The following is a 57671-nucleotide window of genomic DNA, read 5'->3' on the forward strand; positions in this document are numbered from 1 at the left end:
TCAGTCCATAATCTGTGGTGGCCTGAATCTTGACTTCCAAATTGGCTACTCCCAAATTGAATTCCCCCTCTGCCTTGAAGGGAAGGTATTTTTCATAAGCGCCACCCGAAACGCCGGTCTTGTAGGTGTAGGAACCATAAGGGAGCGGAAACTTGATCCCATCACCGAATTGGTTTGGGTTGTAGTCAAATTTATATTCTTGGCCCGTGACCTTATTTTTGATTTCCATGACCGCCGGGTTTTTGAAAATATGCTTCCAGGTAGAAGGCCCAGCTATTTTTCCATTGGGAAGATTCCCTGAAAAAGAATCAACTAAAACGGATTGAAATTTTACCTCTCCGATTCCTGTGAGCTCTGGCTCAAGCTGGGTACAGGTGGTAAAAAAAAGCAGCATTACAACTGCTATCCATAGATTTTTCATAACGGTTAAGTTTGGTTGTTAAGAAAATTTGAAAGGTATCAGCTGTGGCTAATGGAGAGTTGAAAAAGAAAGCGTATTCGATACTAGGAAGATAAAATCAGATCGTGGCTAGAATAAAATTATTGGTATGATCAAATTTCAAACCTTACGAAACAAAATCCAATACCCTAAACGTGGTATTTTAAACTAAATTTTCCGATTATAAAAACAAAAAAACCACTCCCTCTCGGTGTCAGAGGAAGTGGCTTTATTATAGTGAATTACCTAATTACCAAACGTTTAGATATCAGTTCAAACCCGATCTGCACCTGGATAATGTACAGCCCTTTACTTAATCCCTTCAAATCTAAAGGCTGAGTGAAACTGGACTCTTTGAACCTGCTTGTGGTGAATACTTCGCGTCCATTGGCATCTTTCATCTTGATGATCACGTCATCAGGATTCAAAATCCTCACCTCAAGATTTGCTTCTGATATCGCCGGATTGGGATAAACAAATATCGAGTTTTCGGTTGCTTCCTCAAGACCTAAGGTTCTACTGCCAGAGACAGCGGACTTAGGTTTGGTTCCTCCTTTTGGTTTTGAGATGCTGATATCAATATTAATAGTTGAGGAAACAGTATTACCACTTAGGTCACTAGCGGTAAGTACTACAGGATGTGTTCCCACAGTCGACAAGGCTGTTCCCTGACCCGGTACTTGGGTGTATAAAACCCCTATACAATTATCAGTAGCAGGATACTGGGATGTAAAATCCGGAAGCACATAGCTGCTATTTGGATTTATTGAGACTTTCAGTGTTTTAGGGACGCTTCCAAAGGAAGGAGGCAAATTGTCAATGACTGTAACAATAAAGGAATCTGTACCCTGATTACCATCTTTATCCCTCACTGTCAAAACAGCTTCTTTTTGACCCAAATCAGAACAGGAATATACAGATTGGCTCAAAGTCATGGTGAGGCTAGAACCTATACATTCCGAATAAGAACCATTGTTTACAGCACTTGTAGTCAATGTGGCCAATCCATTCTTGTCCAAAATCAGGGTTACATCCTGAGCAATTGCCCTCACCTTACAGCTTCTGTCCACGACAATGGTCACTATTGCTGTGGCGGAATTGGTATTTGCTGCAGCATCTGTCGCCGTCAAGACAACATCATTTATCCCTTCATCCAAGTCTGTAAAGATTGTTTTGCTCAGGCTGAGGGAATTGATGCCACAGTTATCGGTGGATCCGTTATCCACATCCTGCGGTGTGATGGTGACGCTTTGCCCTACCTCTATAGTAAATTCAAGATTTTTGGTAAGAACAACCGGTGCCTCAGTGTCAGTAATGACAACATCCTGCATGACTTCAACTGCTATATTTCCGGCCTCATCAGAGGCTGTCCAGGTAATGGTTGTAATGCCTACCGGATATTCTGAGGTAAGGGACAATCCATCATTCCTGGTTCCCTGAGGTTCAATAACACTGCAATTGTCTGCTGCCGAAGGAGGTATAATGGTAACAAGCGCAATACACATACCAATATCATTCGATTGGTTAATGGTGGCCTGCTCTCCGATTACCGGTTTTTCTTCATCATTGACGGTAATGGTTTGTAGGACAGGTTCGGCATTATTCCCGGAGATATCCATTGCGGTCCAAGTAATCGTGGTGGTCCCAACAGGATATGGCGCAGTCAATTCGAGACCATCATCCCTCACCCCGGTTGGAATCTCTGCAATGCAATTGTCACTCACTGTTGGCAGATTAATAGAGATTTGAGCTTCACATAATCCGGGATCAGCGGCTTGAATTACGGATTCTATTCCACCGATTACCGGTTTTTCTTCATCATTGACGGTAATGGTTTGTAGGACAGGTTCGGCAATATTGCCGGAGACATCCGTTGCGGTCCATGTGATCGTGGTGGTCCCAATAGGATATGGCGCAGTCAATTCGAGACCATCACTTCGGGTGCCGAGTGCAACAATAGTCCCGCAATCATCCGAAACAGTAGGAGGAATTATAGTGAGGATGGCGGTGCACAATCCAACATCGGAGGCTTGGGTGATTGGGCCAGCTTCTCCTATTACAGGGATACCTTGGTCACGGATGGTAATGGTCTGAACCACCGGAACAGCTTCATTTCCGGCCTCATCTGCTGCTGTCCATGTGATGGTGGTAACGCCAACAGGATAAGGAGAATCCAAAGGCAGTCCATCGCTTCTGATTCCTATTGCAGAAATTTGGCTGCCATTATCAGTCACTGCAGGTGTTTTTATATAATCTCCTGTAGAGGAAAATTCCTCAAACCTGTCAGAAAAGTCAGTTTTAGGATAATTCCACAACTTGATATTATCCATTACACCACCAGCTCCCCAAGTATCCCAAGCAACAAAGTTCCCAATTCTAAACCCAGCATCGCCATATTGTCCCACGTGACCCATGTATCCGGTATCAAACTCCCCATCTACACCCTCTAATTCTACTCCGTTCCTAAAAATCTTTATTCTATTGCCGACGGGCCATGTTGCATCATGAGAAAACGCCAGATGAATCCATTCATTTTTAGGAAAAAATGCCTCCCAGTTTTCTTGGGTAATCAAGTCATACTTATACCTTCCAACTAATTGCCCATCATTGCCTCTTACAATGCCATACAGCCACCACCAACCTACATATCCACTTAAGGCGGTAAAATCCACAGTTCCTTTTTCATTATCTTCATAGCCCCCTGACACAAATGAATGTCCATCATGCTCATCGTCATGGGTTCGTTTATACCAGAATTCAATCGAAAAAGATCCCAATGGGACAATATTTCTAGGAGTATACGGAGAATGGACAGACCTTACACCCTGAACCATAGGAACATATAATCCATTACCATATTCCCCTTCTTCAAACAGCATCCCTGAACCCGGTAATAAATCCGGACCATAGGCACTGTTTGTAACCTCCTCTTGGGAACCTAATTTATTCCAAAGGATAAGATCACCTCCCTGAAAATTCAGGTTTGCTTCGCATACACCGACATCAAGTATCTTGTTAATATCTTCAACCGTCCCAATTACCGGAATCTCGGTATCATGAATGATGATATTTTGAGTTTGGGAACTGGTATTCCCTGCTCTATCTGTGTATGTCCAAGTGATTGTGGTTGTACCTTGATTTAGGATAGGAAAAAACTTTTCATTCGTAGTGCCATAAATTACGCCGTCTACATTATCGGTGGCTGTGGGGATTGTGAGATCTTCAAAATTTATTTGGAATTGGGTATTGATATCTGCCAAAGGCTCTAAGTCTGGAATCGGTGGTATAGTATCCGAAACTCCAAATAACCTTGCGATTTTTCGTCTAACTACAGAATTACAATAATTAAATTCACCTGCAATTATAATATTACTGTCCGTTTGTAATGCTGTAGTCCAAACAATTCCATCAGTTCCGCCATTTAAAAAGGAAGAGTCTAGACTCCCATCAGAATTTAAACGGATGATTCTGCTAAACTCTTTGCTAAAAAATGAACCTCCGATAATTACCTTTTCATCATCTTGAATTGATATAGAAAAAACGGATGATTTTGGCTCAATCTGATTTCCAAAATGAAAGTCTGTGTCAAGACTTCCATCTGAATTTAGTCTTGCAATATTTACCCGAGCATCATCAATAGTTATTGGATACCCAGGATCGTACCATGTAAAATCTCCACCAACTAATATTTTTCCATTAGTTTGAATAACAACTACCCAAACAGTATTATTGAAACCTGTTCCTAAATTATTAAACGATTGATCTATGCTTCCATCTTGGTTAGCACGAGCAATCCTTGATCTGCTGTATCCATTGTATGTAGTAAAGTTTCCGCCTAACACAACTTTTCCATCATCTTGGACAGAAATTGCTAAGACAGGACCGTCTGTTCCTGAACCCGGATCATAAGAGGTATCCAAAGAACCATCAGAATTAATTCTCGCAATATAATTTCTGGGAGTTCCATTGTAGAATGAGAAAAAACCACCGATTAATATCTTTCCATCAGGTTGAACTACGATCTTTCTTAATTCATAATTTGGACCAATACCCGGGTTAAAGGAAGTATCTAAACTTCCATTAGGATGAAGTCTGGCTATATTATTTCTTGAGACCCCATTAAAAGTCGAAAAAGCTCCCCCAATAAGGATTTTTCCATCTGATTGAACAACAATAGTTCTGATTGGACCATTTGTTCCTGTTCCAGGATTAAAGGATTGGTCAGCCCTACCATCAGTATCTAGCCTTGAAATGTTACTTATAAACGTCCCATCAAAACCATTATAAAAAGTGAAACTTCCACCAATAAGAATTTTACCATCACTTTGGATGTAGGTGCTGTAAACAGAACCACTAGTTATCCCCGAACCGGGATTAAAACTCGTATCCAACTCTCCCGGGTTTTGGGCTTGGAGTAATGGTGGGAACAATAAGAAAAGGAGTGCGAGTAATCCGTATAGCTTTTTCATGGCAAGATTGGGTTTGGCCTTTAAATTTGAAAGGAGAAAAAATCTGGGAGTGCGTCGGATTAGCTGCGGGTAAGGAAATTTCAGCAAAGAAATTTCAGCATCAAATACCCTAAACGTGGTATTTGAAACTTATTAATTAGTAAAAAGGACTTGGTTTAGGGCATCAGATGAAGCAATCCTGAAAGGCTGTGGATCTTGAGCTTCTTAAAAATATTTTTCCTGTGGGTTCGGACGGTATGTGGGCTGAGATTGAGTTTTTCGGCAATGTCGTTGGTTTCAAACTGGCTGAAAATCAACTGCATGATTTCCATTTCACGGTCTGAAAGCAGGTAGTCCTCGCGCAGGCTTTTAAAAAAATTGTTGAAAAAATGTTTTAGCTGATATGATTTGGACTTTGGGAAATGGACTTTCCCTTCCAAACACTCATCCACTGCCTGATGTAATTCTTCAAAACTTAAATTTTTATCAATAAATCCCTTGACTCCATTGATTCTGTACATTTCAATGGCTGAGTCATCCAACTTTGAACTCAATACCAAAATTTTTTGAGTAGGTAGATTAATCAGAATATGTCTGGTAAATGCCAAACCATCAAAGGAGATATTGTCCAAATCCAAAATCAGCAGGTTATAATTCCTTCCATTTTCAAGTGCCTGCGTCAATTCCTCGATTTTTGCAAACCTGCTGACGGACTCAAAATGGAGGTTGGACTTAAGAAGACATTGAAGTCCGCATGCAAACAAATCGCTTTCAGAAAATAGACCTATCCTCATTAATTAAAGAATTTTCGGACACTAAAACACTATACCAATTTTATCATATGAATTAACAAATACAAGGATTTGAAGGTATATATATTATTGGTTTATAATATTTTATAAATATTTCATTACTTGGTTGCACGTGGCAAAAACATGGGGCTGACGGAATTCAAATCACCGTTTCCGAGGATTTGTTCCATGGTCAGTTTAATTTGTATTCTTTTTGAATCAGTTCCAATAATCCAATAGCGTCAGATCTTAGGGATTCCGCCCTCAAGCTATTGCCTTTGGTCATTTTGGACAAAAAGTGGATTTGGAAAGCAATCTCATTGATGATCCTAAAATCATCTGTAATCAATTGTGGATTGGTGGTAGGCATGACGAATTTCATATTTGCATCCATGGTCTTATTCAATTCCGTTGAATTAAAGACTTTCCCGCCCATTTCGCGGAAAGTGGATTTGGTTCTGTTGTCGTTTTCATCCCAATCCTCCAATACTTTTACTTTTTTCTCATATTTAAGTAATTCATTTACAACTTTTCTATTTCTCAAAAGCCGAAGATTTCCGGCATTTTTGAGTTGCTGTATGGTTCCATCGGAATAGATAAATGCCTGTTCATTAAAGACCTGCCGTGCAAGAAAGTAAATCTGATTCCCCATTAAACTTCGCTCTTCTGAAAGCATCATTTCCGCCAGGGAATCCATGAGTACACTTTTTTCTTTTCGGAAAGAGATGTACAGACTGAGATTTGTCGTGTCCGTTTTCAAGTCTTCAATCAAAGAGAGGATATATTCCTTTTCAATATTTCGTGCACTTAGAGATTCCCGATAGTTCTCCGCAAGGAATCCACAGAATACCGCCAAAAAAAGCATAAAGAATTCTTTGAAATAGGACTTCCAGTTCTTCTTTTTCAAAGAGTTAATAACATCCTTGTTGGAGAGGTCTTTCTCGATTTCGGTTGATTGATTTTCTTCCATATCCTACTCTAAATCATATTCTTTGGTAAGCAAAGCGATCAGCTGGATTGCTTTATTATTTAATTGTGCCAGCCTGACTTCAATAAGGAAAGTGCTTCCTTTAAGTTGGTGGATACAAAAGGCAAGGCCTTGTTGAAGGGCTGGGTCATAGGACCTAAGAGGTGGATTGTCAGTTGGCCTTTGAATTCCACTGGCGGTCACCATTTGATCAAAAACAAACGGGTTAAATATTTGAGAGAGTACAGGGAAGGCATTGTACCGTTCTGTGCGTTCATCTTCATGGTTAGTGATTAATTTCTCTATTAATTTTTGATATGACATGATGCTATCTGTTGCCTGTTCATTTCGGATCAATCGCAGAGAACCAGAATTTTTTAATTGGGCAAAGGTTCGGTCATTGTTTTGAAACCAGACACTTCTTACCAGGCTTCTTCCAAAAAAATACAGCTCATTTTCATGGCCTTTGATGGTTTGATTTCTTAGCAAATGCATCAATGAGTCCATTTGCATCATCTTCAATTTTCTGAAATCCAAGGCTACCCGGATAGTGGCAGTATCAGATTTCAAATCTTCGATAAAAGATTGAATGAACTGCTTTTCCTGTTGCTTTTCTACCATATTTCCCCGATAATTCTCTGCCAGAAACCCACAGAATACAGCAAGAAAAAGCATAAAGAATTCTTTGAAATAGGATTTCCAGTTCCTCTTTTTCAGGGACCTGATTACTTCTTTGTTGGAAACATCCTGAGGGGTTTCGGGGAGTTGTTTTTCTTCCATGAGGTTTCTACTGTTCCAAAGTGACAAACAACTGCGAATGAATCAGCCAAGTCCCCGAGGCTTTGGTCCATTGGGCGGAGTACTTCCCTCCTACTTCTGGTTTATCCGAGTCTTCATAATATCCCTTCCAGGTGCCCGTCTCCCAGGCCAGTTGGGTTTTGTGATTGACAATAACCTCATCAGGGGTTCGGATCCAGTACATTCTCGGACCTTTGAGGGATTTGAGGTAGATTTCCTGTTCTTCTTTACCCGAAATCAAAACTCCCAGTCCGGTGGTAATAAAAGCATCCTCTGTTGAGAAGGTCGCATTCAACTCATGATCAAAACTCCGGATAGCCTGATTGGAAGCTTTCCGTTTTGCGAGAATCTGGGCTACTTCATCATCCTGTGCAAAAGAGAAAGTGACTAACAAAAGTCCTATCAGAGAAAGAAGTGTTCTTTTCATAGTTATCTGAATTTATTATTTGATTCCTTCCCCTTGTATCGGAGTGGGGGAAACTATTCCAACCCGTTTAGAAAATTTATCCCATTCCAGCAGAAGCTCTTGGTATTTTTCAGGCTTTGTTTCTTTCAGATCTTGCTGTTCGGATAGGTCAGTTTGCAAATTATAGAGCTCGAAGTTTTTCAACTCAAAAGGTCTTATAGTATTAAGAAGTTTCCAATTCCCCTTTCTGAGCATGGCGTAGCCATTATGCTCCATCCCAAAAACATAATCTTCTGCATGAATTGCTTGTTTTTCACCTGTCAAAACCGGTAAAAGTGAAGCTCCAAGCAGAGGTTTCACCACTTTACCATTCCATTTTTCAGGATAATCAGCATCTGCGAGTTCATAAAAAGTAGGCGCCAGATCCAGCAACGTGAAAAAGGAATCATTGATGCTTTCTTTATTTGCAACCCCAGGACCAGAGATGATTAGCGGCACATTCATTCCTCCCTCGGTGGTGAAGCCTTTGTAATATTTAAAAGGTGCAGATCCAGCCTCTGCCCATTGGGGTCCATAAGAGATATAGGAATTAACTTTTCCCATGTCCACATATTCATCCGAGTAATTTTCTTTCAAGAAAGGTCCGTAATTCTTGTTGTAATAGAAATCCTCTCCAGCGGCGCCATTGTCTGACATAAAGACAATCAAGGTATTCTCGTATTGTCCAGTTTCTTTTAGATGATTGATCAATCGCCCGATGTTGTAATCCAAGTTGTCCACCATCCCGGCGTAGAGTTCCATCTTGCGCGCTTCCTTTTTTTGCTCCTCAGGAGTGAGGGAATCCCAAGCTTTGATAGCGGGATGCGAAGGAGGCAAAACAGCATTTCCGGGGATTATTCCTGCCTTTTTGAGGCTTGCAAATCGCTTTTCCTTCAATACCTCGTAACCCTCATCATAGCGGCCTTCGTACTTTTTCCTGTATTTTTCATCCACTTGGAGGGGCCAATGGGGAGAAGTATAAGCAGCAAATCCGAAAAATGGGCGATTCTCTTTTTGGCTTTGGCTGATATAGGAGATCAATTTGTCGGTGTAAACATCCGTGGAATATTCCCCTTCCTTCCAGATAGTTTCAATTCCGTTTTCCGTGTAGGGCGAAACAGGGTTTTTCTCCCAAATTCCCTTTGAACTATAATGATTGCCACTGCTTTCCAATAACACATAGGAGTGTTCGAATCCTTTTTGATGTGGGTTGTCCTCAGGTCTCAAGCCAAGGTGCCATTTCCCAGACATGAACGTCGAATAACCCGCTTTTTGCAATACCGCCGGAAAGGGGACGATTCGATCCGAAAGGTGGCCTTCATAGCCGGCAACAGCTGAATTCAAGCCTTGAACCCCCATCCCTGCGATATGATTATCATTTCCCGTGAGGAACATGGCTCGGCTCGTAGCACAAAAAGGGGAGGCGTGAAATCGACTAAAGCGGATCCCTGTTTTGGCCAATTTGTCTAGATTAGGAGTGGAAATATCTCCTCCAAAGGAACCCAAATCCGCATAACCCAAATCATCGGCAACGATCAAGAGGATATTGGGAGGCTTAGGGGGCGATATTTCTTGTTGGCAAGAGAAAAGTAAGAATCCAAAAAAAGCATTGAAGATAATTGGTCTGATTTGATAGTTCATGTTTTCAAAAGAGTAGAATAGGTAGTGCTGATTAGGTAAACCCTTCTTTATAAATTAAATGTTTGAGGTTCCAAATCTGAAAGGTTTAAATTCTTTTAAATGTGACAAATCATGATTATTATCCGGTTAATAATAAATAAGATAAGTATTTTTCGATTGGTTTTATTTATCCATCTAACCTTTATTCTTTTTCCACATCCGGTACGCTTTACCCAGAAAATAAACCAAAGTCAATATGCCTATCAATATGAATGTCCCCTGGATCTGGGTTTTTGACATATTGGAAAGAAAATATAGAATAATGCCTGCAGAGATAATCGGAACGGTATATCCAAATGGGATTTTGAATTCCCCGGGACCGCTTGCTTTTGTTTTGCGAAGCTGAATCACAGAAAGGGACACCCCAAAATACACCAACAACATACTCGCGGAGGCGATGACGGCCAATTGCCTAAATCCTCCCAAGGAAGCTATGGTAAAACCAAGTCCTGCATAGAGCAAAATCGAAACATAAGGGGTTTTGAATTTATGGTGGATAGAAGCCAATTTTGCAATCGGGATCACCCCATCCACAGCCAACCTGAAAAACACCCTCGGCAAATTCAGAATCTGACCGCTTAGCATCCCAAACATCGATATACCAGCCCCAATAAAAAGAAGGGTATATCCTACAGGACCAAAAACAATCCGGGCAGTTTCTGCCAAAGGAGCTTTTTTGAATTCCGTGAGTTCACTTCCCAATACGCCCTGAGAAACAGTTTGGATCAGGATATAAAGCAAAAGCACAAATGATATCCCTATGAAAATCGCTCTTGGAACGGTCTTTTGGGGATTTTTGATTTCCCCTCCTATCGTCAGTCCGGCATCCCCTCCCTGAAAAGCAAAAAACAAAATCAATGAAGCCTCGCCAAACTGTTGGATGGTCGGGGCTGATTCCCAATATAAATTGGTCAATTGGACGTCTTTCCAGCCAATCGTCACCAACAACAGCAGCGGGATCAATTTGGCGACGGTATTGATTTTGACCAAACCGATTCCCTGTTTGACTCCGATGACATTGAGGGTAGCCAAGCCTGCAAAAATCACAAACAGGGTCAAGACCCTGACATACTGGTTTTTGAAGACAGGAAATACCAATCCCAAAATTTCAACAAGGGCATTAGACACGGCTGCATCCGAGAATATGCTGCCCATCAACATAAATATGGCTGCCAAGAAACCGGGATATGGCCCAAAGGCTGTCTCTATATAAGCATATCCCCCGCCTGAGTGGGTCACCTTACTCCCCGCCTCGGCAAAGCACAACATGACCAAAGCAATCAAAAACCCGCAAAACAGGTAGGCAATCACCGCTTGGGTTCCCATGATCTCGGCAACAATTGCCGGCAAAACAAAGATCCCTGCCCCGACGATGATGTTGACAATATTGGCCGAAAGCCCCCACACCCCAACTTCTCTTTTTAATCCCTCTTGGGTGATTTTCATAAAAATTTCTAGAATTTAGTTTATATCGATTTTCAACTTTTCAATTTAATCAGAAATCCAATAGATGCAATTTGGCTGAGAAAAGAATGGGTTTTGGGGATTTTGGAAAAATTTTTAAGGGATTAATGCTTTTTTGCAAGAAACCCGGTAATCTACTTCAGTCCGGACGGAAGACCGAAGACCCCCGCCTGTCGTCGGGCAGGGATGTACCGGACATGTCAGTCTCCAACCTTGAATTATTTTGAGTTAACGCATTTAAGGGCATTATTGCGTGTGAAATAAAATATGTATTTTAAACCCAAGGGTGGAAAAGGTAAAAAATTAAACTTTTTTCAGTCGTCCAAACCAGGACGAACTGCATGTATTTTTTCCCCAATGGGTAGAAATTCTTTCCAAACGAGAATTGTCCACCATAAAACTTCAAAGCAGGAAATATTCATCTATCGGTATTTTGAAATTGTAAAAATTGGATATTGGAATTTAAGTAAATATGATTTAAGTTGGTGAATAGAAATCACCTGAAAACCAATGCCTAACCCAAAATTTTTCTTCTTTTTTATTCTTTTTCATATTTCATTTTTATGTAGAGGTCAGGAAGTTAGGATCACGCCCATTCCATTTACTTTTGATCCATCCCTTACCAATATTGTGGGAATGTGCCAGGACGATAAGGGCTTTATCTGGATGGCTGACAACTACAATGGTTTGGTAAAATACGATGGGACGAATAAAAAGTATTTTAAGTCCAATCCATATGACAGCAACTCGCTCCATACCAACATGCTGGAGTGTCTATATGCGGGAAAGGGTGGGATTATTTGGATCGGAAGCAATCATGAGGGCTTGGATAGACTTGATCCATCTACGGAGACTTTCACACATTTTCAAAATGATCCTGCCGATCCGCACAGTCTTCGTGACAATCAAATCCAAGCGCTACTGGAAGATCGCTCCGGAACTTTATGGATTGGGACGGGCAAAGGAATGGATACGCTGGACAGGAAGACGGGGCATTTTGTTCATATCCGAGACGATACACCTGCTGGTCGCCTTTTGGACGAAATAATGGTAAGAACTATTTACGAGGACCGTGCCGGACGGATTTGGATTGGTACAGGAAACGCTTTCGATCCCAGTGATAATCCTGCATCAGGCTTGTACCAATTTGAAAAAGAATCCGGTTTGATCACGCATTACAGGCATGATCCGGATGACCCGACCTCGCTCGCTGGAAACCGAATCCGGGCGTTGTTTGAGGACAGTCAAGGAAATTTTTATGTCGGTTCCGATGGCGACGGACTCCATTTCATGGATCGGGAACAAGGTACATTTCAACGATTGCCCAACGTCCCTGACAACCCAAATGCACTCTCTCGCCCTCCCGTCAATCCAAATGCTGCTTACGCAGTGGACCACATCACATTTATCAATGAGGATTCCCAAGGGGCTATTTGGATTGGAACCTATGCAGGTGGAATCAACCGCTACAATCCGAAATCAAAGACCATGGAGTTTTTTGGCAAAACCGGAGTGGGGTCTCATTTTTTAGAGAAGAATGACTTCTGGACTTTACTGAAAACCAAAGACAACATCCTTTGGGTTTCCGGATGGGAGCCAGCGACAGAAAATCAGGTACTTTTTCAAATCTCCACCTTTCAAAATCATTTTGAGCACACCACCATCGGAACACGGGCCTTGGTATTCGCCCAAAACCAAGAACCGGGCGTTTGGATTGGAACCGACATAGGCCTGTTTGGCCACAACGTGAACCAATCGAAGGATGGTTTTTTCACTTTTGTAAGAAAAACCTTGGGAAAAGTAATTATCTGGGACCTGAAGTTCGATCAAGCGGACAATTTATGGGTCGCCACGCTATGGGGCGGAGTCTACTATTTTGATCGGCGGAAAATGTCCTACATGCGATTTGGACAAGAGGAAAAGGGTAAAAACGGACTTTCCTCTTTGATGCCCCAAGTGGTATTGACGATTCCCGATGGCAATACTTGGATCGGAACAACAGGTGGGCTTGATTTATTCAATTCAAAAAGTGGAAAAATCACTCATTTTACCCACGATCCCTCCGACCCCAGCAGTCTAAGTGCAAATGCTGTTTACGGTCTTTTGGAAGATTCCAACGGAAGAATCTGGGTTACTACTGTAAATGGGATTAACCTTTATCGGAGTGAATCAGCCAATTTTGAAAGGTTTTTGGAGAAGTCTGGTGTGGCTGTTATCGAAATTTATGAAGACAGCAAAAAGCGGATTTGGGCCAGTACCTACAGATCGGGTTTTTATTTGTTTGATCCTGAAACAGGAAGCTTCAATCGGTACTACGACAATACCGGTCTGATCACTGATATGCTCCTCATAACAGGGCTAGTGGAGGATGAATCAAAATATCTTTGGTTGTACACGGATATTGGCTTCATTCGGCTGGATCCTGAAACTAAAAACGCAGCCTTATTTGGTAACAGCTGGAAAAAATCGAGCGATACGGGATTTTACTCTTTAAACGCATTTATTTCCAAAAACAAAGAGATTTTTGTCGGGAATGGTACCGGTTATTTTTCTTTCAGGCCGGCAGAATTGGAAAATCAATATCCTACACAACCTGCACCTTATTTATCAGCTTTTTTTCTGAGAGATCGTAGTGTTTCATTCCAAACAGATAAAAAAATCCTACCAAAACCTCTCAATGAAACCAGTGAGATACGGTTGCCTCACAATCAAAACACCTTCACGCTCGAATTCGGAAGTATTGATTTTGTGACGATGGAGTCCGAAAAAAATCTACGCTATAAGCTGGAAAACTATGATCCAAACTGGAAAAGCGGAGCGGCGCTCAGTGCCGATTACTATTCCATACCCCCGGGAGAATACATTTTTCATGTCCAAGCCACTAACCGATATGGGAACGTTGGGATTCGCTCTGTTTCCATTACTGTGATGCCGCCATGGTTTACCCAATGGTGGGCATGGCTATCGTATGCTTTACTGCTGTTTTTAATGCTGTATTGGGTATATGGATTCTTACTCCGTAGAAAACTTGCCCAAGCAGAAGTCATCCGGCTCCAAGACCTCGATCAGGTCAAAACCAGAATTTACACCAATTTGACCCACGAATTTCGCACCCCTTTGACAGTGATATCGGGTATTGCGGACCATATATTGTCCCAACCTTCAATAGAGAATTTGAAAGACGGGCTGCCCATGATCAAACGGAATAGTGCTCAATTGCTCAGACTGATCAATCAGATGCTGGATCTATCCAAACTTCAGTCAGGTAAATTGTCCGCAAAAATGATCCATGACAATATCTTGGGTTACCTGAAATACCTTACCGAGTCTTTTCATTCCCTGGCCGATTCCAAAGATATTCGTCTGCATCTACTCCCGGGTTTTGACGAGTTGTACATGGACTTTGATCCTGAGAAAATTCAGGCCATTTTTTCCAATCTGGTATGGAATGCTGTAAAATTTACGCCCCCGGGAGGCAATATTTATATAAAAATGGAAAAGATCACTTCCGGAGAAATGGGGGATTTTTTGGAAATCAAAGTGAAGGATACCGGCAAAGGAATTCCTTCGGAGCATTTACCTTACATTTTTGATCGGTTTTATCAGGTGGATGATTCGGCTACCCGATCAGATGAGGGAACCGGAATCGGCTTGGCACTCACCAAAGAACTGGTCCAATTGATGTTGGGAACTATAGAGGTCAGCAGCCAGATAGGAAAGGGTTCGGAATTTACACTGAGACTTCCCATTCAAAAAGAAGCTCCAAAAGGTAATGCCGGCGAACTGGAGCAACAATCAAGGCCAACTGTCTCCGACATTGTGGAGGCTTCTGCTTTTGGAACAGAAGAAGATTATAATGAAACACTCCCGCTGGCCTTGCTGGTAGAAGACAATGAAGATGTACTCAGCTACCTGGAAATCTGTCTCCAAGGCAAATACAGAATCCAAAAAGCCAGAAATGGCCTCCAGGGAATCCAATTCGCTATAGAAATGATTCCAGACATCATCGTCAGTGACGTGATGATGCCTGAAAAGGACGGCTACGAAGTCGTCGAAAGGCTAAAAAAAGATGAACGGACCAGTCATATTCCCATCATCCTGCTTACTGCCAAAGCAGATATGGAATCACGATTGGAAGGATTGGAAAGAGGCGCAGATGCGTACCTTTCCAAGCCCTTTGAAAAGAAAGAGCTGGAAGTCCGATTGAGGAAATTGATTGAGGTACGACAAAAGCTGACAGCGCGCTATGTAACACTGGACCCTGTGGGGACACCCGAAACTCCTGCAGAAATACAAGAGGATGCATTTCTAAAAAAGCTTCGCTCCCTCGTGGAAGCGAATTTGGAAAGCGAGGAGTTTGGCATTGGCGAGTTATGCAAAGAACTGGCTGTAAGCCGGACCCAGCTTCATCGTAAGCTTAAGGCCCTGACCAATAAGTCCACATCCCAAGTTATCCGGGCGATTCGAATGCAGGAAGCAAAGAAACTTTTGCTCAACCCTGATTTGAATATTTCGGAAATCGGCTATGCAGTAGGCTATGGCAATCCCAGCCATTTTACCCAAGAGTTTACCAAGGAATTTGGGGAAGCTCCAAGCTTTTTTAGAAAGGGGTGATACTTTTAAGTGGTTATTCGCTTCTTTGCCAGTAAGCCTTTAATGTATTTCAAGCTTGACGGAATTCCGATAGCTATCAGAACGAAGTCGGAAGTAACGGGCATTTCAGTGTTTGACCAAGAATTATTTCGAATTTTTATCTTAAAGGCATAATTGCGTACATCCATATTCTTTTTAAGCCAAAGAACCGATTTTTCAAAGCTGTTCTCCGGATACAACTTTTAACGGATTTCTTTCTGGCTAAAGAAAAAGGCAAATTCAGCTTTAAGCATGAATTGGAACAAAGGCTAAAGCCTATGAATCAATAGCTAAACCAATATTTTAGGCAAGTATTTACCTTGGATTCCATAAAAACATAGATCGGGTAGTACAAAAATCCATTGGCGTGAAATCGGCAATGGTTTTTTTATTCTCAATTTGATCCAAGGCTTTTAAAAAAGGGTGATTCTTCTTCCAAGCCTAACGGCTGGTTCTTAAACCTGATGGGGATTCAACTTTTCATGAAATTATTTCTTTTTGCTTAAAAAATAGACAAAACAGGCATTTTTATGGATTTGGAACAAAATATAAAGCATTTGGAACAATAACTACGGTTCGCTCATCTCCTCAAACGTACCTTAGTTTCATGTTTATTAAGCGCTTTCGTTGACTCAATTAGAGAAGGAGTAAAGGCCTTTATAAAAACCGAAGTATAGAGTAAACATGAAATCTGCTTTTCAAAATTCTAACCATTTAACCCTAAAAAAATGAAATCAAAAATGTATTCCCTTGTGGCTTTGGTGGCCACATTTTTAACATTTACTGCCTGTTACGATTTACAGGAAGAAGTAAGTGTCAATGCAAAGAAAGTTGATAACCAATACCTGGTTAAGGAGATTGCTAAAGGTGCGGCCTTAAAAGGCTCCAACGGCATCAACTTTGGACCGGATGGCAATCTTTATGTTGCTTCGTTTCTTGGTCAGGAAATAATCGTGATGAACAAACAAAACGGCAAGATCATCAAAAGGATTTGTCATGAGGACGGGGTGATTGTTCCCGATGATTTGGTATTTGGCCCTGACGGATCGCTTTATTGGACTGATCTTTTTATCGGAGAGGTTGGCCGAATCGCTCCTGATGGAACTTTGACCAAGCAGTTTGTAGCCCCGGGGGTAAATCCCATTACCTTCTCAGATGATGGGCGTATGTTTGTAGGACTTTGCTTTCTAGGTGATGGACTTTATGAGGTGGATCCCGAACTTAAAGCACCACCTAGACCGATTATTGTTACATCACCGCCATTGAATCCATTCCCACTTGGTTTTTTGAATGGATTCGATTTCGGTCCCGATGGGAAATTGTACGGACCTCTCTTTGCAGGAGGTGCAGTGATCAGGGTAAATGTAGGTGGGCCAGGAACCCCTCCCTCAACCAATCCTTTTGCTGATGGTACCGCAGAATTCGTGGCAGGAGGCTTTACAGTTCCTGCTGCTGCAAAGTTTGATTCCAAAGGAATCCTGCATGTAGTGGATCAAACAGGTGAAGTATTCAAAGTAAACCCATCAACTGGCGAAAAAACACTTTTCATAAAAATTCAATCAGGACTTGACAACCTGGCCTTTGACTCAAATGGAAGTCTATTTATTTCCAATAATGACTTTGGTACAATAGTAGAAATTCTTCCCAGTGGACAACCCCGCACTATCAGTCGTGGGGGAATGACCTCCCCAATGGGCTTAGCGGTATTACCTGGGGCAAATAAAAAAGATGCATTATATGTTCCGGGCGTTTATCGCCTGCATCAATTGGATGGCCTTACCGGCAAAGAAACCAATGTATTTAAAGGTGATTTACTCAATGGTGCCGGTAATCTGACAACGCCATTTACACTTTCCGCAGATGGAGAGAATCTGATCGTATCTTCCTGGTTTGGTGCTGTGGTCCAGATATGGAATCCACAAACCAATAAGGTCATTGAATCCTTTCCCATGGGTGCTCCGATTGACGCCATCCGGTTTAAAAATGATATCGTAGCATCTGATCTTGGACTAGGCGGTGTCGTCCGGATAAGTGACAAGTTGAAGATACTTCCGATAGACAACGTCAATGTATTTGCGCCAAGTGGTATGGCAACTGACGGCAACACGTTATGGGTAGCTGACTGGGGTACAGGCATTGTTTGGCAGGTAGGATTTAACGGCAATACGCCAAGCACACCTTTTCCAATAGCAACTGGATTAATGAATCCGGAAGGTTTGGCTTGGGATAAAGAAGGCGGTTTGTTTGTTGTTGAATCAGGAGCTTCCAAGCTATCACGAATTGATCTGATAACAGGAACTGTCAGCAAAATTGCAGATGGTCTCAAACTGAGTGCACCTGCATTTGGTCTGGCTGGTTTCCCTCCAACTTGGTTATTTGACGGTGTAGCAGTCGGCCAAACCGGTGATATCTATGTTTCGGGTGGAGGCAAGAATGTGATTTACCGCATCTCCAAAAATTGAGGTTTATTTTCCAAATAAAAACCATAATTCAACGATTTTCATTTTTTAACCATTTCAGGCGACCAACTCCCCCTTTTCTATCCGAAAAGGGGGAATTTTTTTATCTGATTTGTACCAAAATTCTTTAAGTTATTTCTGTTTTTCCGGAAGCTCCAGACCATCCTGCTTCTCCATAAGCTGGATTATGCTATTCCAAAAGCGGCTTCAGAAGAAGCATCCCGACTGGTATTTTGATTTATCCAACTGGAAAAAATAAAAAAACAGAATTAGTTTTGGAGATTATGCCTAAATTTGACATCAAATTATCCTTCAATGAACAAACCATCAAATTTATTAAAGGGGCTCATTTTTTTTATCATTCTGATTTTCAGCAGTTGCTACCCCATCGAACCGGAATTTGTATCGGACTTTGATTCTGTATTTACAGAAAAATCAGATCCGGATTTTGATTTTGGCAATCCAGCCATCAGAACTTACTATTTGGCAGATACGGTCATGGTATTAACAGATCCAGGCGTATCTGATACAAATCTTGAAGTGGATTTGGACCTGGTCTTAAATCGGGTGCGCACCAATATGGACCAAGCCGGTTACACCGAAATTTCAGATAGAAATTTAGCAACCCAAGCAGATTATCTTGTTTTGGTAAGCGTAAACCGCTCCGACAACTACTTCAACACCTGGTGGGGTGGTTGGGGTGGATGGGGCGGTTGGGGAGGCTGGGGTTGGGGAGGCTGTTGCTTCTTTCCACCCGTAGTCACTACCTCCAATATCCGCACGGGTTCCATAATCGTAGAATTGCTGGACGGAAAGACCCTTTCCCAAAGAAACCAAACCATTCCTGAGGTATGGTATGGCGTGGGTTCAGGTTTGTTTCAAGGCAACAATGCCAACCTGAATAACCGCACGCTGAGAGCGATCGATCAGATGTTTATCCAATCACCCTACCTAAAGCGCTAAACGATGAAAAAAGTATTGGTTTTTATCGCCATCATCACAATAAGCATTTCTGCAAATGCACAATCAAAAAGCAATCGAATCCCGAACTTTCGGGTGAACAACTTCCGCATCAACTACGATGTGGCCGTTCCACTTGGAAAAATGTCAAATGAATTTATCAGCCAAATGTCCTGGCGCGGGGTAAGTATCGAAAACCGCTGGGGTATCAAGCCTAAGATTTCTATTGGTTATTTGCTCGGTTGGCAGGTTTTTGCGCAGCGGTTCGATAACTACACCCAAGAATTGAACAATGGCAATGCAGCAATCAATGGCAATCAATTTAGAACAATCAACACATTTCCGATTCAGGGAACTGTACATTATACCATTGTCGAAGATGCGGATATCATGCCATGGGTAGGCCTGGGCATTGGACTCGCTCATTCCAATCAGGTGATGCAGGTTGGTTTTTTTGAAGATCAAAGAACGATTACAAGTTTTTCTCTTACCCCGCAAGCGGGCATTGACCTTCCGATAAATAGGGTAACATCACTCAGTGTTAGCACGCGTTACAATTTCTTTCTCCATAGCAGTCAGCCTTTCAATTACTCTTTTATGGTATTTAGTGTCGGGATAAAAAATCGGTATTTTTAGGAAATCAGGCCAAAGTCTGATTCTCCGTTTTTGGGAGAGGAGTTTTTGGCGGATTGATCTAAAGAACCAGGACAGATCTCAATGGTTATGGTATTATTTTTTTTGGGTTTGTTGGATGATTTCCAAAGCCAAAGTGTCTAATTTTTTATAGTGATTAAGCATTTCTGTGTTCCAAAATAATTTCCCTTGGTATAAATTTTCAAATTCCAAATCGTGAAAAACTTCATAATAATCTCCATTGAAAAGCTCTGATTTGCTATCGACTTCCATGCTATTGTATGTATTCAGATTTTGCATGGAAATATGTTTATACAAATAGGGAATCAATAGCGTCGTTGCTTGCATATCCTGATTTTTAAAATCTTCATCAGCATCCTCCAGTAATTGTAACCATGTGAACAGGTTCTTTTTAAGTGCAGGGTTTCTAACAAGATTAAGTTTTCCCGAACTGATCAACTCATTGATTGAGCTGTTGGCAGGATTATAATTACCATATTTCAATGATTTGCTAAGAATCCCGGCAGGTTCCGCTTTTTGAATTTCATCGTGATCGGCATTCATTAAACTCAATACTCTTCTGACATGATCAGTAGCTATCTCTAAGTCAGCTATGCGCTCTTTCAAAACTATTCTGTTGTCTTGGAATTCAGCATTTATGTCTTGAGTGAGTTTATTACTTTCCGCTTCGAATTTTCGGCCTTCATTCCAGGTATTCACCTGCAAGGCAATCAAAATCCCGATTACTACAAGCAGTATTTCTCCTACTGCATAGGCCAAATACCGGGTGACTCGGTTTTGGGAGAGCAGCTGTTGGCGGATTTTGCGGAAAAGGGAGATCATCTCAACTGTACGGCTATTTGGGACCTGATTTCTTCAATTTTTTGAAGGGCAATTTCAAGATTTGTCACGGTTCCTTCCCGGTTATCCTGATGGATTCTGAAAAGCACAATGTTGGAAGGTTTTTCAAAAAATGTTTTGGAGTTTACCGGCTGACAATAATCCAACCAGTTAAAATCCGAAAACTCTGCTTTGACTAGCGGAATCCAATCGGTACTAAAAGAAAATTCCACGTCATCCAGACTTTGATAGACCTCAAACAAACTCACATCATAGTAGGAAATTAAGGCCAGCTGGAGTTCTTTATCCGTGATGTTTTCTATCCCTTTTGCCTTTAATACTTCAAAGGCACTGGATTGGGATTTAAATCGTTCGAAGGAAATGATTTTCCCCATCCAGAAATTCAGGCTGTCACTGTAGTTTTTAAGGGTTATTTGCTCCAGCAGCTGATCGGTCAATTCATTTGCCTGTTTGGCTTTAAAGAGTTCTTCAGACAAGAGTGCAGAATCCCGCTGAAGGTTTTGATCGATTAAGGAAAGTATTTCTTTCTCAAACACCCTGGCCTTTCGGTTTTCGTTCCAGGTGTTTACCTGCAAGGCCAACAAGATCCCAACCATTACCAAAGCGATCTCACCCACTGCATAGGCTAAGTAGCGGGTGACCCGGTTTTCTTGAAGCAGTTTTTGGCGGATTTTTCGAAAGAATTTGATCATGGTGGTCTTATATAATTGATTAATTACCAAGATCATCCCTGTTTTTGAGGGCAGCCATTCCACCAAGAATCAGCCACTTGCCATTCACTTTTTTCCAGGTATGGGTAAACTTATAGGTCTCCTTTCTGACTACTTTATTGTCTTTGGCTGTCCAAAAATAATCTGTGTCGTAAAATACCATCACCACATCCTCAATGGCGTTTGATGCCTTTTTGTGAAGGGTATAGCTGTATTTCAGATCGGGGTCTTTATGCAAATCAGGTATCCAACTGGCAATTTTGCTTGCGTCAGACACTCCATCCCCAAAACCCGGATAGCCAATAAAGTCATCGTGCCAGAGTGTTTTATAGGGCACGGTGTCAATATTCTGAACATATTCCCAATAAAGTTCTTCCATATGCCAGGCTTCATCTTCCAGTTCTGTTTTGCTGAGGGAGGGTACTGGTGTTTCAGGCTCAGAAGAATCTTTATTGTCAGGGCCGCAGCTTGTAATAAGGAGTGAAACAAGTAGCACAATCAAAGGGAGAGAGAAGGTTTTTTGGTTTTTCATAGTAGGGGGTTTAAGTGTCAATACTTTTTAATGCATTTAAGTGGTTGTTTTTTTCCATTCCTGGCTGTCCTGTTTCTCCTGAAGCTGGATCAAAATATTTTTCCAAAAGCTGCTTCTGGAGAATAAGCATAACCATCCCATTTTATTCCTTCAGCCGATTGTATTTTTTGAGCACTTCTACCAGCAATCCATGAGGCAATGCATAAGACTTGTTTCCATTGATTCCTTCCATGGTTTCAGCCGCGATCATGGCATTGATGATGGCTTCTTCGACTGCCTGAACTGTCGCTTCCAATAAGGGGTCGATCAGATCATTGGGCAACATGTCTACTTTTGTGAAATCAAAACGCTGAAAAGCGTCAGGATTGGCGGTGGAAAATGCGATAAAAATATCGCCCGATCCATTTGTTCCTATTCCTCCGGTATTGCCGATTCCGATCGGAACCCGATTTGCAATCCGCTTCAACTGATGGGGAAGCAAAGGTGCGTCGGTCGCCACCACCACGATGATGGAACCGTCCCCTTCTTGGCGATAGGACTGTGGCGGCAATTTCAGTTCGTTGTTCAAAGTGTCCATGAGCTCTTTTCCTACCGGAACTCCGGCAATGGTCAAAGAGGATTTACTTCCAAAATTAGCCTGAACCAAAGCCCCAACTGTATAAGAAGAACCTTTGATCTTGACGATTCTAGAGGATGTCCCTGTCCCTCCTTTGAAACCCAAACACATCATTCCGGTGCCTCCACCTACATTTCCTTCTGCGATTTTGCCAGTTGATGCGTTTTCAATCGCTTCTAGCACATGTTCTTCCTTGACATGAAAACCATAGATATCATTTAAAAATCCATCGTAAGTTTCCGCTACCACAGGATAAGTGTACCACCATTCTTCTCCTTTGTACCAATCTGTATCCACGTACCATTTCAATACCGCATCCCGGACTACACCTACGCTGTTGGTATTGGTAATCATAATCGGGGTTTCCAGGAAGCCGGATTCGGTCAGCCAAGTGGTTCCTGTCATTTCCCCGTTTCCATTCAAACTGTACCAATTGGCAAATACAGGGCTGAATTTATTTGCTTTTCCTCGCGGGAATATGGCGGTGACCCCGGTTCTGACAGGACCTTTGCCGACGATATTTTTACCGCTTCCTGAGATAATGGTGCTATACCCCACTTCCACACCTTTGACATCGGTGATGGCATTGAATTGACCTGTTGTGCCGTTAAATGGTACGCCTAAATCTCTTGCCCTGGGTTTTTGGGCATAGACGACAGTTAGGTTGAGGATAAGTAGGATGAAAACAATTGACCTCTTCATAGTTTTTTTAATTTATCTAAAAGCTTAACCATTCAATATACATATTTTCAAATTCTTTCCGATTGGTGCTAAACTTTTGCTCTTTTCTTTTCTTGAAGAATGCCTACCTTTAACCAAACCCAAAATAAATGTCCAAAGCCAAAATCTTTCTTCTCGCATTATCACTCCTAGTTTTGCTATCCTGTAAGCCTGAGGAGAAATGGGAAGTACTTTTCAACGAAAAAGACCTCACAGGTTGGGATACCTATATAGGGCCGGTATGGGTGGCCACGTCCGACTCTACTGTTGGAAGGTCTGACAATCCCATTGGATTAAACATCGATCCGCAAAGTGTATTCAGTGTGGTGGAAGTGGATGGAAAGCCTGCAATCCGCATTTCCGGCGAACAGTGGGGAGGCTTGTCAACTAGCCAAGAATATAGCAATTACCACCTTAGCCTTCAATTTAAATGGGGTGAAGCAAAACACAAACCCCGAGACAAAAACAAGAGAGACAGTGGGCTACTATACCATGCCGGGGGACCACATGGTGCAGACGGTGGCTTTTGGATGCGTTCACAGGAATTACAGGTGCAGGAAGGTGATTGTGGCGATTATTGGGGCGTGGCTGGCGGAATCATGGACATTCCGGCAAAGAAGACCGATGAATTCTATGTCTATGATCCTGAAGCAGAAAAATTGGTTTTCAGTGACTCGAGTGAGGTGGGAAGGCGCTGTATAAAATACCCCGATGCAGAAAATCCGACCGGTGAATGGAATACCCTAGAACTCTATTGCTTTGGCGATACAGCCGTGCACCTGGTGAACAACAAGGTTGTGATGGTGCTCTACAACTCACGTTACTTATTTGAAAAAGGGGAATTGCCTCTCAAAAGCGGCAAAATCCAAATCCAGTCCGAAGGAGCTGAGATTTACTATAGAGATATCAAAGTCAAAAAAATATCCGGTTTGCCAATTGATCTTTAGATCGTTAGGCTTTAATACTTAAAACCCGACTTTAATTCTTCCACTTTCTCCATTGCAGGATCTGTCAATAAGATCTTGTGGGTTTCATGCAGAATAGCAGGATCAAATGGTTCTGTGGTTTTATGATATTCAGCTTCAAACTCTTTTCCCCAATATCCAAAAGCGTCCTCAAGGATTTTCACATAACTGCGTTCAATGACGTTTTGGGTGTGGTCATTATTGGGCACCAATGTAAAATCAGGAAGCGCCTTATAAGCGAATACCGGACTTCCCTCAATGGTATATCCTTGGATCAAATCTGTGACCTCAAATCGCTCATACCCCAACTCCCAAGCATCATAATTGGGCAAATCAGCCTCGGGCACAATATACAATACGCCATTGATGATAGTATTCGGGTCTTCACGGATGTTGAGGTAATGAAGGTATTTGGGATAGACCGTATCTCCTTCTATCAAAATATAATCCTTGGTAAAAGTACTGTCCACATTGTATAGAGGAAGGTCTGTCGGCCATGCAAAAGTCCATGACCTCTTGTAACCCTTGAGGTGCGCGGGTAAAAACGGTCCATTATAAGCCTTATCCAAAAGACCGGTTTCAATCAAATTTTTGGACATCAAGGAACCATAGCCAAACATGGCCACGTGGCCTTCAGGAATAGTGAAGGTTTCCAATTTCTCCTGACAACTTCCAAGGAGGAGGAGTATAACAGCCGGAATCATTAGCGTAGATCTTAATTTCATATTTTCTTATAAACCATCCAAAAACTTAAATATTTCAATGTAAGCATTTTCAAACTCCTTCTGATTTGGGCTGTGCTTTCCGTCGGGTATAAATATCCTGATATCCATATCCTTCCTGAGCATGGGAACAAACCTTTCAAAAGTCTTAGCAGGAATCTGATCATCCAAGCCCCCATGCCACAGAAAAATAGGTGGGTCTTTTGGATCAAAATAGGTAATCGGCTCATAGATGGCTAGGTTTTCTTTTGATTCATAACCTTCCGCAGGAAAAAGTGCCCGACCCACTGCTTGGTACTGTTCATTCTCATGCTCCGTAAAAACCCTCTCCACCACATCCAATCCATCCACAGGACCGGAAAAGTTGATGATACCTACGATCACAATACCTTCATCAAGTTTATTGGGATACCCCAGATTATTTTGGGTCAATCCCACATTTGTGGCAATATGCGCCCCTGCCGAAAACCCCGTCACAATCACATTGTCCAAATTCAAATCATAGTCAGCATTGTTGGTTTTGAGGAAATTCAAAGCATGTGTCAAGTCACTCGTGGCAAGGGGAATCCCACGTTTCAATCTGTAATTCAGATTGACGACATTCAGACCTTTCTCCAGGTAGGGTTCGATGTACCTTTCCTCCTGACTTTTGTCACTGAAGTAATAACCTCCTCCGTGCAGAAACACAACCGTGTAGTTTCGTTTACCAAAGGATTTTGCTTTTTGGGAAAGATAAATATCCATGGTTTGCTCCGGGTCCGAACCGTAGGAAACGTCTTTCAATACATTGTAGACCGTTTCCTTTTCTGCAGCCGCCAAGTCCACTGTGGATGTCAGTTTTTTGTAACTGGAGGACAGAATTATTGATAAAATAAGGAGGAGGCAAAGGGATGTTTTTTGCATGCAGGATTGAATAATGTGTTCCCAATTCATTTTAAAAACTCTTTGATTTATTTCTTTTTATCGGCAAACCAAGTGTCTCTGAGAATTTTCCATTCTCCCTCCTCTTTTTGCCAAACCAACAGATACCTTCCTGTCCCTACTATTTCCCCGTTTTTATGAGACCAAGTACCTCTTCCTTCTTCCACGAGCAATTGGTCATTGCCCCATAAGTGTATTGTTTTGAAACTCGATCCGGTGATACCATCCCGGATCATCCGTCCAAAAACCTTAGTTATATTTTCCCTGCCCACAGTGGAAGGAATAACTTCGGCATCCACTGTATATATATTGCCCAAGGCTATTGAATCTTCATTCTGTAAATAATTTTCATATTCGCGCAGCCGCAATTCAATTTCCTTTTCAAGTACAGCTAGATCCACCTGTTCCATTTCCAAAATTGTTTCGTCGGATTTTTGGTTACAGCTTACCATGAATAGTGAAGACATTAATAATGTCAAGAGTAGCATATTTGTAAATTTTGTTGTTTTCATGATGGTTGTATCCTTTTTAGTATCCAATTATAAAGTCCCTCGTAATTTTTTCAATTGAGGCCGCGCCGGCAAGTTGCATGTCCCGGATTAACTCTCCCTTAAGAATGTCCAGCGCGATTTCCACTCCTTCTTGACCCAAGGCACCGAGTCCCCAGCAAAACGGCCTTCCGATGCAGACTGCATTCGCTCCCATTGCCAATGCTTTGAAAATATCGGTTCCTCTTCTGATTCCTCCGTCGATTAAAACCGGTATCCTGCCTTTGATTTCGTCTATTATTTCAGGTAAGCATTCGATGGTTCCTCTGTTGCTTTCCAGTTGCCTTCCGCCATGATTGGAGACAATGATTCCGTCTACGCCATGGAGGATTGCCAAAGCAGCATCTTCCCGAGTGACAATTCCTTTAATGACTATTTTCATGCTGCAGTTGGCCCGAAGCCAATCAATGATCTCCCATGTGACTGTCATGTCTGTAAATTTCATGCCTTCAGGAAGGATTCCGTCAAGGTTACTCATTTTGAGTTCGCCGGCGTCGATCAGCTTAAAAAGCGTTACTGCGCTTGTCTCACGATTACCAACCACAGGCGTATCTACTGTCAATACACATACCGGACATCCCGCCTGTTCTGCTTTCTCAAGGAGTATTTTGGTGATCTTTCTATCCGGAGTCGGATACAATTGAAACCAAAGATTGGGACCATAAGCAGCAGCTACTTCCGATACCGAATAGTTAGACACGGTAGACACGATCATCTGATGCTTCCGGGAAGCTGCTGCTTTTGCTGTTGCCACCTCTCCCTCTTGATGGAAAAATTTTTGAAATCCGACCGGACTTAAAATAATGGGAGTTTCAAGGCTTTGCCCAAACAGTTCAACTTTTGTGGAGATATTGCTGACATCAATTAAAGCCCTGGCTCTGATTTGGATTTTATCATATCCCTCAAGGTTGGCCTTCACTGTTTTCAGGTCATCGGCACCTCCATTCAGGTATTCAATAGCATCTTCGCCCATCACTTTTCGGGATAAGGCTTCCAAGTCAAAGACATTTTTAAAGTCCGGAATTTCATCGGCTTTGTCCGGACTTGATGTGCATCCCGAAAGCGATATCGCCGGTAATGCCAAAGCCAAACTGGATAATCCGATCCACTCAAGAAACTTGCGCCGCTGAATGTCAGTATGTTGGTATGAATCTAAACTGTGCATTTTTTCGATGTCAGAAATTAAAATATTGTGAACAGGGTTCAAAATAAACTTTCCACCACTACCTGCCAGGCCCCTGTTTTAGAACCAAATTCAATCAATAATACTCCTCCAATATAAGCTCCCATCGTAACCAACGCGGGTATTGAACTGTAGCCTTTGCGTTTTTGATACCATGCCAATGCTCCAAAAAGAAGAATGGTGAAAGTTAAGGTTGCATATGAGGCAATGTAATTCATCACTACCCCCTCGGGGCTATAAAACTGAAATATAACGCGGTCTGCAGATGGTCCAAGGGCGGTCAAAATAGCACCAAACATGAAGGTGGCATGATGCAGGATGCGCTTTCGATAGATGATTGCTAAAGTATATAGCCCCGCTAACAGTAAAAAATAAACAAGACCCAAATCAAGAGAAGCGGCAGCAGAACTGTAAATCTGTTCAGAAGTCATTTGTATTTCTCCGGAAGCTACTCTTTCACTCATTCGTGAAAGTCGGCGCAGATACCGTTCCTGAATCAAAAAATAGAGGCTAACCAGAACAAGGGGCATCAGTACATAACTTGTTTTTCCCAATAAACGATGCCACTTTAATTTCTTTTTTACTATCAAAAGTGGTTGCGCAAGGCTCATCGCCACCCAGGCCATGATCAAAACAGTATGGATATGAATGATAGAAGAGGAGTTGGTGTCTCCAAAAAGCGTGGACCAATATCCCGGCCAAAACCCTATCGCAATGAAGGGAACCAAAAGGAACAGAAACCAAACGGTATTGGGAAAGAAAATGCGGTTGGTTACATTTGACATACCCTGTTTCAGTTTTTTTGGGACAGAGGTAGAATGACCAAGGTATTCAGAAGATATTTGCTTTGATGGTTCCATTTTCTTGCTTTTAATTTGACTGATAATAAATTCGGCACTATGGATGCAACAGGCTCAATACTATAGTAATTAAAATAAGTTGCTGCTATTTGGCTCCGGGCACCCGGCTTCTGAGGTATTTGAATTGACCGTTGTGGTTGGATTCATGTTCGCAGACATGGAACCACTTGCAGTAGTTATTGGTCGGGCCCCAAGGCCATTCCTCATCCACCTTCATCAACCAATTATCGTCTCTTTTCTTAAATTCCTTGATGGTGTTTTCCCTTACTTCCGTCATGATTTCAAGGTAATAGTTAAAGTTATTGCCCTTGATGGTTTTCCTGGCCTCCTCGCCAAGGTTCATAGCCACATCAAATCGTTTGATATCTTCTTTACTCCAATCTCCCCATTTCTTTCCTTCGAAAGTATGGATCTGGTAATACCGCTCCGTTGCAGCCAAATGGAGCAACATTGCACCTATGGAGTTGGAGTTTTTATCCAATAAAAAATCCAGCTGTTCCACGTTCATTCCTTTGACTGGCCACAGTATCACATCCCGCATCCAGGTCATCATGGATAGCAAGGTTCCGATATGCGGTGAAAAACCTTCTCTAGGTCCGATCACATTGAGTCTGTCCTCGGTTGGAAATCCTGATGCATAGATTGGGTTGGAAACCATAGACAGGCCTAGTGTGCCTGAAGTGATGACTGCGGCAGATTTCATGAAATCTCTGCGGGTAGATGGATTGTTGTTTTTCATTGGGTTGTATTTTCAAGAGATTTTTAAATGTTTTATTTGATGTTATATTCTTTCTTCAAAAGCAAAATCAACTCCTTGGCCTGACTTTTCATCATTGGATAAGTTTCAGATATGACGAGCGTGAAATAGAATTTTCTGTTTTCCAGACTGTTTGCAAATTCATTTAACAAATCTTTATCGCTGTTTTGAAGCGGCATCAACACATTCATCAACGAATCAATGATCTCATATTCTTTCCTGGGAAGTAGCGATGAAAAGGGCTTATAATGATAATTATTCAGAATCCTGCTTTTGATTTCCAAAGTCGTGTTTCGCTTTGTTCTGTCCGACTCAACCAATCCGCTGATGTAACCCTCCCTGGAATAATACGCACTGATTTTATTGACCAATTCAGCATTTTTAAAATACCTCAAGTTTCCGGATTGGGTAATCTGAATGAGTGTTGCGTCATTCCAAATTGTTATGGGTGAAAAAGAAACTATCTGAGAATGGTAGTAAAATGATCCTTTTACCATATTTCCCGCTATACCTTGATGTACTAGTTCACTGATACTGTCTATGCTCTTTAGGATTATAAGTTTCTGTTCAATTGTTCCATTAATCATGACCGTATCGTTTTCAAGATCCTTGATCAGGGACTTTGCATATTCCTTTGCGTAGGCAATCTCACTTTGGTTGTCCCGATAATTTTCCGCCAGAAACCCGCAAAACACCGCCAGGAATAGCATCAAAAATTCCTTGAAATAGGAAATCAAGTTTCTCTTTTCGGCTGTGGAAGGAGACACAGTTTGTTGGTTTTCGGTGGGCGGTACTTCAGGGATGTTTTTATTTTCTTCCATCAGTCGACTATGTTGTATTCTTTGCGCAAAAGTTTTAATATTTCTGAGTTCAGCTCCTTATAGGCTTGGAAATGAACAGAGCGAGTGGAACTTAGGGCATTCATGCCATAAATACCAAGTGCGTTGATGGTTCCTTGTTTGTCAAATTTTTCCAAAGATTTAAACTCAAAAGGTATGATTTCATCGGAAGCTTCATATGCTGCCACAGCATTTACGTTTGTCACGCCGCTATCTTTTATTAGCATCCTATGAAAATCATAATCGTAATGAAGGACAATGAGTCGGTTTATATACTCCTTTCTGACATCCGTCTCCAGCCTTTGCCTGTCATTGATATTGTAAATGGCAACTGATAGGTCGCCGATCAGCTTTTGCAATTCCCGGTTCTTAAAATATCTAAGAGAACCCGAGTTTTTTAACTGATCAAGGATGACTGTCCTGGGTTCAAAAAGAGAAGGCGTTCTGAAACTAATCCCATATGAAAAGTTAATTACAAATGTTTTGGACACATCGGTAAGACTACTGTCTTCAAAGTACTGCATCAATTCTTGAAGGGCCTTTTCCTGCTTTATTCTGTTCTCAGTTTTTATTTCCACGATGGCAGAATCAGCCTTTAACTCTTCGTAAAGGTTGATAGCAAGCTCTTTTGCCCATGCTTCTTCAGTGAGCTTATCTCTATAGTTTTCTGCCATAAAACCGGCAAAAACAGCAAGAAACAACATGAGGAATTCCTTGAAATAAGATGTCCACTTTCTCTTCGGAGTTGAAGTAAGCAATACAGGCTGTGAATTTTCGGCAGCTAGTATTTCGGGCTTGTTTTGGTTTTCTACCATGATTTATTCTAGGTTGTATTCTTTATTCAAAAGCAAAATCAACTCATGGAATTGACTTTTTATAGTTGGAGCTGAATCAGATAAGAAAACACATGCATCTGTTTTTTGCAAAATCGTCAAACCTTGACCATCATCTGATAAATTAAAGAATCCAAAGTTTCCGATCCCCCGGCTGAGGACGAAATGGGTAAAATTCTTCCCCAATGGATGGTATTTCTTTCCGTGGGAAGGATTTCATCATAAAGGAGAGTGAGTATTTTCTGCTTTTTCTTTTCCTCTCTAGGCAAGAATTCTCTGGATTCTTTTATCAATAGACGATCAATCCCTTTTTTCCGGAATTGCTTCCAATAATAAAGTATAGGCTTTGTCCAAAGATTTGCTGCCTGCTTGCATTCCTTTGTAATGTCCAAGCCGGACGATTACCAAATCATGAGAAGGAATGATTGTCACTGATTGCCCTCCCGCACCCAGCATCATATAGGCATCGGTTGGAATGGGAAAACCGCCATCTCCATTTATCCAAAATAAGCCACCATAGATCGGTCTTCCGTCAGCAAGCCAAGGCTCGGCAAGGGTGCTTACAAATTTTGTGAAACCTTCAGGCAAAATCCGCTCACCATTCCAGATGCCATCTTGTAGATACAGATTGCCCAACCTCGACCAATCTCTGGCTGAGGCAAACTCGTAACCCTGAGTCAAAAAATTTCCATAAGGGTCTGTCTCCATCACCATTGTTCGAATTCCGATTTTATCAAACAACATTCTTTGAGGGAAAGTATGGTAGTTTTCACCTTGACCTTCTATTCCTAGACGATTTAGATAATTGATAAGTACTGGGTCGCTGTTTCGGTAACGACCAACACAATTGGGCAGCCACTGTTGAGGTAAATTGGCTGCATATTCAAATGAATTGACTCCACCGGTGTACAGGTACAAATGGTCAGGATAACCCAAAGAAGAGTCGAAGTCTGGGTCTTGCGGAGCTCTGCAATAAATGCCACTTGACATATGCATAATGTCCATAATTCGGATTTTGGATCGTCCGTCGTCCTTGCCTTGCCATTGTGGTATTGGTGCAGGCTGCTCCAAAGTATAGACCCCTTGGTGAATCAGGATCCCCATTATAGTGGCGGAAAGGCTTTTTCCCATAGACCAACTTTCTAAAGGGGTGTTTTTATCAATTCCTTCAGCATACCTTTCGCCTATTATTCTCCCTTTGTAGGTGACTACAAAAGCTGCTGTTAGTGCTTCATCCGGAGCAAATGCAGCATCAACTGCCTGCTTTACTTTATTCATGTCAATATTGGAAGGCAAGGCTTCCTTTGGCAGCACATCTCCCATAGGCCACAATGTGGCAGCAGCGTCCGGCAAATCGCGGGGTACATTTACAGGTTTGAAATTCAAAGCATCACTCCCTTCCGGTAAACATACACAACCTTGGTCTCCGGTATAAATTGCTGTTCGGGTTATTCCATTTGGGAGTTTGATCGAGACAGATTTGTTATCGTAATCTATCATTGGTTTTCCAACTTTTGCCCGCTCTGCATATGGTGCAGTAAAATATCCCACATTCTCGGCAGCAAACTCGGGTGATAGACCGGTAATGAATACAGCCGAACACATAATTTTGGCATAACCTGCTGTATGGTGAGAAAGCGCATCGCCCGGCGGGGCTTTATAGACTGTTTTAAGCTCAAGTTCAGAGGCACGCTCAAGCATTTTGACCCGTGTCTCCGGAGTCATAACTTGTGCAGCGCAAATCAGCCCATTCAAAAAAAGGGTGGCCAATAAAGAGATCATAATTATCTTTTTCATGTTGTTTAAAATTATTTTTTTTACTTCCCTCCAGAAGAGAATTTTTTCGATTCTTTAAGCTTTGTTCTTATAGATTGAATGAAAATGGAATGATTGGTTGGAGAACGGTTATCGGGCTCCGTGGACAGTGGACTGTCGTCTGTGGACTAGTATCCGCATCCGATAAAGTAACCTCAAGCCCGACCTGCAACATTGCGGATACTCATATAATTTTACTTCTTAAACTTCACATACACCCCTTGCCCAGGAAAAACATTGGCAACAGTCACCCCATTTTTCAAGACAAAAGTCCCGTTTACCAGGACATACTCTATTCCGGATGAAAATTCCAATCCTTTTTCAAAGGTGGCTTTGTCAATGATCGTATTGGGATCGAAAACCGTAATGTCCGCATCTGCGCCCACCTGAATCCTTCCTTTGAACCGCATCATGGGAGCAATATTTTCAAGACGCTTAGCCGGAAGAAGGGTCATTTTTTCAATGGCGGTATTCAAGTCGAGCACCCGATCTTCTCTGACATATTTGCCCAATACCCTCGAAAAAGTCCCTGCGGTACGGGGATGGGCCAACTTGTTATAGGGGGACCCATCGGAGGCAATTATAACTCCGGGAGCAGCTATGCCTTTTTGGATCCATTCGGGTTTCATCAAATGTATGATCACCGATTGATTAATCCTTCTGTTTCTTGCAAAATTCCCTTCATTGAGTCGTTCCCCTGTGGAGACCAATTGCAAATCACCATAGTCAATGCCCAATCTTTCTTGCCAGCCTTCATTGAACATCGCAGTCATCAAACCCGTCGATGCGGCAGTGTAGGGATATAGTTCAGTCGTGATGTCAAACCCTTTTTTGGCTGCTGCGCTGACCATGTTCAAGGCAAAATCAATCTGACCAAGTGTCATGCTGTTGATATGGACAATGTGCAGAGGCACACCGGTCAGGACGGCGTTGGCTATTACCTCTTGGGATGCACCAATATTGGGTTGGCGGTTATGCGTATATACCAAGGCATTCAGTTGTCCTGCCAATTCAAAAACGCTGTACATTTCTGCCGGCTTGGTATCAGGAAGGTATCCGATCGGAACCCCAATCCCGATGCCCCCTTCTTCCAAAGCTGATTTGATATTGACAAGTGTTTGGGCCATTTCTCCAGAAGTTTGTTCTTCGAGAAAAGAAGGTCCTACTATATGAAAGAAGGAAAGCGGAGCAACCTCCTTTTTTTGTACCAAATCCAAAAATTCATCTACACTGCTTTGGTATCGGCCCAAGGCTTTCATCCGCTCAAATGGCCAACACACACTCGCTCCATAATGGATCAGGGCATTTCCCTCCCGAGAGGCATACCAAGCACCGGTGTGTCCGATTCCCAATTCGAGTTCCAAAGCCGTCGTGACTCCATCATGTAATTGGTATTCCTGCTCTATATTGGTCATGCCATGCACATGCAGGTCGATAAATCCCGGGGCAACCACCTTACCGCTCACATTGACTGTTTCCTTTCCGTTCAAAGCTTCAGAACTGACCATTGCAATGCGGCCATGGAGGATGCCGACATTGCGGATGGCATCGAGTTTGGTTTCGGGATCGATGACCCTTCCTCCTTCCAAAACAATGTCGTAAAGGACTGCGGTCTGTGCAGTAGATTCAATTCCGGTTTGCAAAACCAAAAAAAGGCAAAGGAAAACTTTAAGCAATTTGGATGTTATCATGAGTGTTTTGGAAAAAGGATATTAGAAATGGTAAAAGCCAACCGATCAATAGCATTAGGGTGTGAAGGGATTCAAGACCTGTAAATTCCCAATCTTACAATTTAAAAAACTAAAATCTCCCGTAACGCCAACCTAGGACGAAACCTGTTTATTTCTTCCCCAAAGTGCAGAATTTCTTTCCGGATAAAGGTTATCGGCAAAAAGTTTTGAAAAGAATCAATGAGCGAACTACTTCAATTTTTCGATTTTTTCTTTGATTCCAAATAATCATAATGACTGTTATCCGCAGGGGTCCTGATCACTTTACTATCCGGCAAAGGACCCAATTGCTTTACTGCCAATTCCATAGCCCCCATCATTTGGGCGGTTTTCTCCGGATTTTCCTTCAATAGATTGGTGGTTTCTCCCGGGTCGGTTTTAAGATTAAATAAAAGCGTATCATGCGCATCCACTTTTTTCATTCCTCTGGTACCTTCAAATCCCTCATAGGGACGCTTGATCTTCCAATCCCCCTCCCGATATCCCTCCTGACTCGAAAGCATGTAGTACAGGAAAGAATCCCCTTCCCTACTGCCATTTTCAAAAAGCACTGCACTGAGGTCCTTTCCATCGATCTCACGGTCTTGAGGTATCTCTGCACCGACCAGTTTACAAAAAGTAGGAAACCAATCCATTTGGGTTGCCAAATCCTCATAGACTTGCCCCGGTTCGATTTTTCCTTTCCACATAGCCACTGTCGGGACTCTTACTCCCCCTTCGAAGGTAAATTGCTTGCCTTCTCTGAGTGGACCTGCGGATCCTCCATGGTCTTCCATCACCAGCCACGGCCCATTGTCTGATGAAAATACAATCAGTGTATTTTCAAGAATTCCCTTTTCCTCCAATTTTCGCAGAACTTCTCCCACACTCCAATCCAATTCCTGAATAACATCTCCATAAAGTCCCCTGTTGGAAGTTCCCTGAAAATCCGGAGAGGCATAAATCGGGACATGGGGCATATTGTGTGCTAAATAAAGGAAAAAGGGATTTTCTCCGGCAGAATCAATGAATTTTAAAGACTCCTCGGTATAGGTCTTGGTGGTGAAAGTCTGGTCCACTTCGTATTCTGCGACATCATTTCCCCTCAGGTAAACGACAGATTCCATGTCATTGGAGTACGGGATTCCAAAGTATTCATCAAAACCCTGATTGAGGGGAAGAAACTTCTCCATATGGCCCAAGTGCCATTTTCCTACTACCGAAGTGCGGTAACCATTTTCTTTTAAGATTTCAGCGATGGTGATTTCCTCAGGATCCATACCTGTAAAGCTTTCAGGGAAAAACACTGAATTTATACCCATGCGTTGGGGCATCCGTCCTGTCAAAAGTCCTGCACGGGATGGACTACAAACGGGTGACGCGGACAAAAAAGAAGTGAATTTTATCCCCTCTGCTGCTATTCTGTCAATATTTGGTGTGGCAATATCCGTGGCACCAAAACAGCCCAAATCCCCATATCCAAGATCATCAGCAAAGATGAAAACGATGTTTGGTAGTGGAGATTGGCTCTTTTTTTCGTTTTGAGTCCCACATCCAAAAATAAGGCAGGTGATAAGAATCAGAATTGATTTACCTCTCATTTCGAAATTGTTTATGTACCAATTTATGCTTTTTCAGACAATACTTCTCAAGATAATTTTTTTTACCAATTTGATTTTTCCTTTCCCCAAGACACTGTACCATAAATTCGAAATAGCAAATGCTTTTGATTCCTTATTCTTTCCCTCCGGATTTCATCCGGGGCAAATAACCTGACGGTTTTCAATCCCATTCGGGATTGTTATCGGGTGTTGAAATAAAATTCATATTCAAACTATAAGCAAAACTTCATTTGAGCCTACCACTATTTAAAATCCCGAAGGGATTGAATCCCCTTTTGGGGTATTTACCCCGGATAAAATCCGGTGGTTTAGCAAGAAACTTTCACCTACCTGAAATAACAACCCCGAATGGGGTTGAATTCAAAACTATTTATCCCAAAAGGAGTGGTCTTTGATTGTAAATCCCTTGTAAGTCCTGTGGTAAAAACGAATCCAAAACTTACTACTTTCTAAAAATCCCGAAGGGATTTAATCCCCTTTTTGGGTATTTACCCCGGATAAAATCCGGTGGCTAGAGGGGAAACCCATACTAAAGAGAAACCACAACCCCGCAAGGTGTTGAATTCAAAGCAGGTATTTTGGATCAAAGGCCACCCCGTGTTCCTTAAGAAGCTGTAGGTACTCATCCATAAAACTTATTTTTTTATGGTGCTCCTCTTGGTTTTTGATGTATTTGACAAGGTCGTCCAACGAAGAATAACTGCGTGTAAAGGCTGCATACCCCTCTTGCCATCCTTCAAAACCAGGAAATAGATCCGATGATTTAATCATTTGACTTGTGGCAAGTTTAATATCCTTAACCAAGGCTGACAATGAGATTGAAGGATGGATGGAAGTTGCGATATGCAGGTGATCCTCTACTCCATTGATTCGGTATGCGTGACAGTTTTTGTTTTGGAGGATCCCATAAATATAATTGAACATATCCGGTCGGGTATCTTTTGACATAATAGGCTTTCTTTTATATGGAGTCCAAATAATGTGGTAAAAAATCGATGTGTGGGTGCTCATAGATTTGGTTAGGTTTACGAAAAATCATTTCGATGAATTTACAAAATCGATTTGGGCACATTGCGTTTTTAAACGTTTAAGTTTTTTAAATATTAAGTATTGATTTCGGGTTAAATTCAACCCCAGTCGGGGTTGGGGTGGTTGTTTTGATTCTTCATTCTTTCCCTCCGGATTTCATCCGGGGCAAATAACCTGACGGTTTTCAATCCCATTCGGGATTGTTATCGGGTGGTGAAGTAAAATTCATATTCAAACTATAGGCAAAACCTAATTTGAGTGTACTACTTTCTAAAAATCCCGAAGGGATTAAATCCCCTTTTGGGGTATTTTCCCCGGATAGAATCCGGTGGCATGGTGGAAAACTTATAAGTACCCGAAATACCAACCCCATAGGGGTTGAAATCAAACGGAAACGCTACCTAAAAATCCCAAAGGGATTAAATCCCATTTGGGGTATTTACCCCGGATAAAATCCGGTGGTTTAGCAAAAATCCAATACTTCCCGGAAAAACCAACCCCAGAGGGGTTGAAATCAAACGGAAACGCTAACTAAAAATCCCGAAGGGATTGAATCCCCTTTTGGGGTATTTACCCCGGATAAAATCCGGTGGTTGAACCACAACCTACGTCTCCAAGAATTGCCAACCCCGAAAGGGGTTGAATTCAAAAACATTCCCCCTCAATGCTTATGTTCCATCAAATGCTTCCTTAAGATATCCTCCCCAAAATCATTTCCCTTCTCGCGGAAGATGGAGTGGATGTGGTTGGCATTGTCTAGGAAACCGACATTGTCATACTCGATGATGAAGTCGGGACTATGGATCATATAGTAATGCGCTTTCATAGGTTCGTAGCTCCCGATCCAGGCAAAATACACTTCATCCATTCCCCTTGCATGCAGGATGGCAAGGTATTCTTCCGCCTTTTCCTTTTCCATATTGTTCATATACTCTTCGATCAGGTAATGGAGTACTTTCTGCTGCTCAGGCCGAAGCTCCGAACCTTTGATCCCCATAAATTCTTCATACCACTGAGGCCGGTCGGGATTGGTCAGGATATCCTTGGGAACATCCCGACTCAGCGTGGCTTTGGCTTTCTGGGCATCATCCAAGATATTGACAAACCAAAAACCATAATCCTCCTCCTTGCTCAGCGGCCTCAAACCTGCATATTGGGTGACTTCCACCACGGCCGGGTCCGAACCGAGAAACAGCGGCGTCATCGTAAACGAGTCCTTGGTCACCGTCAGGTTGATGGAGATGTGGTGTCCCTCAAACTTAAATCCCCAAGCTGTGTCCATGCCGGGATTGCCGAGGATGGCGAGGTAATAATTGCCATAATCCCAATCCAGTTTCCTTATAAAACCTATCGTCCGGTCATCAATCTGCTCCCGCTGATGGGCGATCTCAAAGATTTCGTGCAGGATATCATCCACCTGCATGATGGCGAATGTCTTGAGGTATCCCTGCGAACTGAAGATGGTACTGAGGATTTTGTGAAATTTTTCTTTGCTCACTTCAGAAAGGTCCCCATACCGCAGTCCTTTTCTTGGCGCCAATCCTATCGGAAGGTTGGTCCATTTGGTGCGGAGGCTGTCATCCATCGAGAAGAGCACGCTGTCTTTTTGGTTGGCAGAGAGGGTTTCCATAAAATCCACAGTGACTTTGACCATGTCGGTTTTGGATTGGGCAAAGAGTCCGGTCGAAAAAGTTAAAATGAAGACAAGAAGGAAAATGGTTTTTTTCATTGGGAAATCGGTGGTTATGGATGGGAAATACGCTAACTGTTATAAAAAGAGAATTTGTTTTGTCCAGGGCCTCAGGCAATTCTTGAACATTCTCTTATATTTTTTTCAGCACAATAATATCCTTATTCTAATTCGAAAATACAACCTTCAAATAATCGCTTTCCAAAGGAGGACCTGCTGTAATCTCAAGATAGGGCTCTCCCGTCAGGGTCATGACCACGGAGGCAAAGGTGAAGCCATTCTTTTTTGGATCAATTGTTCTGCATACGGGATTTTTGGCATCATCTTTTGAGCGCAAAGCGTCTTTGATATGATCATCTGTGACAGCTTCAGCATCTGCAACCCTTGTGGTCAAAGCCGCCAACCGGATATAGCTGTTGGATGTGGCAGGAATTGTATCTGGAATTTCTTTGGGATCATACTGAGCAAACCAAGGCTTGACATCATCATTGACTATCGGATGGTTGGTATGGTACACTGTTTGGTTTTTGTTTCCAGGATCAAACCTCACCACCTTATTGGCCGAAGCTTCAAAATTGAAAACCTCTCCCCTCACCCCAAGGATGTAATTTTGGCCCGAGGCATGATTGACGGAAGTGATAAATTCCATGATCTCATCCTTATCCGTCATTGAGAGCACTTTTCTGACCACAAAGGCTACCGGCAAACCCGAATTGGAGGCATTGAGCTGCATAAGGGTGTTCATAACCATACCTACTCCTGAGCTGTTCATCCCGTTCAATGCTATCAAACCGGGATGGGAAAGTACCAACTGTTCAGGTCTATCGGCAGTAGCTTCAATTCTGATCAGAGTTTGGTAACCATCGGTAAATGACTCTATATCCATGTTTTGGGCAATGTAGGAAACGCCGCCGTCTACCGAAGGAACACCGATATTGCTGCAGTGGTGGTTTTCCAGGGAATTAAGATAAACCCAAAATTCATCCAGCAGACTAAATACCATGATCTGATCAAAATCCTGCCCTGAACCATCCGCAATCCCTCTTATTTCTTCGTAAAGTTCAGGAGTCCACTTCTTGATGCTGCTATCAAAATCTGCATAAGCAAAAAATTCTTTCAGGACTTCCTCGGCTTCTTTATCCAATTGGGCATTTACACTTTCTCTCCATTTTTGGACGATTTCACCGATTTCTTCTTTGAAATATTTTCCATGCTGCAATCCCAACTCATAGCCTGAACCCGAAAAAGTGACCTGCCTGAGTTCTCTCTTGGGGGCTTCATTTACAATCGGATTTTCGGCAGAAGTTCCCTCATTGGAAGCAGGTGAACCACATGCCAATACTACTAGCAGTGAAAAAAGGAAAAGTTTATTTGTTCTTAATCGCATATTTATAAGTGGTTTACGGTTTTATGATTTGATATCAGGTTTTCTGGATTGTTGGAAGCGGGAAGACAAAAGTTGGAAGACAGAAGACGGAAGACGGAAGACGTGACAAAAAACCGAAAACTGAACACTGCATAATGATTACTGATAACTGCCCTCTGTAAACTGTCTACTCACCAGCATCCTCCGTGGACTGTCGACTGTTTACTGAATACTGAATCCTCAGCCCTTCTTGACATACACTTCGGTACCTTTACCCAGATCAACATATTGGAAAGACCGCGTCAGCTTGATGGCCCCGGAGGGACTGATGTCAAACTCAAGCTTTTCAAAACTCCCCTCAGGATTGCTTGGATAGACAAAGAGGTTGTTACCTGCATACACATATTCTTCTCCAAATACCTCATTTTTGAGCCAAAGGGAATTATGGTTATTAAACAGGCTGAGGGTTTTCTTGGGATCATTTTCATGGACATAAGTTCCTGTCAGCTTGTCGATGGAAGCAGGTTCGACGGCCAAGGTCCTTGCCATGCCCACATTGAATACTACTTTGCTGACACCCTTTGGATCGTCCTCCACTTTCAACTGACGGTCTTTGGCAGCTTTGGCCCAAGGGTCTTTGGGGATGTTTTTATCCCCCGTAAAATACAGCTGGGTCACCAAAGGCTGATAGCCTTCCGCGGTCACCATCATGTGAAAATGTGCCGGACGGATCAAGCCTCCCCCCGCATCATAGGGCACGGGAAGGATGGTCTCAAAGGAATAATTGCCATCGGCATCGGTATGGACCGTACCCCGGTAGCGGAAGGCAGCAGTGGAATTGTCATAGACCCCCTCCTCGTCGCAGTGCCATAACTCGACCTTGGCGTTTTTGTAAGGAGTGGTGCAGTCCTGATGGAGGATTTTACCGAGGAGTTGTACCTTGCGGCCCTTCGAACCGGCTACAACCAAGTTGTGCCGCTCGGGACTGCCGGGTCTGTAAAATGGCCCCAAAATATCGGAAGTCGTGGCGCAATCTCCCACATACCTTGTCCCGTCAAAGCGTATAAACCCGAATGCACTCACCGCTGTGGCGCAGAGGGCTGATGTTTTGATGAAGTTTCTCCGTTTCATTTCCCTTGCTGTTTTGGTTCTTTTGGATGGAGCACGATGCACCCTCACCAATCTAAAAAAATATTTGGTCAAATCCGCTTTTGCCCAATGAATCAAGTACCAACAGGCCAATAATCTGTCCGAAACGGGGGAAATATTTTTCGGGGAATTATTTAAAGTCTGTATATGTATTGGATAATTAGAGGAATAGTTTTATGTTTAGAAAAGAAGAAAAAGTGAAGCAAAATGCCAAGAATTGTGCAACCTATGAAAGCAGGAATAAATTCTGAAATCAAAGAAGAAAGTTTTGAAGAATTAAAAATAAATCTTAGTAAATCCAAAGAATTGAATGTTGATGACTGGTGCAAAATTCTTTTGGACAAGGAACTTGCAAAAGAAACTGAATTATCAATCTTTCAGGAACTATATACATTTCAAGACCACAAGGCCTATGCTAGCCAAATTGCCAGATATTTAGGAACAACGCTCCGACCTCTCAATCTTGATATAAAAAAATATGCCCAAAAAATTGCTATTAAATATAATATAGCATTCACTGAACTTAATGAGAATCAATATAAATTTTGGTTCTTGTTTTTTAATGTCTGGGAGGAAGGAACAAAAAATATTTGGCAATTAAAATCTGAACTTAAAATCGCCTTAGAGCAAACAAACCTCACAGGCATTTCTTATGGAGGAGAGCTACCTCCAGACATTGAAACTGAATTTTTTGAAGGCTTGAAAAAAATCGTTCTAGTCAATTCATTTGAAAGAAACTTAATGGCTAGAAAAACATGTATTAAACATTGGAAAGCAATTTGTTCAGTATGTGAATTTGATTTTGAAAAGAAGTATGGGGAAATTGGGAAAGGATTCATACATGTACACCATTTAATACCAATTTCTCAAATTGGAGAAACATATAAAGTGGATCCAATCAAAGATTTGAAACCAATATGTCCAAACTGTCATGCCATTTTACATAAAAAAGAACCACCATTTTCAATTGATGAAATGAAAAAGATGATTAAAAAATGAGCATTTATCTCTTAATGAAAATTAGCATAGTTAATTATGGATACGGAAATTTTAGAACTTATTGGAGGATTTTCAATTGCGGTTTTTTTTGCATTTGGTTTTATTAAATATTTTTCAAAAAAATTATTTGAGGATTATTTACAAAAAAGTATTGAAAATCATAAAAGTAACCTTGAGAAAATAAACATCTCCCATCAAATTCAATTTGCTTCTCTTCACAAAGAAAGAGCCATTGTTATTCGTGAACTCTACCAAAAACTTTTTGACTACAAATTAGTAGTTATTCAATTTTTCAATATGAACTTAGACCCAAAAAATGAAAAACTAGATTTAGAAATCCGAATTAATGAATGGACAATCACAGCTCCTGAATTCAGTACATACTTCCACAAAAATAGAATCTATTTTAGTAAAGAACTTTGTGAAATTATTGACAATTTAATTAATCAATTAGATGTTATAAATAAAGAAACTCAAACTTTTTTGGGTTCATTTAAACTATTAGAAGAACAAATAATAGCAATTAAATCAAAAGACAAAAGATTTAGTGGATTAAGAGACAAAGTAAATATTTACTTAATAAGAGATTTAGAAAAATTATCTTACGAACTTGAGCAAGAATTTAGAAAAATTTTAGGTGTAATTTAAACTTACTTTAATCCCTAAGCTCTAAAAACATCCACTGCCAAATATAATTAGCAAATTGACAAGGTAAAAAATGCAAACAAATGAAAAAATCAATTGAAATATTTTTACTTGTTATGTGTTTGATAATTCTTTTTTGGTCATTAAAAAGATCTTTTGATATACCTTATATAATTCATCATTTTTCAAAATCAAGGTGGGAAACCAATGCTATTTTTTTAATATTTTTAGGTATAATTAATTCAACATCTGTAATTCTGTTTATTATTCTTAATAATTCAAAAATAGGCTATTTAAATGTGGTTCATAAAGAAAAAATGACTGTAGCAAGCCTAAGTAATGAAAAACAAATTCTTGAACTAATGCTTAGGAAAAAAATTCTTGTTTCTAAAATTCGTAAACTAAGAACAAATGAAAATTCTTAAAATAATCATAGTAATAACCTCTGTCCTTGGCTTATACTTTATTCAAGACCAAATATTTGCAGGTTCGATGTGGAATTTAAGCAGACTTGAAGTATTTGCAGGTTTTATTATAATAGGATTGTATTTGTTTTATTTATACTTAATATATATCTACAATAAAAAATTCGGAAATTCTTTTTTAAAAAAAATTAATGAATTGCAAAAGGAAATTGAGGTTTTAGAAAAAAAGTTGGAAATCATAAAGTTGAGAATTGAAATTAAAAAGGAGCAAAATGACTGAATTAAAGGGGTTGAATTTATAATTTCGCCCCTTTTATTTTTTTCCAATTTGTAATTGGCTACCATCCTCAATAAGAAAGGTGCTCCCCTCTGGGTTTAGTTAAACATTTGATGCTAGACTGGGTGGAATTTGTAATTCCACCCTTTTATTTTTCCCAATTTGTAATTGGATATCAAACCTACTGTTCTTTGTTCCATCAAAAAAAGAATTACAAATTTAAAATGATAGGAAGGCGTAATTAAAAATTACGCCTAGCGCAAACTCCAATTTTAACCATATTCTCCTTACCACAGCTGTTTTATAGGAGGAGTATTCTGAGGAAGAGGATTCTGGATTTCAAGTCGGGGAGTGGGATTTGAAATTCCGCCCTTTTATTTTTTCTATCCAAATAGCAACAGGGATGCAATAGGATTCCAAGCCTGTCTCGCATTCTTTCATTTTGAAATAAGGAATTACATTCCGAAAATTGTATGGCATCAAAAAGAAGAAAGGGAATACGAAATTGTCTTATACGACTGAAAAAAACCGTGAATCATTCCTTTCCAAATTGAAGTTAAACTTCTGATTTTTAAGAACTTATCTATTTTCTTGTAGCTGTCAAAATAAATAAACCTATGAGATACCTTTTTTCAATAGTGCTCTTTCTTCTCCCATTGGCTATCACGGCCCAGGTAGAATTCAGAGGAAGAGTATTGGACATTGCGAGTAAGAAGGGAGTTCCTTCTGCTTCAGTATTTCTGACCGGGACAACTTTAGGGGCCAGTACAGATGAGCAAGGCTACTTTTCCATGGAGATTCCAGAAGGCAGCTATGAAGTATTGTTTAATGTGTTGGGTTATCAGCCCAACATCATCAAGCTTTCCACACCCGACATGCAAAAGGACCCCTATGAGATTTTTCTTACTCCGTCATATGTAGAATTAGGCTCTCTCAAAATAGAAGAGGAAAGGGACCCTATTTGGTATAAAAACCTGGCAATTTTCAAACAATACTTTCTGGGAACATCCAAAAATGCCAAAGCATCAAAGATATTAAATCAAATCATCCTGCGCCTGGATTCTGATTCGGAACCTCAAACGCTTAAAGTCTCTGCCCCTGACTTCCTTCAGATCAAAAACTTGAATTTGGGCTACAGGGTAGAATACCTACTTGAAGAGTTTACCTATTCACAAAGAAGCAAATCATTCTACTTCAGTGGGTATCCACAGTTTATTGCCGACACTACGTTGACAAAATCCAAAGCCAAACGGATCGCAACCAATAGAAGAAAAGCCTATTTAGGTTCCCTTCAGCACCTGATCCGGAGTTTGTACGAGGGGACTACAGCTGAGGAAGGATTTGAGTTTAGGACAGTGGTCCGAACCGATAACCCCGGAAGGCCATCGCAAAGCCAAATCGATGCTGCCAAGGATTTGAATGCCTTGAGCGCAAATTCCTCAGAACAGGATTCGCTCAATAAAAATTTTATTCGAAAGGAGCGCCTAAACCCACACCTTGACAGGCTTATCGATGAAATTGTTCCGGATAGCGACCTGGTACGTGTAGATGAAAAAGGTCGTAAGTACCTTGTTTTTGACAACCTGCTCCATGTTACCTACACCAAGGAATTAGAGTCCATAGAATATTTACAACAATTCTCCACAAAAAAACCAGGGAACCAACAATCAATTCTTTTACTGAACAACATGGAAGTGGAGATTTTCAAAAACGGGACTTATGGAAACAGGTCAGGGGTGTTTTTGGAAGGATATATGGGCTGGGAAAAAATAGGTGAACTCATGCCTCTGGACTACAAATTAGATAAATAGACATGTCAAAATTTGCCTGTTTGGGTAGTAATCCATTTGATACTTGCACTGATTATTACCTAACCTTCTGACATATAAGTTCCGAGAGATTATGTTTTTAGCAAATCTTGAGGGCATTTTGGAATATAATCAAGGCTTTTTTCTGCAAGCCAAACATGGTTTCTAACCACTCTTGTAAGTGCAAAGCAGATCAGAAATAAATAAGTGTAAAATTGACAGTTTTTTGTATCTTTCTCTAAGAACAGAAAAACCCCTAGTAGCCTTTTGCCCTCTAGGATTTATTAATCCATGACAAATAACCTATTAACCATATTCTCCACCATGACCTACGTCCCTAAATTCTTTACCCTTCAGGCCTTTATGGTCTGTTTCCTTGTCTTTGCTTCTGCTGCCTTGGCACAGGACGGGACGATCTACCCGCTCGAAGCACCCGCAGAACCGCGGGCCATCCTACTTGGCACAGGTGGTGTCGAAAACCAACCCGCACCTGAGACATGGTTCCGACAGTGGGGCGATCCCATGGCGCGGAATATCTCCACAGCCACCCTCACACCTTTCCTCCCTGAACCGGGAAAAGCAAACGGTGCTGCAGTAATCGTTGCGCCGGGAGGAGGTTTCAGTTGGCTGTCGATGGGCAATGAAGGTTGGGAAGTCGCAGAGGCACTTGCGAAGCAGGGAATCGCGGCTTTCGTTCTCAAGTACCGCCTCAATCCCACTCCGGAGTCTTTGGAGGATTTTTCGGCGTGGATGAACCGCCCCAGGACAGCACCACCTGCCCCTGCTTCAGGTTCTACTCAACCTGCCACACCCCCCCGTCCACCACAGAGAGACTTATCCAACCAACTTGAAGATGCCGAGGCTGCTTACGCCATGATTGTGGCGCGTGCTAAGGAATGGGGCGTCGATACCGATAGGATTGGAATGATCGGTTTCTCGGCAGGTGCCGGGCTGACGATGCATTCTACCCTGCATTCCAAGACCATGAAGCTTGCCTTTATCGGACCGATTTATGGCGGGATGGGACCTGTGGAAGTTCCTAAGAATGCTCCGCCGATGTTCAATGTGATCGCGACGGATGATTTTCTGTTTCAGGGGCAGTTTGGGGTGATCGAATCCTGGCACAAGGCAGGTATTCCTGTGGAATTCCACCTCTACCAAAATGGCGGACACGGTTTCGGTCTCGGCAATCCAAACCGGACGAGTAACCGTTGGTTTGATGCCTTTATCCATTGGCTTGATGTCAATAAGTTCCTAGCAGGAAAGTAAAGGGTATGGGTTGGTAGATCCTCTCACTTTGAAATTTGGAAAGATAATTCGGTATCCCTCAAATTCTGGGAGGTCTTGGAATATCTTTAAATCCAAAGATTGTATTTTGTGCATTTAAAAATTTTGACCCAGTCTAGAAATAGGCTTGATCAAATTTTATACTTTTTTAATTCTTGTTTAAATTCCGAATTGCTCTAAATTACTGTCTTTGAAAAAACTGCTATATTGAAGGCAAAACCATTAGATATTAACTATCTTTGATAGTATGAGAACAGTAAATTTTAGAGTACCGGACACCGTTGATCTGGACGATAAAGAAATAGCAATGATCGTCGCTTCTTCACTTTATGAAAAAGGAAAACTTTCTTTGGGACAAGCTGCGGAATTGGCAGGTCTTACTAAGCGGACATTTGCAGAACTCTTAGGTAAACACGATGTCTCAATTTTCAATTACCCACCTACTGATTTGACAAGAGACGTCAAAAATGCATAAAGTAATTATTTCAGATACAAGCTGTTTGATTATTCTCACAAAAATAGGAGAACTTGATTTATTGCGCCAACTCTACAAAATAGTAACCATCACACAAACCATTTTTTTGGAATTCGGTGATGAATTGCCGCATTGGATTGAAATTGAAAATGCAAGTGACAATTATCGACAGCAATTGCTTGAACTGCAGGTTGACGCAGGAGAAGCTAGTGCTATTGCATTGGCATTGGAAATGGCTGATTCAATCCTGATTCTTGATGATTGGAAAGGGAGAAAGGTGGCAGAACGATTGGGTCTATCAGTAACTGGAACTCTCGGTGTGATAGTTAAAGCCAAGAATTCGGGATTAATTCCCTCTATTAAGCCAATCTTGGATAAAATGAGAGAAACAAATTTCAGGATTTCTGAAGAATTGGAACAAAGTGCACTGCTAGAAGCAAATGAAAATTAAAAAGATAGCTCCGAAGTGGGAGAAGTAATATTTACCCTAGGCAAGGTGCTATATTTCAACTCATCCTTAATCCAATCTTTATGTATATCAGCCCATGTTAAACCCGCAAATTCTGTTTATTTTTATATGGTATGCTTTAAAGATTTTTTGAAGATCCACCACATGCACTAACCCAAATTGCCTTGATATGAAAAGATCGGCTTTAATCCTTGTTTTGGTTCTTGTTTTTACAAATTGTATCGACAGAAAACCGACTTTTGAGGCTCCGATTCTTAATAACATCGGAGACTATCAGGTCAAAGTGACCACGAATTCTGAGTATGCCCAACTTTTTTTTAATCAGGGAGTAATCATGGCCAATGGCTTTAATCATGCCGAAGCGGAGCGCTCATTTCGGGAATCAATCAGGCAGGATTCCACATTTGCTATGGGTTATTGGGGTATTGCTTATGTGCTTGGCCCCAATTACAATTCCGGAGGGCAAAACATGGGCACCATCAATGACATCAGGACTGCTGTTGAAAATGCCGTAAAATTTAGCGCCGATGCTTCCCCTTGGGAGCAAGCTGTGATCAAAGCACTGAAGATAAAATTCCCATCGGATTCCTTGGTCACTGATGACGAAGGATACGCTGTTTCGATGAAAGCTGCGTTCAACGAATTTAAGGAGGACGATTTTGTGGCAACCTTGTATGCTGAATCCATCATGAACCTACATGCATGGGATTTTTATGATAGAAAAGGAAAAGAACCCCGCCCTTGGACTCCCGAATTGCTTGAAGTATTGGAGAAAGCCATTACCCTCAATCCAAACAATCCTTTAGCCAACCACCTTTATATCCATGCAACTGAAGCAGGACCCGATGTTGATAAAGCTTTGGCAAGTGCCGAAAGATTGAAGACTTTGGTACCATCAGCAGGGCATTTGGTACATATGCCTTCTCACATTTATATCAATACCGGAGATTATCATGAAGGTTCTATAGCCAATGAACAAGCGGTCATTGCCGACAGTATCTACATAGCAGAATGTCAATCGCAAGGCGTTTATCCCCAATTGTATTACCCACACAATTACCATTTCCTGGCAGCAACGGCGACATTTGAAGGGAGAGGATCGAAATCCATCGAGGCGGCTTTCAAGACAGCAGCGATTCTGGATGAAAAGTATTTTCATGAATCAGGATTTGAAACGGTTTTGCACTACCTAACCATTCCCTTGCATGTACTTGTGAAGTTTGAACAATGGGAAAAAATACTTGTGAGTCCAAAACCTAATGAAGACCTAGCATATCCCAAAGCCATTTGGCACTATGCAAGGGGAATGGCCTATGCCAACTTAGGCAAACCAAATGAAGCCCGGTCCGAACTTGATGCTCTGAATCAATTGACTGCATCTGAAGATGTCAAAAGAATCATCATTTGGGCAATTAATCCTGCAGAACAGGTTTGTATGATAGGCTCGAAGGTTTTGGAAGCAGAAATACTCACCAACTCCGGTGAGTATGTAGCAGCAATTCCCCTTTTGAAACAAGCTGTTGAATTGGAAGATGGCTTAAATTATAATGAACCTCCTGATTGGTTTTTTTCTGTGAGACATCTTTTGGGAGATGCCCTCATGAACAACAAGGATTATGTAGCCGCTGAGGAAGTTTGCAGGGAAGATTTGCGCTATTGGCGGAAAAATGGTTTCGCACTCAATGGCCTCTATGAAAGCCTGAAAGGGCAAAACAAACTTGAGGAAGCCGAGGACATCAAGAGACAATTTGATCTAGCATGGAAATATGCTGATTCGGAATTGAAATACTCCCGCATTGACAAGAATAAAAGGAAGGATCTGGTTTTGAAAATTGACGAGAATTCTCCCAATACCTTGATCTATCTGGCAAATTCCTTCTGCTTTACAAGGTAAATTTGTCTTGACTTATAGGAGTAAGCGGGAATCTGACCACTAGTTTGTCCTCACTGATATATTTGGACCGACTTCTCGTTTTGGTCATTTTTTTTGCAAAACCACCTGACTTCTGTATTTCCAAGGAGGTTATTCTTGTGATTACCTTAATTGAATATTTTTCTGAGGTCGCTTTGACTTTACATTTATGATAATTTTTCATTCCATCTCCCTCCTTATTTTAATTTATCTTTACCAAAAGCTGTACTTTTCTCACCTTATTTCAAAAAATAAATTTATGTTTGGAGTATGCTGAATTGTCCCCAAATTCATTTGAAACCATCTATATCAAAATATCTATACTTTCCGGTATATGTCTTCATAATCTTCTATTTCAGCACTTTAGATTCCTATGCCCAAATACCACATGTAGATGCAGGCATGTTTAAGGAAGGTTTGCTAGAATTAAAATTCAAAGACGGTTGGCGGTACCAACCCGGAGACAATCCCGAATGGGCCAATCCTGATTTTGATGACAGCAATTGGTACAAGATAGATCCTCTGGACTTAAAAGCTTACCAAATGCCGGACAGCCTGTGGTCCGGGTATGGATGGTGGAGGATCACTTTTACTTCAGACCCAAAAACCATCGAAGCCATCGAAAGGCTCTATTTTTATTCTTGGGGAGCAGCGGAAATCTATCTTGACGGGGAGCTTGTGGGGACTTACGGGAATTTCTCGAAAGACCCCCAACAGGAAAAAACCTATACTCCCGACTACGCAGGTGACAGGTCATTGAAAATCACACCACAGGAATTCCACACCTTGGCCGTCAGATTTTCAAACCATCAGGCAAAAAGAAACCATCAGATCTATCGGTTTTTTTCAGAAAACTTAGGTTTTAACATCGGTTTTTCGGCTGAAGTCCGCGCACAATATTCTGACTTTCGCTATGCAAATAGCTTTGCCACGCTCTCGGTTATCGTAGTGGTGCTGTCCATCTTATTGCTTTTGCATGTGCTGCTGTATGTCAAATTCAGAAGAGAGGAACCTTACCTGGTGATTACACTCATCACTTTTTTCTTTTTATGTGCAGCCATTTGCGCCCATATTCTTCTGTTTGTCGATCTAAACGGCTTCTCCAATCCGATTTTCAGCAGTATTTTAAATTCCACCTCTTTTGGTTTGGGATATAGCCTATTGCCATATTCCCTAAGTACCCTATTTAGAATACAAAAATTCAAATGGACCAAGCATTTGGTTTGGTTGGCGCTATTTAGAACCGTCAATTACTTTGTCCATGTATTCAATTTTATTCTTTTTGATGCTACCATTATCCTTGCAGTCATTATCCTGATGGTGGTTATCATGAGGATAGCCATCAAAGAAAAAAATAAAGGGGCAATATATGTCACGTTTGGGGCCATAGGCACTTCTGTTTTCTTATTGGTCAATAGGATGATTGTCGCTGATATCATTTCGCTGAGCACTTCACTTTATTATCTTGACCTGATATTGCTGTATATCAGTTACCCATTGGGCATTTACATTTACATCACCAATCAATATGGCAGGCTTTTTCTTGCGATGGAGCAGGAAGTGCAAGATCGGACCCACCAACTCAATGCCATGATTGCCAACCTGACCCAAACCCAAAAGGAGCTTTCTTCAAAAAATGATGAAAATGTCCTGTTGCTGAAGGAAATCCATCACCGTGTCAAAAATAACCTCGAAGTCGTATCAGGTCTGTTGGCATTACAGTTTGCCAAAATCGAGGACCCCAACATGCAGGAAGTCATGTTGTCAAGTCAAAACAGGGTAAAGTCCATGGGTATTTTGCATCAGAAGCTTTATCAAAGTGAGCATTTGGCATTTATTGAAATGAAAAATTACTTTGAAAACCTCTGCGAGAATATTTTGGACTCCTACAATGAAACCGACAGGATCAAAGTAAATATCGAAATGAGTGAGCTTGAACTGGACGTGGATACTGCAGTGCCTTTGGGACTGATAGTCAATGAGCTTCTCACCAATTCCTTGAAATATGCTTTTCCTAAAGGTAAAAAAGGAAACATTGAGTTGAGTTTGAAAAATTTGACAAAAGACAATTTCCAGCTAAAAATCAGTGATGACGGAGTGGGTAAACCTTTGGATGCAAAAGCTATCGGCACCGGCTTTGGGACACAGTTGGTGGATTTGCTTACCCGACAGATAGATGGGAAATTGATACAGGATGTCAGTAACGGAACCATGATTTTGATCAATTTTGAGAGGCAGGTAACGGCCAAGGTTTAAATTGTTGGATGGTTCATTATTGGAATTCAGGAATTCCTTCAACTTGATCAAATATTTTTAGTATAGCCCCGAAGCGGGCGAAACAACCATAGCCATGGGTAAGGTGCTTACTGCATTTCATTCTTTCTCTAATCCTCATGCACTGTAACTCATATTTGAATTGGAAAAATTAGGCATTTCACGCTCAGAGAAATAGCCCCGAAGTGGGCGAAATAGAAGTAGCCATGGGTAAGGTACTGCACAAAATTTCATACTCACTCTTATCTTGATGTACCGCAGCCCATGGTATAGATTCGGATGAGTTAGGCATTTCGGTCACGAATCCCTTTAGATGGAGAATTTCAAATACCGAAATGGTTGGGAAAATCTTATTGTTTTTTTTCTACAATCCTTGTGATTAATTGACTCGCGTTTATTTCTTGTGTCACTTTTTGTCATGATACAAAAAGTAACCAATCCCGATAATTATCGGGACTAGCGAAATAATCCTCCTCCACACGGACCCCCGCCGGCCCGGAATTTCGCTTCCTCCCCACTGGTGTTTCATTATTGAGTTTATCAAAAGTATAAGATTCTACAACCTGAACACTGAATGGATTAAAGCCCCGTAGTGGGCGAAATATGAGTAGCCATGGGTAAGGTTATAAACTAAATTTAATTGTCAATCAAATCTTCATGCACCGGAGCCCATGGTATAGATTCGGATTAGTTGGGTATTTCGGTCACGAATCCCTTTAGATAGAGAATTTCAAATACCGAAATGTTTGGAGAGAATCCATTGGTTACCTTTTTTAATTGAATGAACTGCGAATTTGGATTGGAAACCATTTTTAATCCCCCTACCCCTCACCTTCACCAATTCCTCTGCACCCTCCGTGACCTTTATGGTAAATCCATCAAAACCACCTAATTGCCACTTCAAACCTTCCCTTTTTCTCCCTTGATGCAAATCATGGTTTTGGCTGATTTATGTCAGGTTTTTATCTAGTTTAACTAGATACTTTTAACACATTACTAGGATCAAATGCCCACCAAAAATACCCTGTCATGAACAACCTGAAATCCCAAACCATCCTCGAGGAAGCTGACGAAATGCTCCAAACTGCCAAAGAGGAACTCTGCAGACCCGAAGAAGATGTAGTACACTATATGGTATGTAAGCATGCCTATAAGGCAATCACAAAATTTATGGCAGGATATCTCATCAGCCAAGGACAGGCTGTCTCCCATTCAAGTTCGATCTCTGACTTATTGGACAAATGCCGCAATATCAACCCTACTTTTCAGAAACTCAACCTTGACCCGCTTTTGCGCCAAGGCAACCCTGAGGACTTGTGGATGAATACCCATACCGCAAAGGAGTTCATTGAACTTGCTTCCAAAACAAGAAACATGGTCGGCTTCGGCTGATCAGAAAAAATCGGGAATATTCCTTTAAGGATGATTCATCCTTGTGGTCTCCTCCTGATTTGATTTTTTTTCCTCCTCAAACCAATATCCTTATGCATTTCAATCTGTTGAAAAAACCATCTACTGTCATGGAAAATAAAAAAAACAACTTCAAATACCCAGGAACCAGGGTAGCGATGGATGGAAACACCGTTGCCATCATGTGTGAAAGGGAATCTTCCGATGCCGCAGGAGCCTACCCCATCACACCTTCTACCCAGATGGGTGAATATTGGGCAGAAGAGGCTGCAAAAGGCCATCTGAACATATCGGATAGGCCTCTGATTTTTATAGAGCCTGAAGGCGAACATGCCGCTGCGGCTGTTACCGCCGGCCTTTCCATGACTGGTTTGCGTTCGGCCAATTTCTCTTCCGGACAGGGTATCGCCTACATGCACGAATCACTCTATGCCGCTGTCGGCAAAAGACTCACCTACGTGCTCAATATCGGTGCCCGTGCAATGACCAAATCCACCCTCAACGTCCACGCAGGCCATGATGATTACCATGCCATCGACGATACAGGGTTTTTTCAACTGTTTGCCAAAAAAGCACAGCACGTCGCTGACCTTAATATCATTTCGCACAAAATCGCTGAGCTTGCCCTGAACCCCGGGGTTATTGCTCAAGATGGATTTCTTACCACCCACCTTATCGAGTCTCTGATGCTTCCTGAAAGGGAACTGATCAAAGAATTCCTCGGACGGCCTGATGACATCATCCCCACTCCCACTCCGGCCCAAAGGATGATTTATGGCGATACGCGTCGTAGAATCCCCGAAGTATGGGATGTGGACAATCCCATGATGGCAGGCATCGTCCAAAATCAGGATTCCTACATGCAGAGTGTCGCGGCACAGAGGCCATTTTTCTTTGACCATATCAAGGATATTACCGATCAGGCTTTTGAAGATTATTATGCCCTCACCGGCAGAAAGTATGAAAGGGTCATGACGTACAGGGCAGAAGATGCCGAATACCTGATCCTCGGACAAGGCAGTGTCGTCTCGAGTGCCGAAGCAGTGGTGGATTATTTGAGAAGAACACGGGGACTGAGAGTCGGGGTCGTTGACTTGGTGATGTTCAGGCCTTTCCCGGCGGATCTTTTGGGAAAAGTCCTGAAAGGAAAAAAAGGCGTGACGATTTTGGAAAGATTGGACCAACCGCTTTCTGAGGATTCCCCGATCATGCGGGAAGTCCGCTCCGTCATCACCAAATGCATCGAAAACGGCAACCACAAAAAAGACCTTCCCTATCCTGAACTTCCCTCTTACACTGCCGGCGAAATGCCCGCTTTGTACACAGGCTCTTTTGGTATGGGCAGCCGTGACCTTCAGCCTGAAGGCATCATCGGCGCAATAGAGAATATGTTGCCGGATGGCAAACACAAAAAGAGGTTTTACCTCTCCATTGACTTTATCAGGGAAAATGCCTTTACCCCAAAACAAAGGGAACATCAGGAAAATATACAGGAAGCCTATCCCCATGTCAAGGAACTCGCTGTCCATGGTTCTGAGAATCCAAACCTGATGCCCAAGGACGCGATCACCGTCAGGTTCCACTCTGTCGGCGGTTGGGGTGCGATCACGACAGGTAAAAACCTGGCCATGACGCTTTTTGACCTGCTTGGCTATGACATCAAAGCCAATCCAAAATATGGCTCTGAAAAGAAAGGGCAGCCGACCACCTACTACTTGGCGGCAGCTCCTGAGCCGATCACCATCAACTGCGAATATTACTTTGTCGATGTGGTGCTTTCTCCTGATCCCAATGTGTTCAAGCATACCAATGCCTTGGCAGGATTGAAAAACGGAGGTGCATTTATCATCCAAAGCGAAAGAAAGACTGCTGATGAAGTGTGGGCGGACGTTCCTAAACATTACCAAAAAACCATCATAGACAATGATATCCATGTATTCTATGTAGATGGATTCAAGATTGCAAGGGAAGAAGCCACCGACCCCGAACTCCAACTCAGGATGCAGGGGATTGCTTTCCAAGGGGCTTTCTTTGCAGCATCTCCGCTGATGAAAAAATCAGGGCTGACAGATGTCGCCCTGCTCAAAGCCATCGAAGACCAACTGCAACACAAATTCGGTGGCAAAGGTCAGCGTGTGGTAGATGACAACATGCGCGTCGTCAGAAGAGGATTTGACGAAGTCCATGAGATCAAAAACAAGGTGCTAGGAGTGCAGACCGAAAAATCCAACGGTCAACTTATTCCTGTCATCCCGACTATGCTCAAAGACGCGCCAAAAAGCCAATCCAACCTTACCGATATCCACCGGTTTTGGGAACAGACCGGAAGTTTCTACCAAAGCGGTCGAGGAAATGACAACCTCACAGATCCATTTATCGGTCTTAGTGTCATCCCGGCTGCCACATCTGTATTCAGAGACATGACAGGTATCCGGTTCGAACATCCCGAATGGATCGCCGACAACTGTACTGCCTGTGGCAATTGCTACACCATATGTCCCGATACTGCCATTCCAGGATTGGTCAGTGAACTCTCAGATGTGCTAGATACTGTTTTGAAAAGGGTAAAAAGAAACCATGACAAACTGGAGTTTCTACCCAAAACTGTGAAGCAGATTGAACCAAAAATCAGGGCACTTTTCAATGAAGACCACAAAGGCGTCACTGTCAACATGCTCATCAACGAAGCCATAGACCAGGTTTTGGAAACTGAGAAAAAGGATTCTCTTCTGAGAGTTGAACTAGGATGGTTCAGGGAAGAATTGGGAGATTTTCAATTTGCCCTAACCCGACCTTATTATGACCTCCACGAAAAAAAGCAACCAAACAGCGGCGGTTTGTTCAGCATCACCATCAATCCCAACACCTGCAAAGGCTGTATGGAATGCGTGAAAGTCTGTAACGACGATGCTCTCAAAGTGGTCAAGCAAACAGACGATTCCATTGCAAGATTGAGAGAAGAATGGAGCGTATGGTCCGACCTTCCCAATACGCCAAAGAAATATAACCGCATCGACGATCTCGAAGAGAAAATCGGTCCACTTGAAACCATCCTCCTTGACAAAAATGCTTACCAGAGTTTTGCGAGTGGTGACGGGGCATGTTTGGGTTGCTCGGAGAAATCAGTCGTCCACCTCTTTATGGCTACTGTCGAATCCCTGATGCTTCCCCGTGTTGAAAAACATGTGTCTTATCTTGAAGGCTTGATAGACAAACTGGAAAAGCATATCCAAAGCAGGCTAATGAAATCCATGAACCTCATGGATACTGACCTGATGTCCAAAATCGTCTCAGAAACCCATGGCACTGACCTGACCATCTCAGGCATTGCAAGCAGGATGGAATCAGAAAGGGGAACAGACCCTATCGATCCGGATTGGTTGACAAACACTACCAATATCCTTTCAGGACTGAAAAGCCTTCTCTGGAGATACACTGGAGGAACCACCGGAAAAGGCCGATCCAGCATGGGTATGACCAATTCGACAGGCTGTACCTCGGTATGGGGAAGTACTTATCCCTACAATCCATATCCATTCCCTTGGGCAAACCACTTGTTCCAAGACAGTACCTCCTTGGCGATGGGGATCTTTGAAGGCCATATGGCAAAGATGTCAGATGGCTTCAAACTGATCCGAAAAGCCGAAATGGAGCTCAAAGGAAATTACAATCCCAAAGAACAAAGAGATTTCTTCACCTACTTCAATTGGGAGCAATTCACAGACGAAGAATGGAAATTGTGTCCTCCGGTAGTAGCCTTGGGCGGTGACGGTGCGATGTATGATATCGGATTCCAAAACCTATCCAGGATGATGGCTTCCGGCAAACCTATCAAAGTCATCGTGGTCGATACCCAAGTGTACTCCAATACCGGTGGACAGGCCTGTACCTCAGGATTTATCGGGCAGGTTTCTGACATGGCGCAATATGGTAAAGTCTGGAAAGGCAAGTCCGAACCGAGAAAAGAAATCGGCCTCATCGCCATGGCGCATAGAAATACCTATGTGATGCAGGGAACTTTGGCCAATACAAGCCACATGATCGAAGGATTTATCGAAGGTTTGCTGACCAAGCGTCCGGCACTGTTCAACCTCTACACTACCTGCCAACCCGAACATGGCGTGGCCGATGACCTCGGTGCACATCAGGCGAAGTTGGCGATGGAATCAAGGGCCTACCCGATTTTCAGATACAATCCTGACAAAGGAAAAACACCTCAGGAAGCATTCGACTTGGATGGAAACCCTGCCATGGATCAATTGTGGCCAACCTATGAGTTGAAATACATCGAAGGTGGCAGGCCAAAAACCATGACCGTGGCCATGACTTTTGCAGATTTTGCGATCACCGAGGCAAGGTTCAGGAAGCATTTCCGAAAAGCCCCAAGAGACACTTGGAATGAAAACATGATCGTCTTGTCCGAATTCCTCGAAATGGACAAGAGTGCCCGAGAAGGAAAATTCCCTTATATCTGGGCTGTTGACCAAAAGCAACTGCTCAGCCGAGTTTTGGTAGCCAAACCGATGG

The 57671-nt window shown here is 42.0% G+C and carries 44 protein-coding genes (2 of these 44 running past the window's edge); 17 read left to right on the forward strand and 27 right to left on the reverse strand.

Annotated features, from left to right (window positions below; all coding sequences use genetic code 11):
- The 8 genes from DQW11_RS02570 to DQW11_RS02605 all read right to left on the reverse strand — a co-directional run.
- Positions 1-421, reverse strand: partial view of a LamG-like jellyroll fold domain-containing protein gene (locus tag DQW11_RS02570; protein ID WP_113922435.1) — the 5' portion only. 1016 nt of this gene lie to the left of the window's left edge; the window shows 421 of its 1437 coding nt (coding positions 1-421); its start codon is at positions 419-421; its stop codon lies off the left edge, out of view.
- 260 nt (positions 422-681) lie between these two features.
- Positions 682-4908, reverse strand: a complete 4227-nt coding sequence (locus DQW11_RS02575) for an HYR domain-containing protein (protein ID WP_157966006.1) — start codon at positions 4906-4908, stop codon at positions 682-684.
- Positions 4909-5063: 155 nt separating this feature from the next.
- Positions 5064-5681, reverse strand: a complete 618-nt coding sequence (locus DQW11_RS02580) for a helix-turn-helix transcriptional regulator (RefSeq protein WP_113922437.1) — start codon at positions 5679-5681, stop codon at positions 5064-5066.
- A 190-nt stretch (positions 5682-5871) separates the two neighbouring features.
- Positions 5872-6648, reverse strand: a complete 777-nt coding sequence (locus DQW11_RS02585; protein ID WP_113922438.1) for a hypothetical protein — start codon at positions 6646-6648, stop codon at positions 5872-5874.
- Positions 6649-6651: 3 nt separating this feature from the next.
- Positions 6652-7425 (reverse strand): hypothetical protein, encoded by a 774-nt coding sequence (locus DQW11_RS02590; protein ID WP_113922439.1) that lies wholly within the window; start codon positions 7423-7425, stop codon positions 6652-6654.
- A 7-nt stretch (positions 7426-7432) separates the two neighbouring features.
- Positions 7433-7870 carry a Cif family virulence factor gene (locus DQW11_RS02595; RefSeq protein ID WP_113922440.1) on the reverse strand — a complete coding sequence of 146 codons (438 nt, stop codon included), beginning with the start codon at positions 7868-7870 and terminating at the stop codon, positions 7433-7435.
- Between the two features lie 15 nt (positions 7871-7885).
- Positions 7886-9529, reverse strand: a complete 1644-nt coding sequence (locus tag DQW11_RS02600; RefSeq protein WP_113922441.1) for an arylsulfatase — start codon at positions 9527-9529, stop codon at positions 7886-7888.
- A 174-nt stretch (positions 9530-9703) separates the two neighbouring features.
- On the reverse strand, positions 9704-11014 hold the full coding sequence (locus DQW11_RS02605; protein ID WP_113922442.1) for an APC family permease: 1311 nt from the start codon (positions 11012-11014) through the stop codon (positions 9704-9706).
- 528 nt (positions 11015-11542) lie between these two features.
- On the opposite strand from DQW11_RS02605, the gene DQW11_RS02615 reads away from it, so the two are divergent.
- The 4 genes from DQW11_RS02615 to DQW11_RS02635 all read left to right on the forward strand — a co-directional run bounded on the left by DQW11_RS02615 (position 11543) and on the right by DQW11_RS02635 (position 19719).
- A complete protein-coding gene (locus DQW11_RS02615) occupies positions 11543-15646 on the forward strand; it encodes a hybrid sensor histidine kinase/response regulator transcription factor (RefSeq protein WP_113922444.1) in 4104 nt (1367 codons plus the stop codon).
- A gap of 746 nt (positions 15647-16392) precedes the next feature.
- Entirely contained in the window at positions 16393-18126 is a 1734-nt protein-coding gene (locus DQW11_RS02625) for a Vgb family protein (RefSeq protein WP_113922446.1), read from the forward strand.
- Positions 18127-18438: 312 nt separating this feature from the next.
- On the forward strand, positions 18439-19086 hold the full coding sequence (locus tag DQW11_RS02630; RefSeq protein ID WP_113922447.1) for a DUF4136 domain-containing protein: 648 nt from the start codon (positions 18439-18441) through the stop codon (positions 19084-19086).
- A gap of 3 nt (positions 19087-19089) precedes the next feature.
- Complete coding sequence (locus tag DQW11_RS02635) at positions 19090-19719, forward strand: hypothetical protein (protein WP_113922448.1); 630 nt, start codon at positions 19090-19092, stop codon at positions 19717-19719.
- A gap of 93 nt (positions 19720-19812) precedes the next feature.
- On the opposite strand, the gene DQW11_RS02640 is transcribed toward DQW11_RS02635, so the two are convergent.
- The 4 genes from DQW11_RS02640 to DQW11_RS02655 all read right to left on the reverse strand — a co-directional run bounded on the left by DQW11_RS02640 (position 19813) and on the right by DQW11_RS02655 (position 23137).
- The gene (locus DQW11_RS02640; RefSeq protein WP_113922449.1) at positions 19813-20559 is read right to left on the reverse strand and encodes a DUF6090 family protein; all 747 of its coding nucleotides are present in this window, start codon (positions 20557-20559) and stop codon (positions 19813-19815) included.
- On the reverse strand, positions 20556-21269 hold the full coding sequence (locus DQW11_RS02645; RefSeq protein WP_113923177.1) for a hypothetical protein: 714 nt from the start codon (positions 21267-21269) through the stop codon (positions 20556-20558). Before DQW11_RS02645 ends, DQW11_RS02640 begins: the two co-directional genes overlap by 4 nt.
- A gap of 19 nt (positions 21270-21288) precedes the next feature.
- Positions 21289-21819, reverse strand: a complete 531-nt coding sequence (locus DQW11_RS02650) for a nuclear transport factor 2 family protein (RefSeq protein ID WP_113922450.1) — start codon at positions 21817-21819, stop codon at positions 21289-21291.
- Between the two features lie 142 nt (positions 21820-21961).
- Positions 21962-23137: a DmpA family aminopeptidase gene (locus tag DQW11_RS02655; protein ID WP_113922451.1), complete on the reverse strand. Its 1176-nt coding sequence runs from the start codon at positions 23135-23137 to the stop codon at positions 21962-21964.
- A 128-nt stretch (positions 23138-23265) separates the two neighbouring features.
- On the opposite strand from DQW11_RS02655, the gene DQW11_RS02660 reads away from it, so the two are divergent.
- Positions 23266-24102, forward strand: a complete 837-nt coding sequence (locus DQW11_RS02660; RefSeq protein WP_113922452.1) for a 3-keto-disaccharide hydrolase — start codon at positions 23266-23268, stop codon at positions 24100-24102.
- An 11-nt stretch (positions 24103-24113) separates the two neighbouring features.
- Here the strand turns inward: DQW11_RS02660 and DQW11_RS02665 are convergent, their stop codons facing one another.
- The 15 genes from DQW11_RS02665 to DQW11_RS02745 form a co-directional block, all read right to left on the reverse strand.
- Positions 24114-24845 carry a gamma-glutamylcyclotransferase family protein gene (locus DQW11_RS02665; protein WP_157966007.1) on the reverse strand — a complete coding sequence of 244 codons (732 nt, stop codon included), beginning with the start codon at positions 24843-24845 and terminating at the stop codon, positions 24114-24116.
- A 6-nt stretch (positions 24846-24851) separates the two neighbouring features.
- Positions 24852-25745 carry an alpha/beta hydrolase gene (locus DQW11_RS02670; protein WP_157966008.1) on the reverse strand — a complete coding sequence of 298 codons (894 nt, stop codon included), beginning with the start codon at positions 25743-25745 and terminating at the stop codon, positions 24852-24854.
- 47 nt (positions 25746-25792) lie between these two features.
- Positions 25793-26275, reverse strand: a complete 483-nt coding sequence (locus tag DQW11_RS02675; protein ID WP_157966009.1) for a YybH family protein — start codon at positions 26273-26275, stop codon at positions 25793-25795.
- A 16-nt stretch (positions 26276-26291) separates the two neighbouring features.
- Positions 26292-27476: an alpha-hydroxy acid oxidase gene (locus tag DQW11_RS02680; RefSeq protein WP_113922456.1), complete on the reverse strand. Its 1185-nt coding sequence runs from the start codon at positions 27474-27476 to the stop codon at positions 26292-26294.
- 38 nt (positions 27477-27514) lie between these two features.
- A complete protein-coding gene (locus DQW11_RS02685) occupies positions 27515-28279 on the reverse strand; it encodes a hypothetical protein (protein ID WP_157966010.1) in 765 nt (254 codons plus the stop codon).
- 160 nt (positions 28280-28439) lie between these two features.
- Positions 28440-29093, reverse strand: coding sequence for a DinB family protein (locus DQW11_RS02690; protein ID WP_113922458.1), 654 nt, complete (start codon positions 29091-29093; stop codon positions 28440-28442).
- 32 nt (positions 29094-29125) lie between these two features.
- Positions 29126-29932 carry a hypothetical protein gene (locus tag DQW11_RS02695; protein ID WP_113922459.1) on the reverse strand — a complete coding sequence of 269 codons (807 nt, stop codon included), beginning with the start codon at positions 29930-29932 and terminating at the stop codon, positions 29126-29128.
- The gene (locus DQW11_RS02700; protein ID WP_113922460.1) at positions 29932-30765 is read right to left on the reverse strand and encodes a hypothetical protein; all 834 of its coding nucleotides are present in this window, start codon (positions 30763-30765) and stop codon (positions 29932-29934) included. The genes DQW11_RS02695 and DQW11_RS02700 overlap by 1 nt, the downstream gene beginning before the upstream one ends.
- A gap of 318 nt (positions 30766-31083) precedes the next feature.
- On the reverse strand, positions 31084-32580 hold the full coding sequence (locus DQW11_RS02710; RefSeq protein ID WP_113922462.1) for a serine hydrolase domain-containing protein: 1497 nt from the start codon (positions 32578-32580) through the stop codon (positions 31084-31086).
- Positions 32581-32792: 212 nt separating this feature from the next.
- A complete protein-coding gene (locus tag DQW11_RS02715; protein WP_113922463.1) occupies positions 32793-34289 on the reverse strand; it encodes an amidohydrolase family protein in 1497 nt (498 codons plus the stop codon).
- A gap of 233 nt (positions 34290-34522) precedes the next feature.
- Positions 34523-35908 carry a sulfatase family protein gene (locus tag DQW11_RS02720; protein ID WP_113922464.1) on the reverse strand — a complete coding sequence of 462 codons (1386 nt, stop codon included), beginning with the start codon at positions 35906-35908 and terminating at the stop codon, positions 34523-34525.
- A 585-nt stretch (positions 35909-36493) separates the two neighbouring features.
- Complete coding sequence (gene tnpA, locus DQW11_RS02725; protein ID WP_113922465.1) at positions 36494-36940, reverse strand: IS200/IS605 family transposase; 447 nt, start codon at positions 36938-36940, stop codon at positions 36494-36496.
- A 679-nt stretch (positions 36941-37619) separates the two neighbouring features.
- On the reverse strand, positions 37620-38687 hold the full coding sequence (locus tag DQW11_RS02735) for a DUF3500 domain-containing protein (protein WP_113922467.1): 1068 nt from the start codon (positions 38685-38687) through the stop codon (positions 37620-37622).
- Positions 38688-38814: 127 nt separating this feature from the next.
- Entirely contained in the window at positions 38815-40035 is a 1221-nt protein-coding gene (locus DQW11_RS02740) for a C45 family autoproteolytic acyltransferase/hydolase (RefSeq protein ID WP_113922468.1), read from the reverse strand.
- Between the two features lie 219 nt (positions 40036-40254).
- Positions 40255-41145, reverse strand: coding sequence for a dioxygenase family protein (locus DQW11_RS02745; protein WP_113923178.1), 891 nt, complete (start codon positions 41143-41145; stop codon positions 40255-40257).
- Positions 41146-41391: 246 nt separating this feature from the next.
- On the opposite strand from DQW11_RS02745, the gene DQW11_RS02750 reads away from it, so the two are divergent.
- The 12 genes from DQW11_RS02750 to DQW11_RS02810 form a co-directional block, all read left to right on the forward strand.
- A complete protein-coding gene (locus tag DQW11_RS02750; RefSeq protein ID WP_113923179.1) occupies positions 41392-42162 on the forward strand; it encodes an HNH endonuclease in 771 nt (256 codons plus the stop codon).
- Between the two features lie 36 nt (positions 42163-42198).
- Positions 42199-42810 (forward strand): hypothetical protein, encoded by a 612-nt coding sequence (locus DQW11_RS02755; RefSeq protein ID WP_113922469.1) that lies wholly within the window; start codon positions 42199-42201, stop codon positions 42808-42810.
- Positions 42811-42890: 80 nt separating this feature from the next.
- Positions 42891-43232 (forward strand): hypothetical protein, encoded by a 342-nt coding sequence (locus DQW11_RS02760; RefSeq protein WP_113922470.1) that lies wholly within the window; start codon positions 42891-42893, stop codon positions 43230-43232.
- Positions 43219-43512 carry a hypothetical protein gene (locus DQW11_RS02765; protein ID WP_113922471.1) on the forward strand — a complete coding sequence of 98 codons (294 nt, stop codon included), beginning with the start codon at positions 43219-43221 and terminating at the stop codon, positions 43510-43512. Before DQW11_RS02760 ends, DQW11_RS02765 begins: the two co-directional genes overlap by 14 nt.
- A gap of 614 nt (positions 43513-44126) precedes the next feature.
- Positions 44127-45320: a carboxypeptidase-like regulatory domain-containing protein gene (locus DQW11_RS02770; protein ID WP_113922472.1), complete on the forward strand. Its 1194-nt coding sequence runs from the start codon at positions 44127-44129 to the stop codon at positions 45318-45320.
- Positions 45321-45680: 360 nt separating this feature from the next.
- Positions 45681-46586, forward strand: a complete 906-nt coding sequence (locus tag DQW11_RS02775) for an alpha/beta hydrolase (protein ID WP_232826690.1) — start codon at positions 45681-45683, stop codon at positions 46584-46586.
- A 265-nt stretch (positions 46587-46851) separates the two neighbouring features.
- A complete protein-coding gene (locus DQW11_RS02780; protein WP_113922473.1) occupies positions 46852-47079 on the forward strand; it encodes a UPF0175 family protein in 228 nt (75 codons plus the stop codon).
- Entirely contained in the window at positions 47072-47530 is a 459-nt protein-coding gene (locus DQW11_RS02785) for a DUF3368 domain-containing protein (RefSeq protein ID WP_113922474.1), read from the forward strand. The genes DQW11_RS02780 and DQW11_RS02785 overlap by 8 nt, the downstream gene beginning before the upstream one ends.
- A gap of 187 nt (positions 47531-47717) precedes the next feature.
- Complete coding sequence (locus DQW11_RS02790; RefSeq protein WP_113922475.1) at positions 47718-49442, forward strand: tetratricopeptide repeat protein; 1725 nt, start codon at positions 47718-47720, stop codon at positions 49440-49442.
- A 312-nt stretch (positions 49443-49754) separates the two neighbouring features.
- Entirely contained in the window at positions 49755-51716 is a 1962-nt protein-coding gene (locus DQW11_RS02800) for a sensor histidine kinase (protein ID WP_198669832.1), read from the forward strand.
- 1047 nt (positions 51717-52763) lie between these two features.
- Positions 52764-53126: a HEPN domain-containing protein gene (locus DQW11_RS02805; RefSeq protein ID WP_113922477.1), complete on the forward strand. Its 363-nt coding sequence runs from the start codon at positions 52764-52766 to the stop codon at positions 53124-53126.
- A gap of 92 nt (positions 53127-53218) precedes the next feature.
- A protein-coding gene (locus tag DQW11_RS02810; RefSeq protein WP_232826660.1) for a 2-oxoacid:acceptor oxidoreductase family protein crosses the window boundary here: on the forward strand, positions 53219-57671 show its 5' portion. 491 nt of this gene lie beyond the right edge of the window; 4453 of the gene's 4944 nt are visible here — the first part of the coding sequence; its start codon is at positions 53219-53221; its stop codon lies off the right edge, out of view.

The organism is Cognataquiflexum aquatile, from assembly GCF_003316845.1.
Classification (GTDB): domain Bacteria; phylum Bacteroidota; class Bacteroidia; order Cytophagales; family Cyclobacteriaceae; genus Cognataquiflexum; species Cognataquiflexum aquatile.

Excerpts from the sequence above, each read along its gene's own strand:
- DQW11_RS02575 (WP_157966006.1), bottom strand. The coding sequence starts at position 4,908 with ATGAAAAAGCTATACGGATTACTCGCACTCCTTTTCTTATTGTTCCCA.
- DQW11_RS02580 (WP_113922437.1), bottom strand. The coding sequence starts at position 5,681 with ATGAGGATAGGTCTATTTTCTGAAAGCGATTTGTTTGCATGCGGACTT.
- DQW11_RS02585 (WP_113922438.1), bottom strand. The coding sequence starts at position 6,648 with ATGGAAGAAAATCAATCAACCGAAATCGAGAAAGACCTCTCCAACAAG.
- DQW11_RS02590 (WP_113922439.1), bottom strand. The coding sequence starts at position 7,425 with ATGGAAGAAAAACAACTCCCCGAAACCCCTCAGGATGTTTCCAACAAA.
- DQW11_RS02595 (WP_113922440.1), bottom strand. The coding sequence starts at position 7,870 with ATGAAAAGAACACTTCTTTCTCTGATAGGACTTTTGTTAGTCACTTTC.
- DQW11_RS02600 (WP_113922441.1), bottom strand. The coding sequence starts at position 9,529 with ATGAACTATCAAATCAGACCAATTATCTTCAATGCTTTTTTTGGATTC.
- DQW11_RS02605 (WP_113922442.1), bottom strand. The coding sequence starts at position 11,014 with ATGAAAATCACCCAAGAGGGATTAAAAAGAGAAGTTGGGGTGTGGGGG.
- DQW11_RS02615 (WP_113922444.1), top strand. The coding sequence starts at position 11,543 with ATGCCTAACCCAAAATTTTTCTTCTTTTTTATTCTTTTTCATATTTCA.
- DQW11_RS02625 (WP_113922446.1), top strand. The coding sequence starts at position 16,393 with ATGAAATCAAAAATGTATTCCCTTGTGGCTTTGGTGGCCACATTTTTA.
- DQW11_RS02630 (WP_113922447.1), top strand. The coding sequence starts at position 18,439 with ATGAACAAACCATCAAATTTATTAAAGGGGCTCATTTTTTTTATCATT.
- DQW11_RS02635 (WP_113922448.1), top strand. The coding sequence starts at position 19,090 with ATGAAAAAAGTATTGGTTTTTATCGCCATCATCACAATAAGCATTTCT.
- DQW11_RS02640 (WP_113922449.1), bottom strand. The coding sequence starts at position 20,559 with ATGATCTCCCTTTTCCGCAAAATCCGCCAACAGCTGCTCTCCCAAAAC.
- DQW11_RS02645 (WP_113923177.1), bottom strand. The coding sequence starts at position 21,269 with ATGATCAAATTCTTTCGAAAAATCCGCCAAAAACTGCTTCAAGAAAAC.
- DQW11_RS02650 (WP_113922450.1), bottom strand. The coding sequence starts at position 21,819 with ATGAAAAACCAAAAAACCTTCTCTCTCCCTTTGATTGTGCTACTTGTT.
- DQW11_RS02655 (WP_113922451.1), bottom strand. The coding sequence starts at position 23,137 with ATGAAGAGGTCAATTGTTTTCATCCTACTTATCCTCAACCTAACTGTC.
- DQW11_RS02660 (WP_113922452.1), top strand. The coding sequence starts at position 23,266 with ATGTCCAAAGCCAAAATCTTTCTTCTCGCATTATCACTCCTAGTTTTG.
- DQW11_RS02665 (WP_157966007.1), bottom strand. The coding sequence starts at position 24,845 with ATGAAATTAAGATCTACGCTAATGATTCCGGCTGTTATACTCCTCCTC.
- DQW11_RS02670 (WP_157966008.1), bottom strand. The coding sequence starts at position 25,745 with ATGCAAAAAACATCCCTTTGCCTCCTCCTTATTTTATCAATAATTCTG.
- DQW11_RS02675 (WP_157966009.1), bottom strand. The coding sequence starts at position 26,275 with ATGAAAACAACAAAATTTACAAATATGCTACTCTTGACATTATTAATG.
- DQW11_RS02680 (WP_113922456.1), bottom strand. The coding sequence starts at position 27,476 with ATGCACAGTTTAGATTCATACCAACATACTGACATTCAGCGGCGCAAG.
- DQW11_RS02685 (WP_157966010.1), bottom strand. The coding sequence starts at position 28,279 with ATGTCAAATGTAACCAACCGCATTTTCTTTCCCAATACCGTTTGGTTT.
- DQW11_RS02690 (WP_113922458.1), bottom strand. The coding sequence starts at position 29,093 with ATGAAAAACAACAATCCATCTACCCGCAGAGATTTCATGAAATCTGCC.
- DQW11_RS02695 (WP_113922459.1), bottom strand. The coding sequence starts at position 29,932 with ATGGAAGAAAATAAAAACATCCCTGAAGTACCGCCCACCGAAAACCAA.
- DQW11_RS02700 (WP_113922460.1), bottom strand. The coding sequence starts at position 30,765 with ATGGTAGAAAACCAAAACAAGCCCGAAATACTAGCTGCCGAAAATTCA.
- DQW11_RS02710 (WP_113922462.1), bottom strand. The coding sequence starts at position 32,580 with ATGAAAAAGATAATTATGATCTCTTTATTGGCCACCCTTTTTTTGAAT.
- DQW11_RS02715 (WP_113922463.1), bottom strand. The coding sequence starts at position 34,289 with ATGATAACATCCAAATTGCTTAAAGTTTTCCTTTGCCTTTTTTTGGTT.
- DQW11_RS02720 (WP_113922464.1), bottom strand. The coding sequence starts at position 35,908 with ATGAGAGGTAAATCAATTCTGATTCTTATCACCTGCCTTATTTTTGGA.
- tnpA (WP_113922465.1), bottom strand. The coding sequence starts at position 36,940 with ATGAGCACCCACACATCGATTTTTTACCACATTATTTGGACTCCATAT.
- DQW11_RS02735 (WP_113922467.1), bottom strand. The coding sequence starts at position 38,687 with ATGAAAAAAACCATTTTCCTTCTTGTCTTCATTTTAACTTTTTCGACC.
- DQW11_RS02740 (WP_113922468.1), bottom strand. The coding sequence starts at position 40,035 with ATGCGATTAAGAACAAATAAACTTTTCCTTTTTTCACTGCTAGTAGTA.
- DQW11_RS02745 (WP_113923178.1), bottom strand. The coding sequence starts at position 41,145 with ATGAAACGGAGAAACTTCATCAAAACATCAGCCCTCTGCGCCACAGCG.
- DQW11_RS02750 (WP_113923179.1), top strand. The coding sequence starts at position 41,392 with ATGAAAGCAGGAATAAATTCTGAAATCAAAGAAGAAAGTTTTGAAGAA.
- DQW11_RS02755 (WP_113922469.1), top strand. The coding sequence starts at position 42,199 with ATGGATACGGAAATTTTAGAACTTATTGGAGGATTTTCAATTGCGGTT.
- DQW11_RS02760 (WP_113922470.1), top strand. The coding sequence starts at position 42,891 with ATGAAAAAATCAATTGAAATATTTTTACTTGTTATGTGTTTGATAATT.
- DQW11_RS02765 (WP_113922471.1), top strand. The coding sequence starts at position 43,219 with ATGAAAATTCTTAAAATAATCATAGTAATAACCTCTGTCCTTGGCTTA.
- DQW11_RS02770 (WP_113922472.1), top strand. The coding sequence starts at position 44,127 with ATGAGATACCTTTTTTCAATAGTGCTCTTTCTTCTCCCATTGGCTATC.
- DQW11_RS02775 (WP_232826690.1), top strand. The coding sequence starts at position 45,681 with ATGGTCTGTTTCCTTGTCTTTGCTTCTGCTGCCTTGGCACAGGACGGG.
- DQW11_RS02780 (WP_113922473.1), top strand. The coding sequence starts at position 46,852 with ATGAGAACAGTAAATTTTAGAGTACCGGACACCGTTGATCTGGACGAT.
- DQW11_RS02785 (WP_113922474.1), top strand. The coding sequence starts at position 47,072 with ATGCATAAAGTAATTATTTCAGATACAAGCTGTTTGATTATTCTCACA.
- DQW11_RS02790 (WP_113922475.1), top strand. The coding sequence starts at position 47,718 with ATGAAAAGATCGGCTTTAATCCTTGTTTTGGTTCTTGTTTTTACAAAT.
- DQW11_RS02805 (WP_113922477.1), top strand. The coding sequence starts at position 52,764 with ATGAACAACCTGAAATCCCAAACCATCCTCGAGGAAGCTGACGAAATG.